The organism is Neobacillus sp. PS2-9 (assembly GCF_030915525.1).
In the GTDB taxonomy this organism is placed as follows: Bacteria; Bacillota; Bacilli; order Bacillales; family Cytobacillaceae; genus Neobacillus.
Genome location: NZ_CP133269.1, coordinates 1636508 through 1694178, shown reverse-complemented (window position 1 = coordinate 1694178; position 57671 = coordinate 1636508). Strand labels below are relative to the sequence as shown.

Annotated in this window: 65 protein-coding genes and 1 riboswitch (2 of these 66 running past the window's edge); of the genes, 17 read left to right on the top strand and 48 right to left on the bottom strand. The window is 37.3% G+C overall.

Going from position 1 to position 57671, the window contains the following annotated elements; genetic code table 11:
- Together RCG25_RS08365 and RCG25_RS08360 are read left to right on the top strand one after the other, a co-directional pair.
- Positions 1-427, top strand: partial view of a DUF1385 domain-containing protein gene (locus tag RCG25_RS08365; RefSeq protein ID WP_308083210.1) — the 3' portion only. 518 nt of this gene lie to the left of the window's left edge; only the last 427 of its 945 coding nucleotides appear in the window; its start codon lies off the left edge, out of view; the stop codon is at positions 425-427.
- Positions 428-485: 58 nt separating this feature from the next.
- Positions 486-878: an SA1362 family protein gene (locus RCG25_RS08360; RefSeq protein ID WP_308083209.1), complete on the top strand. Its 393-nt coding sequence runs from the start codon at positions 486-488 to the stop codon at positions 876-878.
- Positions 879-905: 27 nt separating this feature from the next.
- Here the strand turns inward: RCG25_RS08360 and RCG25_RS08355 are convergent, their stop codons facing one another.
- From RCG25_RS08355 to RCG25_RS08335, 5 genes are all read right to left on the bottom strand, one after another.
- Complete coding sequence (locus RCG25_RS08355) at positions 906-1790, bottom strand: patatin-like phospholipase family protein (protein ID WP_308084129.1); 885 nt, start codon at positions 1788-1790, stop codon at positions 906-908.
- 86 nt (positions 1791-1876) lie between these two features.
- Complete coding sequence (splB, locus tag RCG25_RS08350) at positions 1877-2902, bottom strand: spore photoproduct lyase (RefSeq protein WP_308083208.1); 1026 nt, start codon at positions 2900-2902, stop codon at positions 1877-1879.
- A gap of 148 nt (positions 2903-3050) precedes the next feature.
- Positions 3051-3500: a C40 family peptidase gene (locus tag RCG25_RS08345; RefSeq protein ID WP_308083207.1), complete on the bottom strand. Its 450-nt coding sequence runs from the start codon at positions 3498-3500 to the stop codon at positions 3051-3053.
- 166 nt (positions 3501-3666) lie between these two features.
- Positions 3667-6225, bottom strand: a complete 2559-nt coding sequence (locus RCG25_RS08340) for a vitamin B12-dependent ribonucleotide reductase (RefSeq protein ID WP_308083206.1) — start codon at positions 6223-6225, stop codon at positions 3667-3669.
- Between the two features lie 344 nt (positions 6226-6569).
- The gene (locus RCG25_RS08335) at positions 6570-7406 is read right to left on the bottom strand and encodes a lipoate--protein ligase family protein (protein ID WP_308083205.1); all 837 of its coding nucleotides are present in this window, start codon (positions 7404-7406) and stop codon (positions 6570-6572) included.
- A gap of 191 nt (positions 7407-7597) precedes the next feature.
- On the opposite strand from RCG25_RS08335, the gene RCG25_RS08330 reads away from it, so the two are divergent.
- Positions 7598-7981, top strand: a complete 384-nt coding sequence (locus RCG25_RS08330) for a rhodanese-like domain-containing protein (RefSeq protein WP_308083204.1) — start codon at positions 7598-7600, stop codon at positions 7979-7981.
- Positions 7982-8080: 99 nt separating this feature from the next.
- Here the strand turns inward: RCG25_RS08330 and gcvPB are convergent, their stop codons facing one another.
- Genes gcvPB through gcvT form a run of 3 tightly spaced genes read right to left on the bottom strand, consistent with a single transcriptional unit; the run spans position 8081 to position 12002 of the window.
- A complete protein-coding gene (gene gcvPB / locus RCG25_RS08325) occupies positions 8081-9541 on the bottom strand; it encodes an aminomethyl-transferring glycine dehydrogenase subunit GcvPB (protein WP_308083203.1) in 1461 nt (486 codons plus the stop codon).
- Positions 9534-10880: an aminomethyl-transferring glycine dehydrogenase subunit GcvPA gene (gene gcvPA, locus RCG25_RS08320; RefSeq protein ID WP_308083202.1), complete on the bottom strand. Its 1347-nt coding sequence runs from the start codon at positions 10878-10880 to the stop codon at positions 9534-9536. Before gcvPA ends, gcvPB begins: the two co-directional genes overlap by 8 nt.
- Before the next feature lie 18 nt (positions 10881-10898).
- Entirely contained in the window at positions 10899-12002 is a 1104-nt protein-coding gene (gene gcvT, locus RCG25_RS08315) for a glycine cleavage system aminomethyltransferase GcvT (protein WP_308083201.1), read from the bottom strand.
- 151 nt (positions 12003-12153) lie between these two features.
- A riboswitch (glycine riboswitch) is annotated at positions 12154-12242 on the bottom strand.
- A gap of 156 nt (positions 12243-12398) precedes the next feature.
- Between gcvT and RCG25_RS08310 the strand changes: the two genes are divergently transcribed.
- Together RCG25_RS08310 and RCG25_RS08305 are read left to right on the top strand one after the other, a co-directional pair.
- Positions 12399-14087 (top strand): DEAD/DEAH box helicase, encoded by a 1689-nt coding sequence (locus RCG25_RS08310; RefSeq protein ID WP_308083200.1) that lies wholly within the window; start codon positions 12399-12401, stop codon positions 14085-14087.
- Positions 14065-14856, top strand: a complete 792-nt coding sequence (locus RCG25_RS08305) for a YqhG family protein (protein WP_308083199.1) — start codon at positions 14065-14067, stop codon at positions 14854-14856. The genes RCG25_RS08310 and RCG25_RS08305 overlap by 23 nt, the downstream gene beginning before the upstream one ends.
- Before the next feature lie 238 nt (positions 14857-15094).
- On the opposite strand, the gene RCG25_RS08300 is transcribed toward RCG25_RS08305, so the two are convergent.
- The 8 genes from RCG25_RS08300 to comGA form a co-directional block, all read right to left on the bottom strand.
- A complete protein-coding gene (locus RCG25_RS08300) occupies positions 15095-15280 on the bottom strand; it encodes a YqzE family protein (RefSeq protein WP_308083198.1) in 186 nt (61 codons plus the stop codon).
- A 78-nt stretch (positions 15281-15358) separates the two neighbouring features.
- Entirely contained in the window at positions 15359-15742 is a 384-nt protein-coding gene (comGG, locus tag RCG25_RS08295; protein ID WP_308083197.1) for a competence type IV pilus minor pilin ComGG, read from the bottom strand.
- On the bottom strand, positions 15739-16215 hold the full coding sequence (gene comGF / locus RCG25_RS08290) for a competence type IV pilus minor pilin ComGF (protein ID WP_308083196.1): 477 nt from the start codon (positions 16213-16215) through the stop codon (positions 15739-15741). Before comGF ends, comGG begins: the two co-directional genes overlap by 4 nt.
- Positions 16163-16501: a competence type IV pilus minor pilin ComGE gene (gene comGE, locus RCG25_RS08285; protein WP_308083195.1), complete on the bottom strand. Its 339-nt coding sequence runs from the start codon at positions 16499-16501 to the stop codon at positions 16163-16165. The genes comGF and comGE overlap by 53 nt, the downstream gene beginning before the upstream one ends.
- The gene (gene comGD / locus RCG25_RS08280) at positions 16485-16925 is read right to left on the bottom strand and encodes a competence type IV pilus minor pilin ComGD (protein WP_308083194.1); all 441 of its coding nucleotides are present in this window, start codon (positions 16923-16925) and stop codon (positions 16485-16487) included. Before comGD ends, comGE begins: the two co-directional genes overlap by 17 nt.
- Positions 16925-17233, bottom strand: a complete 309-nt coding sequence (comGC, locus tag RCG25_RS08275; RefSeq protein WP_308084128.1) for a competence type IV pilus major pilin ComGC — start codon at positions 17231-17233, stop codon at positions 16925-16927. The genes comGD and comGC overlap by 1 nt, the downstream gene beginning before the upstream one ends.
- A gap of 17 nt (positions 17234-17250) precedes the next feature.
- Positions 17251-18282 carry a competence type IV pilus assembly protein ComGB gene (gene comGB / locus RCG25_RS08270; protein ID WP_308083193.1) on the bottom strand — a complete coding sequence of 344 codons (1032 nt, stop codon included), beginning with the start codon at positions 18280-18282 and terminating at the stop codon, positions 17251-17253.
- Positions 18269-19351 carry a competence type IV pilus ATPase ComGA gene (gene comGA, locus RCG25_RS08265; protein WP_308083191.1) on the bottom strand — a complete coding sequence of 361 codons (1083 nt, stop codon included), beginning with the start codon at positions 19349-19351 and terminating at the stop codon, positions 18269-18271. The genes comGB and comGA overlap by 14 nt, the downstream gene beginning before the upstream one ends.
- Before the next feature lie 229 nt (positions 19352-19580).
- Here comGA and RCG25_RS08260 point away from each other — a divergent pair, with 229 nt between their 5' ends.
- Positions 19581-20279, top strand: coding sequence for a helix-turn-helix transcriptional regulator (locus tag RCG25_RS08260; protein WP_308083190.1), 699 nt, complete (start codon positions 19581-19583; stop codon positions 20277-20279).
- 83 nt (positions 20280-20362) lie between these two features.
- Complete coding sequence (locus tag RCG25_RS08255) at positions 20363-20605, top strand: DUF2626 domain-containing protein (RefSeq protein WP_308083188.1); 243 nt, start codon at positions 20363-20365, stop codon at positions 20603-20605.
- Between the two features lie 224 nt (positions 20606-20829).
- Here the strand turns inward: RCG25_RS08255 and RCG25_RS08250 are convergent, their stop codons facing one another.
- Both RCG25_RS08250 and RCG25_RS08245 read right to left on the bottom strand, forming a co-directional pair.
- The gene (locus RCG25_RS08250; RefSeq protein ID WP_308083187.1) at positions 20830-21921 is read right to left on the bottom strand and encodes a class I SAM-dependent methyltransferase; all 1092 of its coding nucleotides are present in this window, start codon (positions 21919-21921) and stop codon (positions 20830-20832) included.
- 161 nt (positions 21922-22082) lie between these two features.
- Positions 22083-22718, bottom strand: coding sequence for an MBL fold metallo-hydrolase (locus RCG25_RS08245; protein ID WP_308083186.1), 636 nt, complete (start codon positions 22716-22718; stop codon positions 22083-22085).
- A gap of 207 nt (positions 22719-22925) precedes the next feature.
- On the opposite strand from RCG25_RS08245, the gene RCG25_RS08240 reads away from it, so the two are divergent.
- Complete coding sequence (locus RCG25_RS08240) at positions 22926-23102, top strand: DUF2759 domain-containing protein (RefSeq protein WP_308083184.1); 177 nt, start codon at positions 22926-22928, stop codon at positions 23100-23102.
- Between the two features lie 57 nt (positions 23103-23159).
- On the opposite strand, the gene RCG25_RS08235 is transcribed toward RCG25_RS08240, so the two are convergent.
- From RCG25_RS08235 to RCG25_RS08215, 5 genes are all read right to left on the bottom strand, one after another.
- Positions 23160-23477, bottom strand: a complete 318-nt coding sequence (locus RCG25_RS08235) for an MTH1187 family thiamine-binding protein (RefSeq protein WP_308083183.1) — start codon at positions 23475-23477, stop codon at positions 23160-23162.
- A gap of 85 nt (positions 23478-23562) precedes the next feature.
- Positions 23563-24696, bottom strand: a complete 1134-nt coding sequence (locus RCG25_RS08230; RefSeq protein ID WP_308083182.1) for a YqgU-like beta propeller domain-containing protein — start codon at positions 24694-24696, stop codon at positions 23563-23565.
- A 190-nt stretch (positions 24697-24886) separates the two neighbouring features.
- Positions 24887-26083: a M14 family metallopeptidase gene (locus RCG25_RS08225; RefSeq protein ID WP_308083181.1), complete on the bottom strand. Its 1197-nt coding sequence runs from the start codon at positions 26081-26083 to the stop codon at positions 24887-24889.
- A gap of 106 nt (positions 26084-26189) precedes the next feature.
- Positions 26190-27164, bottom strand: a complete 975-nt coding sequence (locus RCG25_RS08220; RefSeq protein ID WP_308083180.1) for an ROK family glucokinase — start codon at positions 27162-27164, stop codon at positions 26190-26192.
- 20 nt (positions 27165-27184) lie between these two features.
- On the bottom strand, positions 27185-27388 hold the full coding sequence (locus RCG25_RS08215; RefSeq protein ID WP_308084127.1) for a YqgQ family protein: 204 nt from the start codon (positions 27386-27388) through the stop codon (positions 27185-27187).
- Positions 27389-27606: 218 nt separating this feature from the next.
- Between RCG25_RS08215 and RCG25_RS08210 the strand changes: the two genes are divergently transcribed.
- Complete coding sequence (locus RCG25_RS08210) at positions 27607-28458, top strand: hypothetical protein (RefSeq protein ID WP_308083179.1); 852 nt, start codon at positions 27607-27609, stop codon at positions 28456-28458.
- On the opposite strand, the gene RCG25_RS08205 is transcribed toward RCG25_RS08210, so the two are convergent.
- The 18 genes from RCG25_RS08205 to RCG25_RS08120 form a co-directional block, all read right to left on the bottom strand.
- Positions 28430-29992 (bottom strand): rhomboid family intramembrane serine protease, encoded by a 1563-nt coding sequence (locus RCG25_RS08205; protein WP_308083178.1) that lies wholly within the window; start codon positions 29990-29992, stop codon positions 28430-28432. The genes RCG25_RS08210 and RCG25_RS08205 overlap by 29 nt on opposite strands.
- Before the next feature lie 136 nt (positions 29993-30128).
- On the bottom strand, positions 30129-30323 hold the full coding sequence (locus RCG25_RS08200) for a hypothetical protein (protein WP_308083177.1): 195 nt from the start codon (positions 30321-30323) through the stop codon (positions 30129-30131).
- 100 nt (positions 30324-30423) lie between these two features.
- Entirely contained in the window at positions 30424-31377 is a 954-nt protein-coding gene (locus RCG25_RS08195) for an L-lactate dehydrogenase (protein ID WP_308083176.1), read from the bottom strand.
- Positions 31378-31538: 161 nt separating this feature from the next.
- Positions 31539-32327: a DUF92 domain-containing protein gene (locus tag RCG25_RS08190; RefSeq protein ID WP_308083175.1), complete on the bottom strand. Its 789-nt coding sequence runs from the start codon at positions 32325-32327 to the stop codon at positions 31539-31541.
- Positions 32324-32890, bottom strand: coding sequence for a 5-formyltetrahydrofolate cyclo-ligase (locus RCG25_RS08185; protein WP_308083174.1), 567 nt, complete (start codon positions 32888-32890; stop codon positions 32324-32326). Before RCG25_RS08185 ends, RCG25_RS08190 begins: the two co-directional genes overlap by 4 nt.
- Positions 32891-32952: 62 nt before the next feature.
- Positions 32953-33102, bottom strand: coding sequence for a 50S ribosomal protein L33 (gene rpmG, locus RCG25_RS08180; RefSeq protein ID WP_015594975.1), 150 nt, complete (start codon positions 33100-33102; stop codon positions 32953-32955).
- A 75-nt stretch (positions 33103-33177) separates the two neighbouring features.
- Complete coding sequence (locus tag RCG25_RS08175) at positions 33178-33795, bottom strand: hypothetical protein (RefSeq protein WP_308083172.1); 618 nt, start codon at positions 33793-33795, stop codon at positions 33178-33180.
- Positions 33796-33805: 10 nt separating this feature from the next.
- The gene (locus tag RCG25_RS08170; RefSeq protein ID WP_308083171.1) at positions 33806-35071 is read right to left on the bottom strand and encodes a glycosyltransferase family 4 protein; all 1266 of its coding nucleotides are present in this window, start codon (positions 35069-35071) and stop codon (positions 33806-33808) included.
- Positions 35064-35744, bottom strand: a complete 681-nt coding sequence (locus RCG25_RS08165; RefSeq protein ID WP_308083170.1) for a DUF4912 domain-containing protein — start codon at positions 35742-35744, stop codon at positions 35064-35066. The genes RCG25_RS08170 and RCG25_RS08165 overlap by 8 nt, the downstream gene beginning before the upstream one ends.
- A gap of 413 nt (positions 35745-36157) precedes the next feature.
- Positions 36158-36826: a phosphate signaling complex protein PhoU gene (phoU, locus tag RCG25_RS08160; RefSeq protein ID WP_308083168.1), complete on the bottom strand. Its 669-nt coding sequence runs from the start codon at positions 36824-36826 to the stop codon at positions 36158-36160.
- Between the two features lie 4 nt (positions 36827-36830).
- Entirely contained in the window at positions 36831-37610 is a 780-nt protein-coding gene (gene pstB, locus RCG25_RS08155; RefSeq protein ID WP_374121065.1) for a phosphate ABC transporter ATP-binding protein PstB, read from the bottom strand.
- Between the two features lie 6 nt (positions 37611-37616).
- The gene (gene pstB / locus RCG25_RS08150) at positions 37617-38378 is read right to left on the bottom strand and encodes a phosphate ABC transporter ATP-binding protein PstB (RefSeq protein ID WP_308084126.1); all 762 of its coding nucleotides are present in this window, start codon (positions 38376-38378) and stop codon (positions 37617-37619) included.
- A gap of 75 nt (positions 38379-38453) precedes the next feature.
- Positions 38454-39341 (bottom strand): phosphate ABC transporter permease PstA, encoded by an 888-nt coding sequence (gene pstA, locus RCG25_RS08145; RefSeq protein ID WP_308083166.1) that lies wholly within the window; start codon positions 39339-39341, stop codon positions 38454-38456.
- The gene (gene pstC / locus RCG25_RS08140) at positions 39341-40261 is read right to left on the bottom strand and encodes a phosphate ABC transporter permease subunit PstC (protein ID WP_308083165.1); all 921 of its coding nucleotides are present in this window, start codon (positions 40259-40261) and stop codon (positions 39341-39343) included. Before pstC ends, pstA begins: the two co-directional genes overlap by 1 nt.
- An 83-nt stretch (positions 40262-40344) precedes the next feature.
- Complete coding sequence (locus RCG25_RS08135; protein WP_308083164.1) at positions 40345-41256, bottom strand: phosphate ABC transporter substrate-binding protein; 912 nt, start codon at positions 41254-41256, stop codon at positions 40345-40347.
- Between the two features lie 251 nt (positions 41257-41507).
- A complete protein-coding gene (locus RCG25_RS08130; RefSeq protein ID WP_308084125.1) occupies positions 41508-43616 on the bottom strand; it encodes a peptidoglycan D,D-transpeptidase FtsI family protein in 2109 nt (702 codons plus the stop codon).
- Positions 43617-43827: 211 nt separating this feature from the next.
- Positions 43828-45045 carry an MFS transporter gene (locus tag RCG25_RS08125; protein ID WP_308083163.1) on the bottom strand — a complete coding sequence of 406 codons (1218 nt, stop codon included), beginning with the start codon at positions 45043-45045 and terminating at the stop codon, positions 43828-43830.
- Positions 45046-45174: 129 nt separating this feature from the next.
- A complete protein-coding gene (locus RCG25_RS08120; RefSeq protein WP_308083162.1) occupies positions 45175-45783 on the bottom strand; it encodes a superoxide dismutase in 609 nt (202 codons plus the stop codon).
- A 253-nt stretch (positions 45784-46036) separates the two neighbouring features.
- On the opposite strand from RCG25_RS08120, the gene RCG25_RS08115 reads away from it, so the two are divergent.
- The gene (locus tag RCG25_RS08115; protein ID WP_308083161.1) at positions 46037-46735 is read left to right on the top strand and encodes a Crp/Fnr family transcriptional regulator; all 699 of its coding nucleotides are present in this window, start codon (positions 46037-46039) and stop codon (positions 46733-46735) included.
- A 20-nt stretch (positions 46736-46755) separates the two neighbouring features.
- Here the strand turns inward: RCG25_RS08115 and RCG25_RS08110 are convergent, their stop codons facing one another.
- Entirely contained in the window at positions 46756-47241 is a 486-nt protein-coding gene (locus RCG25_RS08110; RefSeq protein WP_308083160.1) for a DUF456 domain-containing protein, read from the bottom strand.
- 121 nt (positions 47242-47362) lie between these two features.
- Here RCG25_RS08110 and RCG25_RS08105 point away from each other — a divergent pair, with 121 nt between their 5' ends.
- The 3 genes from RCG25_RS08105 to ispG all read left to right on the top strand — a co-directional run bounded on the left by RCG25_RS08105 (position 47363) and on the right by ispG (position 49785).
- Positions 47363-48142, top strand: coding sequence for a DUF1189 domain-containing protein (locus tag RCG25_RS08105; RefSeq protein ID WP_308083159.1), 780 nt, complete (start codon positions 47363-47365; stop codon positions 48140-48142).
- Between the two features lie 83 nt (positions 48143-48225).
- On the top strand, positions 48226-48573 hold the full coding sequence (locus RCG25_RS08100; RefSeq protein ID WP_308083158.1) for a LysM peptidoglycan-binding domain-containing protein: 348 nt from the start codon (positions 48226-48228) through the stop codon (positions 48571-48573).
- A gap of 114 nt (positions 48574-48687) precedes the next feature.
- The gene (gene ispG / locus RCG25_RS08095; RefSeq protein ID WP_308084124.1) at positions 48688-49785 is read left to right on the top strand and encodes a flavodoxin-dependent (E)-4-hydroxy-3-methylbut-2-enyl-diphosphate synthase; all 1098 of its coding nucleotides are present in this window, start codon (positions 48688-48690) and stop codon (positions 49783-49785) included.
- Positions 49786-49847: 62 nt separating this feature from the next.
- On the opposite strand, the gene RCG25_RS08090 is transcribed toward ispG, so the two are convergent.
- Complete coding sequence (locus RCG25_RS08090; RefSeq protein ID WP_308083157.1) at positions 49848-50330, bottom strand: hypothetical protein; 483 nt, start codon at positions 50328-50330, stop codon at positions 49848-49850.
- 192 nt (positions 50331-50522) lie between these two features.
- Between RCG25_RS08090 and RCG25_RS08085 the strand changes: the two genes are divergently transcribed.
- Positions 50523-51125 carry a 5' nucleotidase, NT5C type gene (locus RCG25_RS08085; RefSeq protein ID WP_308083156.1) on the top strand — a complete coding sequence of 201 codons (603 nt, stop codon included), beginning with the start codon at positions 50523-50525 and terminating at the stop codon, positions 51123-51125.
- A gap of 43 nt (positions 51126-51168) precedes the next feature.
- On the opposite strand, the gene RCG25_RS08080 is transcribed toward RCG25_RS08085, so the two are convergent.
- Genes RCG25_RS08080 through RCG25_RS08070 form a run of 3 tightly spaced genes read right to left on the bottom strand, consistent with a single transcriptional unit; the run spans position 51169 to position 53200 of the window.
- Positions 51169-51582, bottom strand: a complete 414-nt coding sequence (locus tag RCG25_RS08080) for a zinc uptake transcriptional repressor Zur (RefSeq protein WP_308083155.1) — start codon at positions 51580-51582, stop codon at positions 51169-51171.
- Complete coding sequence (locus RCG25_RS08075) at positions 51579-52430, bottom strand: metal ABC transporter permease (RefSeq protein ID WP_308083154.1); 852 nt, start codon at positions 52428-52430, stop codon at positions 51579-51581. Before RCG25_RS08075 ends, RCG25_RS08080 begins: the two co-directional genes overlap by 4 nt.
- Positions 52427-53200 carry a metal ABC transporter ATP-binding protein gene (locus RCG25_RS08070; RefSeq protein WP_308083153.1) on the bottom strand — a complete coding sequence of 258 codons (774 nt, stop codon included), beginning with the start codon at positions 53198-53200 and terminating at the stop codon, positions 52427-52429. The genes RCG25_RS08075 and RCG25_RS08070 overlap by 4 nt, the downstream gene beginning before the upstream one ends.
- Positions 53201-53564: 364 nt before the next feature.
- On the opposite strand from RCG25_RS08070, the gene RCG25_RS08065 reads away from it, so the two are divergent.
- Positions 53565-53822, top strand: a complete 258-nt coding sequence (locus RCG25_RS08065) for a DUF2624 domain-containing protein (protein WP_308083152.1) — start codon at positions 53565-53567, stop codon at positions 53820-53822.
- A 45-nt stretch (positions 53823-53867) separates the two neighbouring features.
- On the opposite strand, the gene RCG25_RS08060 is transcribed toward RCG25_RS08065, so the two are convergent.
- Together RCG25_RS08060 and RCG25_RS08055 are read right to left on the bottom strand one after the other, a co-directional pair.
- Positions 53868-54761, bottom strand: coding sequence for a deoxyribonuclease IV (locus tag RCG25_RS08060; protein ID WP_308083151.1), 894 nt, complete (start codon positions 54759-54761; stop codon positions 53868-53870).
- Positions 54762-54784: 23 nt separating this feature from the next.
- Positions 54785-56101: a DEAD/DEAH box helicase gene (locus RCG25_RS08055; RefSeq protein ID WP_308083150.1), complete on the bottom strand. Its 1317-nt coding sequence runs from the start codon at positions 56099-56101 to the stop codon at positions 54785-54787.
- A gap of 260 nt (positions 56102-56361) precedes the next feature.
- Between RCG25_RS08055 and vrrA the strand changes: the two genes are divergently transcribed.
- Both vrrA and RCG25_RS08045 read left to right on the top strand, forming a co-directional pair.
- On the top strand, positions 56362-57063 hold the full coding sequence (gene vrrA, locus RCG25_RS08050; RefSeq protein WP_308083149.1) for a VrrA/YqfQ family protein: 702 nt from the start codon (positions 56362-56364) through the stop codon (positions 57061-57063).
- A gap of 137 nt (positions 57064-57200) precedes the next feature.
- Positions 57201-57671: the 5' end (the start) of a 4-hydroxy-3-methylbut-2-enyl diphosphate reductase gene (locus tag RCG25_RS08045; RefSeq protein WP_308083148.1), read on the top strand. The gene runs 480 nt beyond the window's last position; only the first 471 of its 951 coding nucleotides appear in the window; it begins with the start codon at positions 57201-57203; its stop codon lies off the right edge, out of view.

Genomic DNA, 57671 nt, shown 5'->3' with positions numbered 1-57671 from the left:
ATATCATGGTGCAGAGCATAAAGTAATTAATACCTTCGAAGCAGGTGTTGAGTTAACGGTTGAAAATGTTCAGGCACATTCCCGCCTTCACTACCGATGTGGCAGTAGTTTCATCTTATTTACAGTCATTGTTGGTGTATTTGTCTACATGCTGGTACCTACAACACCACTTTGGTTAAGGGTCGTGGATCGTCTTCTTTTGATACCTGTTGTATTAGGTATTGCTTTTGAAGTCCTACAAATTACTAACAAACTAAGAGATATACCTGTTTTAAAGTACTTAGGCCTTCCAGGTCTTTGGTTACAACTTTTAACGACTAAAGAACCAAACGATGACCAAGTGGAAGTTGCGATTCTTTCCTTTAAAGAATTATTAAAAAGAGAAAAAGAATCTGAATATGATATGAAAAGTGAGGAAATTGTCTAAATCTTTTATTCTACAGTGTTTAAAAGAGGAAAAAAATGCTTAAGATGCTCTTAGGGAGGTGGCTTTCTTGAAAAATCGGACATCATTTTTTGTCATTGGTGGACTTGTCATTTTAGCTCTGGTTGGCCTATTCGGTTCATTTACAGCTAACCCTGCCGGTTTCATTCAGAGAATTGCTATCATCGCATTGATCGGTTTAGCTATTTATTTTCTTGTTCGTAAATTTTCAATTTCGAGCCCTCAGAAAAAAGAGCAGCGGGCATTTCTTAAAGCAGCGAAAAAATCAAAAAAACGATTACAGCAAAAGAGCGGAGACGCTACTATGAAAAGCTCTTCTCTTGGGACGTTAACAACATTAAAGAAAAGCAACAAGACAAAAAAGAAATCTCCTGCTCATTTAACCGTCATTGACGGGAAAAAGGGGAAAAAGAAAAATCGAGCGTCCTTTTAGACACTCGATTTTTTCTTTCTACAGCTACTAATAACACCACTTATCCAAAAAATTCTTTGCCTGCTCCCGACCTACATCAATCAATCTCCGTTTTTTTTCCTCAGTAAGATGAAATTCAGTTAAAAGAACACCTTCTGCAGGAATAAAGATAATGTTCTTCACATGTTTTTTGGAGATGTATCTTGAATCATGGGCATCCTTCATCGTCTCAAATAATGCACCAAATAGTTGAATCCCATTTTTTATTTTATGCTTCTCGTGCTCATAATCGCTAACACTTAACTTAATGCCAAGAACAGGCCTCATCTTTTGAACATTTTCCTGATCGAATAGCCACATAGGAAAATTGCTTAATACTCCTCCATCTACCAAAATGTTTACTCCATCCATTGATCGTAATCGAACGGGTTCAAAAAAATAAGGAACACTACAGCTCATTCTAATCGCTTTTGCAATGGAAAAAGAACCAGGAGAAATCCCGAATTTCGGTAAATCATTTGGAAGGACAACCATTTGTCCATTTGAGAGGTCTGATGCTATCACTCTAAGTGCATCCGGTGGTAGGTCTGAAAAGGTTCTTAACCCTTTGGCTTCGAGCTTCTCTTTCAACCATTTCTCAAGTTCATTTCCTTTATATAGTCCTAACTTCCAATAAACTAACAACCATTTTGCAAATGGAAAAGGAATAACCAATTTTCGAGGATCGAGTAATTGTGTTAAATCAAGTTCATCCATTAATTGATATATTTCTTTACTCGTGTAGCCAGCAGCGATTAAGGCAGCAACAATGGAACCTGCACTTGTACCCGCTACTCTTACAAACTGCAGTCCTCTACTTTCAATTTCTTCGTAAGCGCCAATTAGAGCAAACCCCTTTATGCCCCCTCCAGAAAAAACGCCGTCTATTTTCATGGCAGCCACTCCTAAAGATGTACTCATTGTTACATCTTTAAGCGCAAACATGTAAAAATAGTACGGCGGACAAGATTAAAATTTTTTTATGTGAAATATTGGACTTCTGCTTGAGGGAAATATTCAGCTACATACTGACGGATAGTGGATTCCAAGTCTTTAGCCTCTTCATTTGGATAAACATATTTTCCTATCCCATAGCGTCCCCATTTATACTTTCGCTTCCCTTCATCCATTTCGAGCTTTGTTTTTGGGTACCGTTTGGCTATTACGTTTTTGGCCGGTTTTGTAAATCTGTGTTGAATGAGTTCAAATGTAAGATTAGGAATTTCTAGTCCTGCTAACTCATCACTTAATCTTTCGAATAATTCACGATATCCTTCTTTCCAATCCTCATGCATATAGATTGGCGCTACAATAAACCCTAAAGGATAACCAGCGTTAGCTACCTTTCTAGCTGCTTTCAATCGTTCTTCAAACGAGGATGTTCCAGGTTCAAAATTTTTAATGACATAGCGTGAATTTACACTAAACCGAAACCGGGTTCTTCCATTATGTTTCGCGTCTAAAAGGTGATCCACGTGATGAAACTTGGTCACAAAGCGTAGTTCTCCGAACTCTGTTTGTCCGATAAATTCAATGGTTTTCTTAAGAGAATGTGTTAAGTGATCTAAGCCAACAATATCCGATGTACAGGCTGCTTCGAATCGGGTAATTTCAGGTTTTCGTTCATCCATATATTTTTGAGCCTGTTCAAAAATTTCTTCTAAATTAACATATGTTCGAATATATGGCTTACTTCCGAGCGTTGTTTGTAAATAACAATAATGACAATGCCCCATACATCCTGTCGCAAGTGGTATGGCATATTCAGCAGATGGTTTTGATGTATCAAATTTTAATGTTCTTCTGATTCCAACCACCAGTGTAGATTTTGCATTTCGATATTGCTGTAATTCATTGTCTCCAGGTATTCCTCTAACCTGATTATGTGAAGTGGTTTCTCTTATCTCTAGTCCCATTTTTGTAAATTTTTCTTTTAGCTCCCTACCAAGTGGGTATTCTAATGCTTTCGGTTCAATGTAGACTAACTGTGGCATAAACGGTTCCATGGTCTCCCTCTTTTCTAAGGTGTTTTTTTAGTAGTATTAGCTACAGAAGAGAAGTTAAAGAAAAGTGAGTAGGAACAATTATTTCCATTCTTCATAAATAAAAAAAAGAGTACCGACTTATGCCGATACTCTGGGGAAGTTATTTTATTTAAATACGCTTGGCACCAATATATTTTGGGTTCCAATAGGTATTATTTGTATAGGTAACAATAACACCCTTTGATGATGAAGCCATGATCATTTTCCCTGCACCAATATACATGGCTACATGTGTGGGTCTGCTAGCTTTTGTTGGTGCATAGAACAATAAATCTCCAGGCTGTAAATAACTAACACGATATCCCTTTGTGTAAAACATATCCGCTGCCGTTCTTGGCAGTACTTTACCAGCCTTTGAGTAAGAATACTTCACTAAACCAGAACAGTCGAAACCGCCCGGAGTAATTCCACCCCATCTATATGGAACACCAAGGTTTGCCTTGGCAACTGAAATTGCTTTTGTATGATAGTATGCCGCTTCCGCTTTATCACCCGTAGTAGCAAACACTGAGCTAAGTCCAATTGTAATCGCAAGAACAGAGATTAGTTTTTTTAGCATAATGTTGTCCTCCTTGGAGTGATGTATTTGATAATCACACTATACAAGGAAATGATAACAACGACTTAACAGCAATATTACGATTCGGTTACAAAGTTATTCTAATATAATTTATCATTTGAAAAAAGGATGGAAATTTTACTTTCCATCCTCTTGAAATACTGTTTTATAATCCACATTTTAATTGAGCATTACAGTTTGTACATGTATTACAGCCGCCGATTTCTTTTACTTTTCCTTTTCGGCAAACTGGGCACGTGTTGCCAACCTCAGAACCAATTGTTACGTCTGTTGAACGCAAGTCACTAATAGTGTCAACAAGAACAACATGCTGCTTTGGCTTTTCATCAAACATCGATAACTGCTCATTGGTATTTTCTTCTGCTTTAAGGGTTAGTACTTGAGAATCGCGGGAACCATCTACATAAACAGTTCCACCTTTAGCACCGCCGCTATATAATCTCTCATACACTTTTTCTACTTGTTCTACGCTATAGCCTTTAGGTGCATTAACGGTTTTACTGATGGAGCTATCGATCCAGCGTTGGATGACGCATTGGACATCAGCATGTGCCTCTGGTGCTAATTCCATTGCTGTTATGAACCATTTTGGAAGATTGTTCGCATCGGCTTCAGGATGCTGTTCCAAATATTCTTGAACAATATCCGCATTTACTTCGATAAACTTCCCAAGACGTCCACTACGGAAATAAGAGAATGAGAAATAAGGTTCAAGTCCTGTACTCACTCCAACCATGGTCCCAGTGGATCCCGTAGGAGCAACGGTTAGCAAATGTGAATTTCTTATTCCTTTTTCTAAAATTGCTTGGCGAACGTCTTCAGGCATTTTTTTCATGAATCCTGTATTAATAAATGCCTGTCTCAATCGATTGGTTTCTTCTGTTGTTTCACCCTTTAAGAATGGGAAACTTCCCTTCTCTGTTGCTAATTCAACTGATGTTCTATACGCAGTTGTAGCGATAGTTTCAAATACTTTATCAACTAATACATTACCTTCTTCAGAACCATACTCGGTTTCACAATAGATTAATAAATCGTGTAAGCCCATCACACCTAGACCAACACGGCGCTCACCTAGAGCCTGCTTTTTGTTTTCTTCTAGGAAGTATGGTGTTGCATTAATTACGTTATCCTGCATCCGTACTCCTACGGCAACAGTTTTCTTTAACTTTTCAAAATCAACTGTTTTGGTATCCTTATCTGCCATCTCAGCAAGATTTACTGCAGCAAGGTTACACACAGAAAATGGTGCAAGTGGTTGTTCTCCACACGGATTTGTTGCAACAACTTGTTGACCATATGCTTTAGCATTTGTCATGTCGTTGGCATTATCGATGAAGAAAATTCCAGGTTCTGCAGAGTAAGTTGCACAAATATTAATAAGGTTCCAAAGTTCTTTTGCTTTAATTTTTTTATAGACACGAACTTTATGGCCCATTCTTTCCCACTCACGCACGTCACCGACTTTATGCCATTCTTCATTGTAAATTTTCATTTCATCTTGATCATAGTGTTCAACATATGGGAAACGAAGTTCATATTCACTATCATTTTCGACAGCTTCCATAAATTCTTTTGTTAGGCAGACGGAAATATTCGCACCAGTCAAGAACTCTGAGTTATGGACAGTGTAATTACCGCCAGTAACTAATTTTTCTTCTGCGTCAGCAATGATTTTCTCATCAAAACCACCATAGCCTGGGATGTTCTTATAATTCACAATACCTTGATACATAGCTGTTTCCTGCAGGGTAAGCGGTGTGAACTTAAGCTTATCGCTAGCGTGTTTCTTGATTGTTTCGTCATTTGTATTTTCAATTAAGAATCGTAGAATTCTAGGGTTCTGCATCTTAGAAATAATAAATTCAATAATGTCTGGATGCCAGTCCGAAAGCATGATCATCTGGGCACCGCGGCGCGACCCGCCTTGTTCTACCAAGTGCGTCAATTTTGCAATATCATCTAACCATGATACCGAACCAGATGATTTACCGTTTACGCCTCTTGCAAGTGTATTCCGCGGTCTTAAAGTCGATCCATTCGTCCCAACACCGCCGCCTCGGCTCATGATCTCCATTACCTGTTTACGGTGATCAGAGATCCCTTCTCGTGAGTCTGGTACAAAAGGCATCACGTAACAATTAAAGAATGTCACATCTGTATTTGCTCCAGCTCCATACAGCACACGACCTGCAGGAATAAAATTCATTGAAACAAGCTCTTGATAGAACTTTTCATACCATTCTTGTCGCTTTTCTTCCGTTTCTTCAACCGAGGCTAGGCCAGTTGCATTTCGTTTCGCAATTTGCTCGTAAAATAGCTCCAAGGGCTTTTCAATCACGTCTAAGGAACGGACAATTACCCCTGTACTAGCTTCTTGCGGGTCATCTAGCACTCCTCTAAATTCTTCATCGACTAAAACTTTTGCTTTTTTATTTTCCCAATCAATCTCCTGGATGTACCCAAGACCTCGTGCAGGAAATTTTGGATCCTCTTTTATGGTGAGAACTACAAAGTCGCCGTTTGTGAGAGTAATTTTTTCTGTGTCTTTAAAGGTGTAGCGGTCCAACATAACCAAACGCGAAACACCCTTGTGAGTTATTTTCATATCTGGGGTTACTGGGTGTACCTGGGGGAAAAGGTGGATATCCTCATTCAACCTTTCAAAATCAATATTCATTTTTTGTCTAAAAACTACAGACATGAGAACAACTCCTTCAAATAAAATCTACCTATTGTGTCTAATCTAGATTGCTTTTGCTATATCTAGTTTTCTTATATAAATAAGGTATCACAGCTCTGCCGAAATAATCAACTAAAAAATCTATATATAGTACCGAAAATATTTTCGGCGCCACTATATATTGTATTAGAGGCAAAAAACAATTATTTTGTCAAACATAAAAATAACTAGATTTAAGAGATAATGAAAGATTTTCTACGGTTTTCGTCTAAAAACAGGAAATTTCAACAAATTTCGAGGCTTGCTACTTTTTTAAAAAGGTATTATTAAAAAGGAAAAAAGCGGCAATCGCCGCTTTCCTCAAATTATCGTTTATAATTCCACTCATCATTCTCATATCGTTCAGTTGCAATTTTTTGGACGTAGGCAAGCTCTTCCTCTGTTAATTGATAGGATTCTAGCTCAATATTTAACCCTTCAGCAAACCCTTTATAGAATGCTTCCTTCGCTTCTTCCAGCGTAATTCTTCTTGGACTAATTGCATTAATAGCCACCGCTTTATCCTTAAAGGCCTTCTTCATCCGTTCTTTTACCCGATCATTCGGATATTTAAAAAGACTAAACAGCTTCTCTTCGTCTAAATCTAACAGAATCGATCCGTGCTGGAGAATAACACCCTTTTGTCTTGTTTGCGCACTGCCTGCTACCTTTCTTCCCTCCACAACAAGCTCATACCAGCTTGGTGCATCAAAGCAAACAGCAGAACGTGGATTTTTCAATGCTTCTCGTTCTTCTGAAGTTTTTGGCACAGCAAAATATGCCTCTAAACCTAAATGGTGAAATCCCTTCAAGATTCCCTCTGAAATAACCCGGTACGCCTCAGTAACTGAACTAGGCATTTCCGGGTGGTCTTCTGAAACGATCACACTGTATGTAAGTTCATGTTCATGTAGCACACCACGGCCACCTGTTGGCCTTCTGACAAAACCAAGATTATGGAATTTTACTGCCTCCATATCAATTTCCTTTTCAACCTTCTGAAAATAACCTACGGATAACGTCGGAGGATTCCATCCATAAAAACGAATCACCGGGGGAAATTTCCCTTCACTGTGCCAATCAAGAAGAGCCTCATCCAAAGCCATATTAAATGATGGAGAACGATTGCCTGTATCTATAAAACGCCATACTTCTTTTTCCATATAAAAACCTCATTTTGTAAAATTATTTCGTTCTTTAGTCTACCAAAATCTGATATGAATTCAAAATAAGATGTTTCTGGTATAATTGTATGAGAAAAAGTAAAGATTTTTTCCCATGCATCTTTATCTTTCGTGGAATGACTTATATAATAAAAACTAGTGCAGGAAAGCTTGAAAGGAGCAAAAAGAAGTTGAATTCACTTTATACCTTATTAATCATTATTGTAGCAGTTATTATCTACTCCGTTTTTACCTTTTTCTATCAGAAAAGGATTGTTAAAACGGTAACAGAAGAGGATTTCCGTGCGGGCTATAGGAAGGCACAGCTAATAGATGTTCGTGAGCCAAACGAATTTGAAGGTGGACATATCTTAGGTGCTCGTAATATTCCAATGTCGCAAATGAAAATGCGAATGCAAGAGATTCGTCAGGATATGCCTGTTTACTTATATTGCCAAAGCGGAATGCGCAGTGCACGTGCTGCTCAATTCTTACATCGTAAAGGCTATAGAGACCTTACCCAACTGCAAGGTGGATTTAAAAAATGGTCTGGTAAAGTAAAAGCAAAAAAATAATATAAAACTCATGGTTCCGGAACAATTCCGGAACCATTTATTTTTCACAAAAACAAAAAGAAAGTCAGATTCTATTAAGGAATCTGACCGTTCTCCTAATTATGCTCTTTGGTATTTTAAAATTGGTTTACGCGCAGCTGTTGTTTCATCCATACGGCCTACAACAGTTGTGTGTGGGGCCTCTTGAACGATTTCTGGGTTAACCTCAGCCTCTTTCGCAATTTGGATCATGATATCGATAAATGAATCGAGAGTCTCTTTTGATTCTGTTTCAGTTGGCTCAATCATGATACACTCTTCCACATTTAACGGGAAGTAAATAGTTGGTGGATGGTAGCCGAAATCAAGCAGACGTTTCGCAATATCGAGTGTACGGACACCTAATTTTTTCTGACGTCTTCCGCTAAGAACAAACTCGTGCTTACAATGTCTATCAAATGGTAGATCATAGTATTCAGCAAGCCTTCTCATCATATAGTTCGCGTTTAATACTGCGTACTCCGTTACCGCCTTTAAGCCGTCAGGGCCCATTGAGCGGATATATGTGTATGCACGAACATTGATACCAAAGTTACCGTAGTAAGGCTTCACACGTCCAATGGATTGTGGACGATCATAATCTAGCACATACTCTTCACCGCGCTTGGCGATAATTGGTTTTGGAAGATACGGAATTAAATCTGCTTTAACACCAACCGGACCTGATCCAGGACCACCGCCGCCATGCGGGCCAGTAAAAGTTTTATGAAGATTTAAGTGAACCACGTCAAATCCCATATCCCCTGGTCTAGCTTTAGATAAAACGGCATTTAAGTTAGCTCCATCGTAATACAGCTTTCCACCCACTCCATGAACAATCTCAGCCATTTCAAGAATATTTTCCTCAAAAAGTCCAAGTGTGTTTGGATTTGTTAACATTAATGCTGCCGTGTCTTCGCCAACTACTCTTCTTAGATCCTCTAAATCAACAAGACCATTTTCATTTGATTTAACTGTAATTGTCTCCAATCCAGCAATGGTAGCGGATGCTGGGTTTGTACCGTGAGCAGAATCTGGTACGATGACCTTTGTACGCTTCATATCACCGTTTGCCTCATGGTAGGCACGGATGAGCATTAATCCTGTCCATTCTCCGTGAGCACCAGCGGCTGGTTGAAGTGTCACTTCATCCATTCCTGTAATTTCAATTAAATGTTGCTGTAGGTCGTATAATAACTCAAGTGCTCCTTGAACAGAGCTTTCGTCTTGTAATGGGTGCACATGTGCAAAACCATTAAATCGAGCCACATTTTCATTAATTTTTGGATTATATTTCATCGTACAAGAACCTAGAGGATAAAAACCTGAATCCACTCCATGATTTCTTCTAGAAAGCGCGGTATAATGGCGCATAATATCAAGCTCAGAAGCTTCTGGAAGTTCAGGTTCTTCCTCACGAACATAACCGTCAGGAAGAAGACTGCTAAGGTCTAATTCAGGTACATCTATTTCTGGAAGGCTATAACCGATTCGACCTGGTGTACTAAGTTCAAAAATGAGTGCCTGGTCCTGATTATGCATGCAAATCCCCCAATTCTTTCACAAGAGTATCAATTTCTTCCTTAGATCTTTGTTCAGTGACTGCAATCAACATATGATTAGCAAGTTCAGCATAGTCACGACCTAAATCATAACCGCCAATGATTCCTTTTTGTAACAGCTTTTGGTTTATTTCTTTTACTGGCTTATTTAATTTCACAACAAATTCATTAAATGAATGACCGTCATAAGCAATGTCAAATCCAGCCTCTTTAAATGCAGTTTTTGCATAATGAGTCTTTTGTAAATTTGCTGCTGCCATTTCACGTACACCCTTCTTACCGAGTGCAGTCATTGCAACCGAAGCTGCTAATGCATTCAATGCCTGGTTAGAGCAAATATTTGATGTCGCTTTATCACGACGGATATGCTGTTCACGTGCTTGAAGCGTTAAAACAAAACCGCGGCGTCCTTGATCATCTGTTGTTTGTCCAACAAGACGTCCTGGTACCTTGCGCATTAATTTAGTTGTAACTGCAAAGTAACCGCAGTGTGGTCCCCCGAATGCTGTTGCAATACCAAATGGTTGTGCATCACCAATCACAATGTCCGCGCCAAATTTTCCAGGAGGTGTTAACACACCTAATGATAATGGGTTGCTAGACACTACAAACATGGATTTATTTTCATGGATAATCTCTTCAAGTTCTTTTAACGGCTCAATTCTGCCAAAAAAGTTTGGATACTGAACAATCACAGCCGCAACATCAGCATTCACAAGTCCTTTTAAAGCATCGACATCTGTTACACCATCTGTTACAGGTACTTCAACGACATCAAGGTATTGACCTTTTGCATATGTTTTAAGAACTTCACGGGACTCTGGATGAACGGCACTTGACACTAGAATAGTCTTTCGTTTTGTATGACCTGCGCTTAGCATCGCAGCCTCAGCCAGTGCTGTACCACCATCATACATTGAAGAGTTGGCTACATCCATGCCTGTTAATTCACAAATCATCGTTTGGAATTCAAAAATGGCTTGTAATTCACCTTGTGAGATTTCTGGCTGGTATGGAGTGTAGGCAGTATAAAATTCGGAACGAGAAATCACATGATCTACAATGACAGGCATGTAATGATCGTATACCCCAGCACCTAGAAAAGAGACATTTCTTTTTAAGTCAGCATTACGGCTGGCCATTTGGAATAGCTCTTTCATTAATGCAGTTTCAGACTTTGCCGGTTTAATATTGTATTCACCCTTGAATTTTACTTTCTCAGGAATATCGCTAAACAATTCATCAATTGAAGAAACACCAATGGTTTCAAGCATAGCCTTCTTATCTTGTTCAGTCATAGGTAAATAGCGATGTTTCATAAACCTTGCCCCCCTCTGTTATTTCTTTTCTTTTTTATAAAAAGGTGTTGGAACGACTGTAGCCTTTAAGCGTTTACCGCGAATTTCTACTTCAACCTCAGTATCTAGCCCAGTAAATTCAGTAGAAATAAGGGCAAGCCCGATATTTCTCTTTAATGTAGGTGATTGCGTACCAGTTGTTACTTCTCCAATTAGCTCATCCCCTTTATAAACAGGGTAGCCATGACGTGGGATCCCACGGTCAATCATTTCAATCCCCACTATCTTTCTAGAGAGGCCTTTCTCTTTCTGCTGTTTTAAGGCTTCCTTACCAATAAAATCAGCTTCTTTGTTAAGTTTAACAGCGAAAGCAATTCCCGCTTCAAGTGGAGAGATTTCTGGTGAAAGCTCCTGCCCATAAAGAGCTAAAACGGACTCAAAACGAAGAGTATCGCGTGCGCCTAACCCACATGGAAGAACGCCCTCTTCTTTTCCTGCTTGTAAGATGTCTTTCCAAAGCTGTTCGGCATCAGCGGCATCACAGTACACTTCGAAGCCATCTTCACCTGTGTATCCTGTTCTTGATACGAGGGCTTTTTTACCATCTAAGCTAACTTCCCGCTGGAATTTAAAGAAGCCAATACCACTTAAATCTGTATCAGTAAGCTTTTGTAAAACTTGTTCAGCAAGAGGTCCCTGTATAGCAAGCTGAGCTGTTTTTTCAGACAGATTTTCAATGCTTACATCCCCTGATAAATGGTCCTCAAGCCATTTGAAATCCTTATCAATATTTGATGCATTAACAACAAGTAGGTAATGATGGTCCTCGATTTTATAAACAAGCAAGTCATCAACCGTTCCACCATTTTCGTAGCACATGGCTGTATACTGTGCACCGCCATCTTTAATTTTTGAAATATCATTTGTCATCATGTTTTGTAAATAGTTTAGGCTGTCAGAGCCCTTTACTTCGATTTCTCCCATGTGAGACACATCAAACAATCCGGCACGATTGCGGACTGCTTCATGTTCTTCTTTAATGCTAGAGAATTGAACCGGTAGTTCCCAGCCACCAAAATCGATGGTTTTCCCTCCGAATTCCTTATATACATCAAAAAGCGGAGTACGTTTTAATTCAGTCATTTTAAATCCCCCTTCAATTGAAAAACATAAAAAAGGACAGAAACCTCCCCTAAAACATAAGAAGGTCTCTGTCCTTGCACCTGAAAGTTTACCGAAAAAAAGGCTTTCCCCTTTGGTGGCTACACTAGTAAGGTAGCACTCTCCAGAGTTGCGTCAAACAAGAGTTCTTTTGCCTGAGAGATTCACAGTTTCTGCTTGCTCCTTCGGCGCTACAAAGGTAGTCTCTCCCCTTGTTATCATTCGCAATTATAATATTTTCCTATTTGGTCATACTAATTATACTACTAAAATAAATTACCTTATTAAAATATTTAAAACATTCAAAGCTATTTTCATCCTACCATTAAAACGATACATTGGGCAATAGTCTTTTTTACAACAAAAGGAGCTGAAAAAATGTCTGTCAAAATTGAATTTGATTCCTCTTGGCAGGATGATTTTTTACATAGAATTGATAACGATGGGCCTTGGGGAAATTGGGAGCTATTTAAACTAGCAATTGGGGTTGAAAAACATCTGGTCATACCTGAATTTGAAGGCTTGCAAGCTCCAAAGCATCTGCCAAATGTAACACCGCTTCCTCACCAGCTTGAAACAGCTAAGCAAGTGATTGAAAACATGAATGGAAAGGCCATCCTTGCAGATGAAGTGGGACTTGGAAAGACGATTGAAGCAGGCTTGATTTTAAAAGAATACATGATTCGTGGATTAGTGAAAAAGGTACTTATTCTAGTACCCGCATCTTTAGTAACACAATGGGCGATTGAATTGAACAGCAAGTTCTTCATCCCTGCTATTACACAAAGGAAAAGCTATGTATGGGAACAATGTGATGTGGTCGTCTCATCTATAGATACAGCCAAGAGGAACCCGCATCGAGATATTATTTCTAAGCTGGATTATGACCTAATCATTATTGATGAAGCACATAAACTTAAAAATAATAAAACAAAAAACTACGAGTTTGTTCAAAACCTTAAAAAGAAATTTTGTTTATTATTAACCGCAACTCCCATTCAAAACAGAATTGAGGAAATCTTTAACCTCGTTTCACTTTTAAAACCGGGACATTTAGGCAGCGAAACCGCATTCTACGAAAAATATAAACGGGATGCACGTTCCTTAAATGATGATGAGCATTTAAAAGAATTAGTAAACAAGGTGATGATTCGTAATCGACGTGCTGATACAGGAATTGAATGGACAAAGAGGCACGTAGAAACCATCCCCATTGAATTTTCTCCGCAAGAAAAGGACTTATATGATTCAATTACTAATCTAAAAAGTGAAAGTGATTGGCTTCCAACAAGTGCCTTCTCTGTCATGACTCTGCAGCGGGAAGCATGTAGCAGCAGGGAATCTGTTTTTTACACCTTAAAAAACATGCTGCAAAAAAAGGAGGACCCAACTCCTGCCTTCGAAGAACAAATAAACTTTTTGATTAGTAAAGTGGAAGCGGTACAAAAAAATTCAAAAGCTGAAAAAGCCCTTGAGATAATTCAGAAAGTGAATGATAAAGTTATTATTTTTACGGAATATCGTGCGACTCAGATGTATCTGCAATGGTATTTAAAGCAACATGGAATTTCTTCTGTCCCTTTTCGAGGGGGATTTAAACGAGGGAAGAAGGATTGGATGCGCGAACTGTTTCAAAAGCATGCCCAAGTCTTAATTGCAACGGAAGCGGGCGGTGAAGGAATTAATCTGCAATTTTGTAATCATATTATTAACTTTGATTTGCCATGGAACCCTATGAGGCTGGAGCAACGGATTGGACGAATCCATCGTTTAGGACAAGAAAAGGACGTCATGATTTATAACTTCGCCATCAAAAATACAGTTGAGGAGCATATATTAAAGCTTCTTTATGAAAAAATTAATCTGTTTGAAAAGGTCATTGGTGAACTGGACGATATATTAACGAAATTAGAATTTGGCAATATTGAGGATCATTTAATTGATATATTTGGACAATCCGCTTCAGAAGGTGAAATGAGAATTAAAATGGAAAATTTATCATCTATGATTGAATTTGCCCAAACTATTAAGGAAGGTGAGGCACATGCAGCAGCAGGAAATTCATAACTTTCTTATCAGTTACTTTGTAGCAAATGAATGCCCAATTATCGAGAATAAACCGGGATACTTAACCGTACAATTGACAATTGAATTGGATAAAGAATTAATGAACCGCCCTTTTTACTGGCACTACCTGGAAAAAACAGGTGGTATTCCTAATCCGATGCAGCTCACCTTCATTACAAACAAAGAAATAGCTCCAGAGCAAATAAAGGGTGAGATTATCCATTTTGGCTCACCTAGGCTTCACCAAATTTTTCAATCCACCAAAAATTTGGCCAGTTATATCAGACTTTACGAAAAACATACCCAGATTCATAACCAAACACCGCTACTGCCATGGCTGTGTATGAATGTTAAAATTTCTTATCAATGTGATCGTAAGCGTGATATTTATAAATCAATCGGTTTACAGCTTATTAATGGTCAAATGGTTGAGAATTTCCATGACCGCCTAGAACACATACCATTAACACCCAAAATCCCAGATTACTCTTTTACTTTATCACCATTGGTAAAACCAAAAAGTGGAATGCTAAGGATTGAAAACTATTTAACATCGCTGATTAATGAGGATGATCATTCCTGGGCGGAGGAAGCCCGAAAGCGGTGGGACCAAGACTTAAAACTGTTGGAGCATTTTTATGAAGAAATAGAAGAAGAAAATGAAAATTACGAGACAGAAAAAAAAGCACTTCAAGAGCAATACGAACCGAAAATTAATATCTCCTTTATCAATGGCGGTCTCTTTTACCTCACTGACAAGGCGATATAAATACAAAAGGCGAAAGCGCCTCGTTCAGCCCCGACTGGCAAATGTTCTTCGGCGGGAAAAGTCCGCCTTTTGACTTTTCTTGCCGAAGGTTATTTGACCCGAGGGGCTAGGCGCTGGAGCTAGATTCGGACTACTTGTTCATTTATCCATACTAGTACCTTTTCATTATTTCCTAAACAAAGAATAAAAGGCTGACTCTTTTGTAATTGAGTCAGCCTTTTATATTTCAATTGTATTCCTATAATTTCCGTCTCTTTTTCATTTGAAAATAGAGGATATACGGTAGGATTCCAAACCAACGATACCAAAAAGATGCTCGTCCTTGCTTTCGCTCATATCGGAGCCTTTTTCTTTCATCCCTTGGTTGATCGGCATATTTTACAATTGTTTGGGTCATGTATTTGACATAGTCATTTGTTTTCATGGACGCACCTGCCTTTCTCCAGACGGACACTTCCGTTCTCAGTTACAAGTATGTCCAGGATTGCTTTTTTCAAACGATTTATTTTATTTCAATCCATTTAGTTAGTTTTTTAGTAACCACATCAAAAGAACCTCGGCCGCTAACTGCTATTCCAGAATTTAAAACCAAATTAAAGGTAACCTTTTGAATGCCACCTATAGTTGCTTCGGCTTGGTACTCCATCGTTCCATTACTATACGTCCAGCCTCCTTTTACTGGAAGAGTTTCCCCAGCTTGATACATGGCTTCTACCTTTTTTACCGAAGAGAGAAAATAGTATTCCTCCTGCTGAATAGCAGCTGTTTCATGTGCTATTTTCCTTTCCATTAGTAATTGGTCAACATGCATGGTGAGGAATACTAAAAAAAACAGAAGCAAACAAAGTGTCAGCGGGTAAGTAAATCCTTTCTCCTTATTGTTCATGACCCCTTGTTCCAATCTACCAATGAAAAAATGGTTACTGTGTGTACTTTTCCTGAAAGATCAACAACCGTAATTTTAACTGCGTTGTTTAGCGTTGTTAGAGACAACTGTGACACGTTTTGAAGTATAATTTCGTTCCCTGTAGAATTCACTCGTCTTCGTAGGTTCGTACCGTATTTTTCAAATTGGACCGTTTCTGTATCTTTGGTTAGGATTAAGCGGCCAGATAACACTTGAGCACTACTAGAGAAGCGCATCTCTTTCTTTATTTGACTGCAAAAGACCTCCCACTCCATAGTCCGTAATCGCACTTGAGTATCTTTATTATTGAGAGTTATTTGAAAAATAGGCAGCATAAAAAAGATAATGATACTAAAGACCGAAAAAGCGATTAGTACTTCGATAAGCGTAAATGCCTTTTCATTCGAATATTCCACATGTCTCAGTTCCATGTATAAAGGGATTCTTTTCAACTTTAACACACACCACCTTTCCGGTATCTACAAGGGAGTCTTTCCAGATAATTTGATATTCAATTCCATCTTGAACAACTGAGTAATTGTTAAAATTTTTGTGATCCATCATCCTTGCCTGCAATTCTTCATACATATATTTTCGTGAAATATTCTCTATTTCAACTTGATGTGATTGATCTCTTACTTGTATGAAAATGGGAAGTAAAAACATACTTATCATTAACAACGCAGACAGTGATAAGAGTAGTTCCAGTAAAAAAAATCCTTTACTGTTCTGAAACATAAAACCGTCCCTCTCCAATTAAAAAGGTCAACCGATAGATTTTATTTCGATAGTACAAAATTAAGCTCCCAAACTTGTTTATATTACCATCTGGTAGGAACTTAAAAGATAAAGGCATCGTACCTTCGGTGAAATTTACATTGTGTGAGTAATCTCTTTCAATAATTGGTCTTTCCTCTGCACGGTAAATCATATAATACCTGTATTCTTTAGGCACAAATTGAACTAATACCTCATGTTGGTGCGATATGGCATACTGCTGGGCATAATACAGGTCAGCTTTTAATTGGATGAAAAAGGAATCCTTTTCCATAAAAGTGTGTTGAGGTTTCAGGGTGAAGACTGTGACTGAGGAAATAATCATAAAAATGGAAAGGACTAGAAGTGATTCAATCAAGGTGAATCCTTTTTGATTCCAGTTCATTACGGTGTTACTACTGCTGTAACATTTCCACTTGAATCTATACTCACTGTTTTTCCGTTCGGACATCCTTTTGCATCATTCTTTATATACTCTTCGGTTATAAGGTCTTGCAGTGTTGGCACCTTGTTTTTATCCATTTCATAGGCTTGAACTTGTGCTTGGACCATTTTCACATAAGCCTCGCAACCCTTATTATTTATATTAGTATTATGTTTTGCTACATTTGGAATTGTGATGATCAACAGGATTGAAATTACTAGCATAACTATCATCATTTCAATAAGTGTAAACCCTTTTTCATTATTCATCATATAAACCTCCATTTTTAGATACCATCTAATAGATGAAACATAGGTAAAAGAATAGCCAAATACATTGAAACAACTAGAAATCCAATAAATAAATATAATATTGGTTGAATCGTCTTTAAGCTTTTTTCAATTATCTCTTCCATACTGTTGAGACAATGTTTACTAAAGAAGAGTAATTCCTGCTCTAATTTCCCATTATCTTGTCCATGTTTGACAATCATGGAGAATTCCATTTCAAAAAATGAAAAGGACGTTAAGATGGTCTCCAATTTTTCTCCTGTTACGAGATTTTCTTTAATCGTTCCCGCGATTTGACTATAAAAAGGCTGTCTTAGGTTTTTCTCAAATAGTACCAAGGCTTCCGATACAGATAATCCACCAGATAATAGAAAGCTTAACTGGATGGAAAAGTAATGGGTGTACAGTAATTTGAGGAGCTTGCCAGCGATTGGAATTCGAACAAGCATCGACCTTTGCTTCAAGATGGAGAATTTGCGGAAAATGAGAAAATAATAAAAAAATGTTAGGAGTAATGTCAAAAGCAGACTACCAATAAAAATGGGGAAATAGTGATCAAACATGAAGATAACCTTTGTAAAAAAGTTTTCTTCAAGTCCAAGAGATGAAAAAAGAGTGGTAAATCTAGGGAGTAGCGTGTTTTCCACGAAAATAAAAAGGAAACCTGTAATAAAGAGTAATACCAGAGGATATTGAAGTAATTTCAAAAGCTTATGTAGGTCTTTACCCTTCATTAAAGCAAGACTACTACCTTCTAAGAGCGCATCAGAAAAACTGCCATGCTGCTCAGCATAATAAACGTAACCAATTAAATCCTTGTGAAATCCTAGATTGTCTAACGATTCATGAAATGGTAATCCTTTTTTTAACTCTACTAAACAATCATATAATTCCTCCTTTCGTTTTGCAGGTAATTGTAATGCTATAGATTCAATTGCTTCTGCAATTGGGTATCCCCTTGCTAGTAATTCCCCCGTTCTTTTTAGAAAGCTCGCTTGTTCATTGACCGACCATTTACGTGGTTTCATCTTCATACACCAGTCGTTCATATTCAGATTCTTGAATATACCCTAATGCAATACCTTTATTAATGACATCCTTAATTGTTCGGTACCTAGGATTCATCACCTCTCCCCTTGCCACTTTCATAACGGAATGTAAATTCCTTCCTGACAAGAGTTCAAATACACTTGCTCGTTTCCACCTTCCATACGAATAACAATTCGGAGAACACTCACCCTCGCAAAACGGACAGGTAAGCTCAACAAGTCTTTGTGCAGTAACAGCAATAAGTGTCTGTTCCACTTCTAACCAATTCACACCAAATTCTCGAAGACGGTACACGGCTCCCTTGGTATCTCTGGTATGCATGGTAGAAAGGACTAAATGACCTGTTAAAGCAGCACGTACAGCTATCTTTGCAGTTTCTGCATCCCTTATCTCACCAACCATAATAATGTCTGGGTCGTGGCGTAGAATAGCCTTTAATCCTGCAGCATATGTAACTCCTGCTTTTTCATTGACCTGGACCTGGAGGACAGAATCATAATTTTTTTCAATAGGATCTTCAAGTGTAATCACATTTCGATGGAATAAATGAGCCGTTTCATTTAATAAAGAGTAGAGGGTTGTCGTTTTGCCAGAACCCGTGGGACCTGTGAAAATAATTAATCCATGAGCGTGTTTGAGAAGGGCTAACAGCTTTCTAGTCATAGAAGGAAATAAAGAGAGTTGATGAAAGGGAATTTGTTCTTGTTGGGGTAAAAGCCTGATGACTAGGCTCTCTCTATTATAAGATGGTAAAGTGGAAAGCCTGAGGCCCATCAATTGTCCGTCTACCTCACAAAAAATAGCTCCGCTCTGCGGACGCCTTCTTTCTCCGATATCCATATTGGCTGTAAATTTAAAATGGGAAATTAATCTGTCGCATTCTTCTTTTGGAAGGGAGAGTCGAGGAATGAGTTTGTTGGTCAAACGAATTTGGACGAGTGTGTCTTTCTTTCTTGGAATAATGTGAATATCCGTTGCCTGATTCCTAGCAGCATCTGAGATGATTCGATTAGCTAATAGTTCAATTGAACTTGCAATGAGTACCACCGCCTTTTAATTTTCTCTTTAACTAAGATTCGACAAGATTCTAGCTCTTCCTTCTTTATTTTTAAAATATTTTTTTAAAACTACAAAAATATTCTAATATTGTTACAATATAAAGTCGGTAATTGTGAACATTTTCTAAACATATAGTGTTAACATTGTTAACCTCATTCCCATGTAATAATGGCTGTATTATAATGGAATAAATTATGGGGGTCCGAGGTGAATAGAGATGGAACAAACATTGAAGATAACAAACGTTTTGTCAGATCCAACACGATATTACATTTATCAATACATTACCAAACGGCATCAAGAAGTAACAGTCCAAGAAGTAGCAGAAAATTTTAATATTCATCCAAATGTTGCAAGACTGCACCTATCTAAATTAGAAGATGTAAACATGTTAGCATCTGAAACAAAGAAAACAGGTAAGGGTGGTAGGCCAAGCCGGTTATATCGTCTATCAGATGATGTGATTCAACTGCACTTCCCTTATCGCGATTATATGCTTTTATCTAAAGTGGCTATTCAAACAATGATTTCATTAGGTGAAGCTGGTAAACAAGCACTCTTCTTAACAGGAAAGCGATTTGGTACGGAAATTATTGAACAAGAAATGGCAAAAAAATCGCTTAGTGAGGAATTAGAATTCGATCAAAAGCTAAATATATTAAAAAGTGCCGCTACACTTGCAGGTTTTTATCCTGAATTTGAAGCAAATGGTGAAAAGACTAAAATTTATTTTCAAATTTTCAACTGTCCTTTCAAGGAAGTAGCTGAAGAACATACTGAAACTGTATGCAGTATGCACCATGAATTCCTAAAAGGAATGTTCGGCGCATTGTTTAATTCAGTTGAATTAGTTGAAAAAGAAAATATGATTTCTGGCTGTGAAACTTGTTCTTATCAGGCACTTGTTACAAACTAATTCGAAACCATTATTTACATTATACCGCCTTTTACTTTATAATATTGTAATGATGGTATCGTAGGGTAAAAGGAGGGGTACATATGGATCGCATGTTCAGAGTTTGTGGTTTCTGGACTGGTATTTTTACCGTTATGTTTTATCTAGGTGATATGGATAAGACGGCAATGCTATTCTTAGCTCAAACAGGATTCTTCGTTCTGCTTAGCTATCTAAAACTATCCGAGCGGATGTATATGTATGTGTTCGGAGCATATTTAACAGTTTTCTTCGTCGGCTTTACATATTGGACAACGTTCATGATGCCGCTTGGCGGAGGACACTAAGAAGAGAAAACGCCGGAAACCCCGGCGTTTTTTCTTTATCTTTGGCTATATTAAAGAAGAGTGTTGATTTATATCCCTGTTGATTGGAGCGGAAGGCACGAAGACTCCTGTGGGAGTATGGTTCAGGGGAGACCCCGCAGGCGCAAGCGCCGAGGAGGCTCGCCGAAACACCCACGGAAAGCGCAGTGCCTGGAGCGGAAATCAACAGGCAAATTTTGCAGAGCCTATTCTTTAAATAAATCATTTTCACTTAGCTGCAGAGATTTTTGCTGAATAACAATTTGAAAATAAGCACTCATTCCAGAAGGCAAAATTAAACTTCGGATGGCTCGATTTCGCTTACTTACCACTGAGAACGGATTAGGGTCGTAATGATTTTCTAAATCCTTAAGAATGCCAGCTTTTAATAAGAATTCATCCTGTCTTAACTTGGATAACAGCTTCAGATTCACATGCTCACCTTTTCGAATAAGTGAATCAAAATGGATGTGGGTAGTTATGTCCATTTCCCCTGGATTCAGTAACACATCATCAATCATCTGATGTTGATAATAGCCTCGTAAACTGCCCCTCGCCCTTTGTGGCTCCATCCATTCGACATTTAAATAGCCATAATCAGCGGTAACGACCAGTCCCTTAAGTAAAGTCTTTGAAATTTCCTTTAGCATATTCTCCATTATTAATGGAACTTCTAGCCGTTGGTTTTCATTTAGCTTCAGTTGATTGTCCTCTAAAAAAGCATAAATGGCTGCATTGGATAATGGGACCCTTTTCTCGAACAACCTTTCATTTTGACAGCCAATCATCACCTCAAATAGTTCCCCATTAACTTTTTCAATTACATGGACAGGAAGTGCATCAAAAAGTTCATTCGAAAAGACCATTCCTTCAAAGGCCTCTAGTTCATTAAGATTTTCTACTTGGATAATGGAAAAATCTTTGCTTAGGAGTTCCCTCTGTAATTTGCGATGGTAGGTGCTACTTTCCACAATAATATACTCGATTGGTGTTTGGATGGATTTGTTCCATTCCTCTAAAAAAGCCCTAGCAAAACGCCCATTACCAGCACCAATTTCACAGAACACAGGGTTGAATTCATTCCTCTCACATACCTGAGAAAACCATTTAGCAATCAACCTTCCATATATATCAGAAATGTTACTTGTCGTTATGAAGTCTCCGTTCCGTCCAATTTTCTGTTTGTCTTTCATATAATAGCCGAATTCAGGATGGTAAAGGGCAGTTGAAATATAATCGGCATAGGAAATTAAATTCATTGGTGCTGTTGAAATTAATTGTTGTAAATAGCTAATCATAAAGACTCCTTTTAGGTTAACACTATTGACATAGTGTTAAAGTTATTATATTGTAAGATTAGTAGCTTAACAATATCCCCTCCCGTTATATGAATAGAACATCCCCCAGAAAAACCCTTCTCCTTCGAGAAGGGTTTTTCTTTGTTCTCTCCACTTTCTAACTAAAAACCATTCAAAAAAGGGTTACTATCCATTTCTTCTATAATAGTTGTTACAGGTCCATGACCAGACAGAACATACGTGTCTTCAGGTAAACTTAGCAGCTTGTCATGTATGCTTTTTAACAGCTGTGCTTGATTGCCTCCTGGAAGGTCTGTACGGCCGATACTTCCTTGGAATAAAGCATCACCCGAAATAACAAATCCTTCTTTTTCAAAAAAATAAGAAACACTTCCCGGTGAATGGCCAGGAGTATGAAAAATGACGAACTCAAAATTACCAATCTTCAGTGGCCCCTCATCCTTAATGAGGTGATCAGCAGGAGCTACTTTAATTGATTCAACCTGAATAAAAAACTGTGAACCATTTAATGTGGGATCACCGAGCCATTTTTCTTCCTGTTTATGTAGATAAACAGGAATATTGAATGCTTGTCTCACTTCATCTACAGCCCCTATATGATCAAAATGTGCATGCGTTAAAAGGATCGCACTAGGTTTCAGTTTTCTTTGGTTCAGTAAATGGATTAGTTTCTTTCCTTCACCACCTGGGTCAAAGATTAAGCATGACTTATCTGAATTTTCAACAATAGTACAGTTTGTTTGTATACTTCCTAAAGAAAGTTGTTGCCATTTCATTTCCAGTTCCTCCAATCAATACAATATAATTATTTTACACTATTTAATAAAGAGAGAAAAATTGCAGCAAACACATTGCTGTTTTTGCTCTCGACAAATGAAAGAAAAAAATATAAAATAGGAAACGAATGTATATAATATTGTTACATAATTTTCTTTAAAGTGTTAGGCACATTGCCTCATTATACCAAAAAGGGGGGACTTTTCATGGGTTTAGTTATTATTTTCGCTATCGTAACCCTGCTTGCTGCATATGGTGGATATAGCGCGCTAAAGAATAAAAATTTCTTAGGTGCATTTTGGGGGATCGCTTCTTTTCTTGTTTTCGGATGGTTCACAGTAATGACAGTATTACAACACGGTTTTCCTACTGGAACTCATTAAAAAACACTTAATGCCTTTTAAGGCCTGAAAAAAGACTGTCCATTGACAGTCTTTTTTTTATTCCTCATTTAGGAGGCTTGTAACCCGGTCTACTTTATATTCCATTGTTCGCTTCACATCTCTCCGATCATCAATGCGAATCGTTGTAGCCACCCTCTGGATCCCTTCTGCAAATGGAACCTCGTGCATGGCTTGGATTACTTCAAATAGAACAGGAAGTTCCCCCTCAATAATAGTATTCATCGGTGTAAGTTGAAAGCGGATTTTTCCAGCACTCTCATACTTCTTTAAAACCTTTTGTACACTTGCTACATATTTACTGACACTTGGAGTTTCCGTACCCAATGGAATCACTGTCACATCTACAATGGCCATGGACAAGCACCTTCTTTACCTAGAATTTATAACAACGTGATTTTATCATATTGCTTGAAAAAACAAAAAGAATGACTCTCGTGTGTCATTCTTTTATCAATTCATAGATTTCTTTTGTTTTTAAATCAATTATTTTCTCAAATCGATTCCCGTATAACAGGGCATTACCTGAAGGAGAAAAAAGAATGGGTTCATTATCAAGGTGCTCCATAATTAGTTCGCTCTTTTTCCTCTTAATATTATAAGAAACGAGCTTAAATCCCTCTGTATAGGAGTCAACCTCACCCGAGCTGAGAGGCTCAAAGGTTATAAATTGACCTCTATTCTTTGAGTAATCATAGAAAGGCACTAACCAATCTGAAAATTTAGTTAGCTGTGGGATTGAAAATGTAAAGCTCTCTTTCAATTCTTTATCAAAAAATGTATAAACTGCCACGGTTGAATCGTCTTTCTTAACAGAAACAGTCATTAGCAGATCTGGAAAAGTCGAAAATTGTATTACTTCTGGTAAAACTGTTTTTTCTTTTCCTGTTTCTATACTTCTTATAATAAGTGGAGCAAATAAGGAGGGAGTATTTTCATCCCAATTTAAATAAGCAACGTTCTTTTCGTCAATCCACTTAATAAAAGGCTGTGGTAAGGACAGCTCTACTGTTTTTAATTTACTCGTATCTAATAACGATAACTGAAACTTCCAATCCTCATCAAATTTTGTGACAAGAATTTGTGATTCATTAAATAAATTCCACTCAAAGTCTAATTCATAGGACGCAAATGACTGTTTCATTTGTTCACTACCATTTTTATCTATTATGGTCACCACCCCCTCGTATGAAGAAGGGGAGGAATGAATTAATATATTCTTCTTAGAAGGGCTTATTTTTACAGTAACGATAGGGTACTCACTTTTATAAATTAACTTGCTTTTCCCAGATAAAAGGTTATATCTATATACGCTTGATGTTTGCTCCAGATTCGTAATATAAAGAACCTCCGTGTCAGAAAGCCATCCACCAAGCATGAAAAACTCGCCTTCTGGTATCGAGATTGGTAATTTCCAATCAGCTTCCTCATAAGGAGTCGTTTCTTTTTGCGTCTCTTTTTTTACATTCGTTTTTTGTTTTGGTTGCTGTTTATCAGCACAGGCAGTTAATAGAAGGGTCAAGAAAATTAATAGTAACACGAAGAATGGATACTTGTTATTAATCAGATGGTTCAATTTAATTCTACTGCCCCCTCCCTTTATGCTTCTCTTATGTTAGTACGTTTTTTTCAGAAAAATGTTTCAGGTTTTCTACCTTATAAGACAAAATAGGAAAAAAGCCGTATACCCGGCTTTTTAAACGTATTGTCTTATTGATGATAATTTATTTTAATCAGTATGGAGAGATAAAACAAGTATATCGTGTCTATAAAAATGAAAAAGACAGAGCAGCTTTAAAAATTGCCTCTGATGGCTTTAGTATTTTTTGAAATTGCGATAGGGGAAGAGGATTGATCCCCTTTCCTAACTCCATAGTAAAACCTGGGCGTTTAAACTCTTGGATAAACCAATCCTTATACCCTGCATGACTATTAACATAACGTATGGCTTGGTATCCGCTTACTCTCTCAAACTCTTTGGCCAATTCTTCTGATACTGAAGGCTCAAGACCTTCATACCCCCAGTAAAATTCCTCTCCTTGTGTGTGGAAGGCAATTATATAATCAAAGGAGCTATTTTTTGCTAAATTCGCCATCGCAATCGCTTCAGGTTCAGTTAATGGTGAATGGCCTGGGAAATCCCTTGGAGCTGGGGATTTTGGTGTCTTATTTCTTTTACAAACGTCCCAATTAGCAGGAAACTGATTATTGAGGTCAATCCCTCTAATATTGGCCTTCCAATGAACGAATTCATCGCTTCCCTCATTCATTTGAATTACTTCCTCCCTCAACTCCCTAGGAGGCCCATTTAATACGAGGTCTACTCCATCAGGGTTGACCATAGGTACAATAGATAACTCTATTTCTTCATATGAATGAAAAGTCTTTTCTCCTCTTATCATAGATCCATTAGTTAAAGAGAGAAGATAATTATTGACTAAGCTCATTAAAACCATAGTTGTAATCCATTCATTAGCATGGAACGAGGCATTCATATGTATTTTCTTTTTACCCCGTCCTATTCTAATTTCATGAATTGAATTTCCAAGAACACTCTTACCTATTATATTAACTGAAATAAAAGGATAAGCCTTCTTAAGGGAATGAATTGTTTTTACAAGGCTGAGATAAGTACAAGCAGATTTCACTGTAGTAAATGGAGTAGTAATCCTCTCTGGTACATATATGGTCTCACCCATTTTTACACGTTCTGACTCCATACTTGGATTTAGGATGAGCAGTGCATCTACATGTAGATCGACAGCCGCTGCAATGTCCAATAAGGTATCCCCATCCTGTATTACATAGGGGATTAATATATATCCTGGTATTTTAACTTTTTCTCGCAATTTCAGGTTATTTGGACTTATATTAGGGTTGGAATCTTCAATGAGGCTGATCGGCACCTTAAACAAGCGACTAAAAAAGGATAATGTCTCTCCGGAGCGTATAGTTATTTCCATTCTTCCCCCTCCTCCCATCATAAATAAATATGTTGGATGACTGTAAGAAATGAATGTATAATAAGAAAAAGCCTGCATGATTGCAGGCTTTTCAAATGATTGTTTACTATTGGTTTAATTTATTCTTTATAAGCCATGCTGCCCCAAGGACTCCAGCATCATTTCCTAATGTTGCTAAAGACAAGGTTGTGGATTCTCTGACAGCCGAGAAAGCATATTTAACAAAGTATTCTTTTACCTTATTTAATAGAATGCTCCCAGCTTTTGAAACTCCACCGCCAAGGACAATCATACCTGGATTTAACGTATTGGCAATATTAGCGGCAACAAAGCCTAAGTGAAAGGACACCACATCCAAAACTTCAAGAGCTAATACATCCCCATTTTTGGCTGTATCGAACACATCTTTAGCTGTTATTTTTCCATTATTAATTAAAATATTCCTTAGTTCAGCCTTTGATTCGCTCTTATTTAACTCTTCCATCGCCAAGCGAACAATACCTGTAGCTGATGCGACTGTTTCAAGACACCCAGTCTTGCCACAATTACATGGTGCACCATCAAAAGGGATAGCAGTAATATGGCCAATTTCTCCAGCTGCACCGTTCACACCCTGAACGATGTTACCATTAGCAATAACGCCACCGCCAACACCTGTACCTAACGTAATGCAAACAAGGTCCTTAGCTCCATTTCCAGCACCCTTCCACATCTCACCCAAGGCTGCACAATTGGCATCATTTTCAATTGTAGCTGGAAGCATGGTAGCTGTTTCGAGACTTGCTTTTAATGGATAATTATCTCTCCAGCCTAAATTCACCACGTTTAAAATGATTCCATTCTCGTAGTCTACAGGCCCAGGCGCACCCATTCCAATTCCTATTAATTTGTCCTTCATCTCACCTAATTCCATTAATTTTTCATCAATGGCTTTTGAAATATTGAATGTAATATTTTGACCTTCATTCGTGTTATCTGTAGGTACTTCCCATTTTTCAACGATTTCTCCATCCATCGTGATAAAGGCAATTTTAGTAGTGGTTCCCCCTAAATCAACGCCTGCAATCCATTTCTCTGACAATGTATATTCACCTATCTTTGTTATTTTGATTTTTCTTTCTCTACTTGAATTTCGTGTCTTAAAATTAACAATGCCGTTTGGAACTCTCTTGTTTCTACTAACTGCGACTGATACAATTCCTTTAATTCCGACTCCATTAATTCAAGGTCTGCGACTCTATCTCCGACATAAATAATCGTTCCAAATTGCTTTAAGAATTGCTGAATTTCATAAATCGTTTTCATCATGATCCCCTTAATTTTAATATGGAGAGAATAATTAGTTTCACAACAAAAAGTATAACCTAAGCAAAATTCCACCTCAAGGCAATAATTTATTTATTCTATAAAAATCCTTCTTTATTAATACATGTCCAATTTATTGGCATTTCCATGATTATGTTGCCATATAACTGTAACAGGACAAACAAAGTGTTATTTTAACCACGGAAGGAAAAAAAAATGTGAAAAAAATTTATGTAATGGTTGGAATTTTAATCCTCGGTATCACTGCTTACGTTTACTTCCAAGTAAAAACACCTGTGGCAGAAGAAAGTATTACTTATTTCCCAATTGCTCCTAATGTTAACTTTACATCTGCCAAGACCTCTTTATCTCTAATTGAACCAAGTTCCCTGCTTTGGACGATAGATTCCACTCTTGATCGAAAAGCGTATTTAAGGCAGGATGCAGGGTTTTTATACTCCAATGGAAGGCTAATCGGTGAACTTGGCGATTGGAAACAAACTACCTCAAAGCTCTTACAAGAGAAGCGCATCCCTATTAAGGATTCTTCTCTTTTTCAAGCAATTACTTTTCACCAAGGAGAACTCCATGAAAATGACGGCTCAATATATAGTTCACAAGCATTATCAGATGATTATTTATACGTCATTCCCCAGGAAAACACTAATCGATCCTTCCACAGTCCTAAAACAAAAGAACAAACGAAGTGGAAACAAAATCTAGATGAACAAACAGAAAGAATGCTGCAATACAGCTGGAATAAAGGGATTAGGCACTATACTATTCATTTAAATGACTATCAAGCATTCCCATTCACTCTATTTAATGAAAGTGCAAAGTCTGGTTTATCAGGATTTTCAAAAGCAGTTTCTGATCGAATTGTTGGTCAATTATGGGAAGGCCTTTATAAAAATTACTTCCTTGGCATAAAAAAAGCCGATGGCACCATTATATCTCCGATCGGCAGTGCCCTCCCGCTTATTTTACTAGCAAAAAATAAATCACATATATTAGTTTTAACTGAGACAGTAAATGGTGAGCCTATTCTCCTTCGCCAGATGATTGAATAAGTTGATCAATTTCCCGAACTAAGGCCATATATTCCTTTTTATCCGGACTTAGTTTGGCTGCTCTTTCGGCATATTTTTTTCCTTGTATTAGGTCGTTTTCTTCTAAGTAAATAAGTGCCAGATTATAGTTGGCTTCTGGAAAGCCAGGTTCCAATTTTAAAGCCTTATGCAAATGTGTTCTTGCCTCTGTTAGCATGTTTTGCTTAATCTCCGTAAAGGATAACAGAAAGTAAATTTGAGCCGAAGGGTTCTCTGACCTCTCCTCGACACCCTTAAGAACCTCATATGCCTGCTTATAATTCTCATGGTTTATATATTCTTGAGCTAATATGAGATTTGAATTATCATCTTTTGATTTTAATGTATCACTAAAACCGAAATATAAAGAAATCGCAACCGCCAAAATGGATAGTATTAAAAAAAATACTTGTAATAGTGGTCTTTTTTTCTTTGGAAAATGCATTATTCCTGATGCCAAAAATCCTCCAATTAGTCCACCTAAATGTCCAGCATTATCTATTCCACTTTGTGAAAAACCAAATGCAATATTTACTAAAAAGATAGCGATCACGTAAGTGCCAAGTGTCCTTGCAAATAATTTCGGGTAGATGACACCGAAGTAAAGTAAGGCTCCAAAGCACCCCGCAATTGCTCCACTTGCTCCTACTGAAACGTTATCAACAAAAATAAAGCTAGCAATGAACCCTGTTATTCCCGAAAACAAGTAGATAAATACAAAACGGACACTACCGTACATTCTTTCAACTGCCGTACCTATGAAATATAAGGACAGAGTATTCATAGCTAAATGGGTAAATCCACTATGAAGAAACACTGGTGTAAGAAAACGCCACCATTCACCATCTTGAATGTATGGATTAAACTTAGCTCCATACTTAATCAAATTCTGGTTATTCGTACTTCCACCATGTGTCTCTAACCAGAAAAAAACGGCAATTTGAATGATCATAAATACATAGGTAAAAAACGGTTTACCACTCGTAAATACAGCTCTTTCAGAGTTCGCTTTTTTTATTGCATATTCTAAAGCGGAATTCTGTAAATGGGTAACATCCTGTTCCGAGTATTCATCGTTAATTGAAAAAGTAATATCCTTTCCATACCGCTCTGAAAGAAATCGCAAACCTTCATCATAATTCTTGCTGGTTAACAAAACCGAGTTCACAATCGTTTTCTTTCCTTCTGGATAAACAAATGGCTTAGCCAGTCGATACTCATATTCATCAACAGGTGGAAATTGACTGACATATATATTTAATAAATTTAGTTCCCCACGACGGACCTGTCTACGGACTCTCTCCCCATTAGATGTGCAAAACTCAATATCTTTTTGTATGGAGTTGCTCCAGTCAATGTCTCGACGAAGCAAACGAACAATTGGAGCCCCCTTACTTTCAAGTTTTTCTAACCAAAGCTCTTTTTGATTATCAAATAATTGAATAATTCTATAGCCCTGCTCAGATATGAAAAAATATGCCAACCTCCAAAAAACATAGTCCTCTCTATAATTCAACTTCCCCCCTACTTTCTATATAAGAATAAGTCGCAGTTAGAGACATTTTAATTCATTTTTTCCTCATTACTTTCATTATAAACGAATAAACCAAGTCACCATAATTAAACAAACAAAAAAAACCATCTGTGGCTTTTCACCGTTCAGATGGTCCTCCAAATACCGATTGCATCATTTTATTTTTTACACCAGGAAAGCTCATGATGGAACCAACAGCTAACCTACGCATCCAACCGGAACCAAGTAGAATATTGATTAATCGATATCTATATCGATAGGCAAAATATCCAATTGAGCCAATCATCAAAATGGATGTTAACATACGTGACATTCTCATCCCTCCTGTTGTTATTTTGTGATAATGGTTTGCATATTATCCAAAAATCATAAAATAAAGACTGACCTTTTGCAGTCAGCCTCTCATTGTCTTACTATATATTCTTAAATACAGGTTCCATTGTATTCTTTAGAACATTAACTGAGTTTGTAAACTTTTCTTTTTCATCCTCACTTAAATCGAGCTCAACGACTTCTCTTATCCCGTTTCGATTCACAACGGCAGGAACCCCAATATAAATATCATTTTGTCCATATTCTCCATCGAGGTATGCGGATACTGTAAGAACAGAGTTTTCGTTTCGTAAGATTGCCTTGGTCAATCGAACTAAGCCCATGGCAATTCCATAATACGTGGCACCCTTTCTTTCGATGATATGATAGGCCGCATCACGAACATTTAGGAAGAGTTGATTTAAATCATCTTGAATGAATCCGGCTTTATTTTTTGTCCATTCAGAAATAGAAGTACCAGCTATATCAGCATGGCTCCAAACAGGAAGTTCAGTATCACCATGTTCACCAATAATATAGGCGTGAACATTTCGGGTATCTACATCGAAGTAGTCGCCCAGTAAGAATCGGAATCTTGCTGTATCAAGGATTGTCCCTGAGCCAATGACGCGTTCTTTTGGAAGTCCTGAGAATTTCCAGACCGCATAGGTTAGAATATCAACTGGGTTTGTAGCAACTACAAATATTCCATCAAAACCACTCGCCATAATTTGTTCAACAATGCCTTTAAATATTTTAGTGTTCTTTTCAACTAAGTCAAGTCGTGTTTCTCCTGGTTTTTGGTTGGCCCCTGCTGTAATGACAACAAGATCTGCGTCCCCACAATCCTTGTAATCTCCATACCAAATTTTTGTACGAGATGGAGCGAATGGAAGTCCATGATTTAAGTCCATTGCATCTCCTTCTGCTTTTTCTTTATTTAAGTCAATTAAGACAAGTTCCTCAGTTATACCTTGATTTAATAATGCAAATGCATAGCTAGAACCAACAAATCCTGTACCAATTAATGCTACTCTATTCACTCGATTTAACATGGCTCATTCCTCCAATAGGTAGTTTAAGGTGGGTTCATCAAATCTCATTTATATCTTACCTACAATTAGATTGTACACTATTTCACAATCTTTCATTACTATAAAATCTTCATGAAACCGTTATCTATTAGTCAATTTTGTTACAAGTGGTTTTTTGTTTATTAACTTGTTAATTGAATGACTAAAATTGCTAAAATTGCAGAAAGGACGCCTGAAAGAAAATTTACCATATCATTATCTACTAATGGAAAACCCTTTATTCTAGTTGTTACTATTTGACAATGTTCTTTTTTCTCAGTTTCTATCCCACATTTTTTACAAACATATACCTGCTGGTAAAAAGCCCCTATAATCGTATCAATAACATTACCTATATATCCAAATAAAAAAATGAGAACAGCTAATCTAAAACTTATCGTAAAAAGCCAATAACTAAAGATAGAAATAAGAAGCGAGCCAGCTAGTGCTGCTGTGCTGCCTAACATACTTATTGCACCTGAGGTCCCCTTCTCAATCCGCTTAAATGTACGTATGTATATAGGGTGCTTACGGCTAAGGCTACCAATTTCAGAAGCCCATGTATCTGAATTTGCACTTGCGAGACAAACAACAAATCCTATTAACCAAATAAAATCAGGATGATAGTAATGAACAATACTAAAAAATCCAGCTGCTCCTCCATTAGCAAACACTTGCCGCCAATCCCTTGTTGCACCTTTTGCCAATTTTTCTTCAATACTATTCTTTGCGGAGCTCTTATATTTAGACCATAGGCTTGAAGAAGCAAAGAAGACACCAAGAAGGACCAATCCGTTTATTCCAAAACCCAAATATACAGCAAGCCCAGTTATTATAGCTGCAAGGGCACCTGATACGGTCAACGATTTAAGTGAATAGCCTGCTAGTCCTGTCAATAGAATACCCATAAAAACCATTAAAACTTCGATCATTTTGTATAAATAACCTCAACATTTGTAATAATTTTTGATACAGGTAAATCATACGTTTCAACTTGGAATTGCTCAACTATTTGATCTTTAAAGGCAAGTGAGAGTGTTTTCCCTGAATAAGCGGTTAAATACCGATCATAATATCCACCGCCGAATCCTACACGAAATCCTGTCTTCGTATATGCAAGGCCTGGTACAATTAAAAGATCGATATCATCTGCTTCGACCTTAGCAGTTTGGTCTTCAATTGGTTCATATAGACCATAAAACACGGACTCAAGCTGGGAAAATTCCTTTAACGTTCGAAATACTAATTTCTTTTCCTTTGGGTTACACTTTGGTACTACCACTTGTTTACCTTGTTCCCATGCTTTACGAATAATTTGATATGTATCAACTTCAGGACGCTTTGATATGGTGATTCCAATGACATTTGCTTGTTTCCAGTCATGATCATCAAACAACCGAGTTGCTATTTTATAGGAGTAATCTTCATAGAGAGGTCTTGTCAGTTCTGAGAGAGAATCTTTTATTATTTTGCGTAGTGAATGTTTATCATTCATTGGATTGAAACCTCCATACATAACTTTTGGACAACAAAAAAAGCAGCAGGAAGCCCTACTGCTTATTTTGTTTCACGGTGTGCTGTTGTACGCTTTTCTCTTGGGCAATATTTCTTAAGCTCAAGGCGGTCTGGGTTGTTACGTTTATTTTTTGTTGAAATATAGTTACGGTCTCCACACTCAGTGCAAGCTAACGTAATATTTACACGCATGTCAATTTCCCTCCAAACGATTAAGCTAGTTCGTTCATACGACTTTTCTATAATATCATTTTTCAAAAGGAAATGCTAGTGTATATTTTTTATTAGAGCATCTTCCATTGCAATTAATTCATTTTTGTTCGATCCATTAATACTCCAAGTCATCATTTTGCCTGTTTCATGTGGTTTAATTGCCATTTTTAAAGCAAACACACTTGCTGCAGGACCATTAGCCAATGGCTGGTATTTCAAAGTCCCGGTTGAAAGTGAGCTCCAAATTTGGTCTGTATAGACATTCCAAAGAGGCATAGCCGTATATTCTGTTAATCCTATCCTTTGGTAATGAGCATTAACTAAATAAACCTGTTTATTAGTATGATGAAAAATGCGATTATCTAAGGGAGAAACAAAGGTTAAATTATCTTTTCCAACATTTGAAAAATGGTGCATTGCTAGCACTTTAATCGCTTTCTCCTGATTGCCGTGATTACTTACGTAAATACTGGACATTCGAATTTTAGAATGTACTTGTTCCTGTTTTACTCTGATAGTCATCTCTTCATCATAAATGACCTTTTCCGTACAGTCCTGTAGCCAATAGTACTTCCCATTTACCCATAGACCCGGAATAAATAGTAATGATTCAGATGACTGTTGATGGTCGGAAGTCTGTTCAATATTGTGTTTTTCAATTAAATTCATCATCGCTTACACCTTATTTACGAATTATTTGTTTTCCCTGTCCTTCTTCCTCACTCTTGTTAATGCGCTCACTTAACAATAAATCTTCCATTACTCTACTTGTTTCTGAGGCAATTCGTTTCCAACCATACAAGCTCTTTACAATTTGCCGTCCCATTTCTCCAATTTCTTGAGCTTTCTTAGGGTTATTATGTAAAAAGTTAATTTGCTCCAGTAAGCTTCGTGCATCTCCTGGTACCATCAATAACCCTGTTTGGAGGTGCTTAACTATTCCTTTCATGCCTCCGGTATTGGAAACAATCGTTGGTTTACCGAATGTCATTGTTTCCAATGCAACAATACCAAAAGGTTCGTATAAACTTGGTATCACCGCCAACTCACTTTCTTGAATCAAGACATTCCTTTGTTCATCTGTAATGAAGCCAATAAAATGGACATGACTCTCTAACTGCCGGGTTGAAATATGCTGACGATATGTCTCAAGCATTGGCCCCTTTCCAGCAATAATAAATCGATAATCTAATCCTTCATCTTTGGCAATTGCGGCTGCCTCAATAATGGTTTCAAAACCCTTTTCCTTTACAATTCTCCCTAAGGAAAATATATATTTTTCGTTCTTTAGTTCCGGAAAAATCTCATTAAAGGCTTGTTTTGGTTCCACTAACTCAATCCCATTTGGAATAACCGCTAGATTCACAGATGTTTCTTTAAAAATAGAAAGGAGTTCATCCTTCATGTATTCACTGCAAACAATAATTTGATCAGATTCAGAAATTAGCTGTTGTTCCTTCTCATGTATAAATTGCTGCATTTCATTGTAAATCCCATTATTTCTACCATGCTCAGTCGCGTGAATGGTAGTTAATAATGGGACACCAAGTGTATCCTTTAAAACAATAGCAGCTGCCCCAACAAGCCAATCATGTGCATGAAGTAAATCAAATGTAATCTCTTCTGATAATCTTTCAGCCTTGAAGGCCATAGCCAAATTTAAGCCGCCTATCCAGGAAAAAAAATGCTCATCACGATTATTAATGGGTTGAACTCGGTGTACATGCACACCACTCATGTTTTCAAACTCAGGAAGTTGGTCCGTTCCAGCAGTTAATACATGGACTTCATGACCAAGTCCGGCCAATTCAGCGGATAAACCAGCTACATGCCTCGAAAGTCCGCCAACAATATTCGGTGGATACTCCCAGCACAACATTAAGATTTTTAATTGCCAATTATTTGCGGGCTTATTAGCCTCATCTTGTTGAGAAAATGTCTTATTCATTTTTCTCCTCCAAGTTGTTTGTTGTTTCAACATAATAGCTATACGTACTTACATGTTCCGTCCACTTTGGCGGTTTCTCTTCATATTCTTGAACCTTCAAGAAAAGGTCAGAATTCCCTTCATACCCAATCGCTATCTGGGAATGAGGGGTTTGAATGCAATTAGACCGAAGAAGAGGGAAAAAGTTTTGATTTGAAAAATAAATTCCTAATTCTGCAACAAAATTCCTATTGGGTATTAGGCCTTTTATTATCCAATGTCCACTTTGATAAGAAACGGGTATTTCATAAAAATGGTGTGCATTTTTTCCATTAAACGTAATATCTGTTACGTCATACACACGGATAACCGTTACGAGCTCCTCAAACCTCTTCTTGAAAAATAGTTCAATTATTTTCTTCGGTAATTCGGAAACTTCCCAGAAAAGAATAATTTTTCGAGGGGAAACAAGTTTTGCCTTCAATTCACCCTTAAGAGGAATTTGATCAGGTGCAATTTGGCTATTAGCGGACTTCTTACCAGTGGTTTTTTGGACATTTGAATTTATTTCATCCGAGTGATCTATCCATTTATTCCATCTATATTGAACTTTACCAACCGTCGTATTAAGTACTGAAGCAATTCTTCGAAACGATAGCCCGTCCCCTCGTAATTTAATTATTTCCTCAATCATGTTTTGTCCTCCATTTCTGCAAACAATCATTATATGCATATAAATCCATATTATTCTTATTATTTATTATTTATTATTTAATGTTATCATCAGATTAATAGGCACACAATAAACGCAATTTGTCGTATCTTGCTTCCTTTTCGACAAAACTCTACTTTATGAATAGGCTATATTAAACTTGCCTGTTGATTTCCGCTCCAGGCGCTTCGCTTTCCGTGGGTGTTTCGGCGAGCCTCCTCGGCGAAAAGCGCCTGCGGGGTCTCCCCTGAACCATACTCCCACAGGAGTCTTCGCGCCTTCCACTCCAATCAACAGGGTGTAAAAAATCAACATTGTTCTTTAATACAGATTGTGAATAAAAAAAAGACGAAGCACTCATTCTCTGCTTCATCTTTAATTCATATTATATTTTGTTAGGCGTTCAAATCAATTCGTTTTCCCGTTACTAAATAGATTACATTCTCCGCAATGTTTGTGGAATGATCAGCTATTCTTTCAATAAATCTACACACGAATGCTAATTGGATGATTTGGTTTGTAGAATTAGGATTTTTTGGAATGTAACCTAAAAGCTCCTGAATCAGGCTTCCAAACATTTTATCTACTTGATCATCTCTTTCAGCACAACTTTTAGCAAGAGTAATATCCTCTGAATAAAATGCTTTGATAGAATCAGATACCATATCTAAAGCCATTTCCATCATATTTGGAATATCAACCATTTCTTTTATATGTTTTTCATTTCCGATATGAACCGCAGATTTAGCAATGTTCACAGCCATGTCCGCCATCCGCTCCACCTCGGATGATACTTTTAAGGCTACATTGATTTGTCTTAGATCTGTTGCTACAGGTGATTCTCTAGCAATTAATAATAAAGCCTTATCATTGATTTCATGCTCTAAATCATCAATTTCATTATCGCCATCAATTACAAGCTTAGCCTTTTCCATATCTTGGTTAATTAGGGCAATCATCGCTTCCTTAATGGCAAACTCAGCTTTATTAGCCATTTGTAATAGCAATTCTTTCAACTGCTTTAAATTATTATCAAAATTCGACCTTGTACTCAATTTAGTCACCTCATCATCCGAATCTTCCTGTAATATAGCCTTCCGTTCGTGAATCTTTTGGATTTGAAAAAATAGCAGAAGTGGAATCTAATTCGATTAATTCCCCCATTAAAAAGAAAGCTGTTTTATCTGATACCCGTGCAGCTTGCTGCATGTTATGGGTAACAATAACAATGGTATATTTTTCTTTCAACTCTAAAATTAATTCCTCAATTTTCAAAGTAGAGATGGGATCGAGGGCAGAAGTCGGCTCATCCATTAACAAAACCTCAGGTTTAGTCGCGAGCGCCCTTGCTATACATAACCTTTGCTGTTGCCCACCTGAAAGTCCTAAAGCAGGTGCATGTAAACGATCCTTAACTTCATCCCATAGTGCCACGTCCATTAACGATTTTGTGACAAGTTCGTCCAAATGAACCTTTTTCTTAATTCCATGAATTCTTGGACCATAGGCAATATTATCATAAATCGATTGTGGGAATGGATTACCCTTTTGAAAGACCATGCCAACATGCCTACGCAGTTCAACAAGGTCCATTTTCGCATCTAATATATTTTGACCATCATAATTAATTTCACCGGTCATTTTTACATTTGGGACCATATTGATCATCAAATTTAGGGTTTTAATAAATGTTGATTTCCCACAACCAGATGGACCGATAATAGCTGTTACTTCTTTTTTATTAATAGGAAAATTGATATTCTTTAAGGCAAGATGCTCTCCATACCATAAGTTAAGATCTTTCACATTAAAAACTTCTCTAGTCAATGTTGGGATTGCCACACCGATTCCTCCTTATCCAAACCTACCAGAAATATATTCTTCGGTCTTTTTAACAGATGGATTAGTAAAGATTGTTTCCGTGTTGTCATATTCAACCAAATCGCCGTTTAAAAAGAAGGCAGTTTTGTCTGAAATACGAGATGCTTGCTGCATATTATGGGTGACAATAATAATTGAATAATCCTTCTTTAAATCAACAATCAAATCTTCAACTTTAGCATTTGATATCGGGTCTAGAGCAGAAGACGGTTCATCCAGAAGCATAATAGTCGGTTTCATCGCAATTGTTCTTGCGATACAAAGACGTTGCTGCTGTCCTCCAGAAAGCGAGAGTGCCGATTTATGGAGCCGATCCTTTACTTCGTCCCATAGCGCTGCTTTGTGAAGACTTTCCTCCACAATTTCATCTAGGACTTTTTTATTTTTTATCCCAGCAAACTTAAGGGCATGGGTAATATTTTCGTATATCGATTTAGGAAAGGGATTTGGCTTTTGAAAAACCATCCCAATTTCCTTACGTAAAGCTACAACATTGATGTCATCAGACAAAATATTGACATCTTCATAAAGGATTTCACCTTCTGCCCTTGCTCCCGGAATTAAGTCATTCATCCGATTAATACTTCTCAGGAAAGTTGATTTACCACATCCTGAAGGACCAATAAGCGCTGTTACGCCATTTTTTTCAATGTCCATTGATATTCCATTAACTGCACGCTTTTCCCCGTAGAATATCTGCAAATGATTGACCTTCAAAATATGTTCCTTTACCATATGGCTGTTTGACTGAACAGCTTGTTTTGTTGAGTTCTTTTCCTTAAAAGCTGTAACCATCATGTATCCCGCCCTTTATTTAGTTGCTGTGATTTTCTTGTGAATCAAACTACCAATCCACCGGGCTAATAAATTAAATATTAGTACGGATATAACTAGAACTGCAGCAGATCCATTTGAAACTTCCTCAACGTCTGGAATTAACCCTTGAGTATTAACTGACCAAATGTGAACAGCCAGTGTTTCCGCAGGACGGAAAATATTTAATGGCGATTGCGCTGAAAATGGATTCCAATTCGCATAATCTAATCTTGGTGTAGAAAGGCCTGCCGTAAATAACAACGCCGCTGCTTCACCAAACACACGACCCGAAGCAAGAATGGCTCCAGTTAAAATAGACGGGAAAGCACTTGGTAATAAAACTGTTTTAATTGTATACCAATGAGTAATTCCTAGGGCAAGGCTCGCTTCTTTTAAATCGCGAGGAACTGATCGAAGAGCATCCTCACTAACCCTAACTATTACAGGTAAATTAAAAACAGTAAGTGCCAACGCACCACCCAGGATGGTATAGCCCCAGCCTGTAACATTTACAAACATTAATAAACCAAACATCCCGATGACGATAGATGGCAGTGATGCCAACACCTCAATACATGAACGAATAATGTCAGTAATTTTCCCTGGTTTTGCATATTCAGCCATATAAATACCACCGCCCACTCCAAGTGGAACAGCAATTAACATGGTAATAAACAAGATATAAAAAGAATTAAAAAGTTGATCACGTATACCTCCGCCCGCACGTACGTTGCTAGATGGAGTTGTTAAGAAATCTATTGAAATATGCTTAAGACCATTAACCAAAATATAATAAAATAGACCGACTAATATAGAAACGATAATAATAGCAATTGCAATAAAGACTCCCGTTGCAATACGATCCGCAGTTTTGCTGTTCATTACATTTTCCTCCTAGAAGAGAGATAGCGAATAAGGAGAATAAACGCAAAAGACATGATTAATAAAATCAATCCCATTGACCAAAGAGTATTATTTTCAACACTTCCATAGGTTGTATGTCCCATATTGAGTGTAATAATCGTTGTTAAAGTTGCTGATGCATCTAATATGCTTGATGGTAAGTCTCTTACGTTACCAATAACCATTTGAACAGCTAGTGCTTCCCCAAAGGCTCTGGCCATACCTAGCACGATTGCCGTTAAAAGAGTGGGTAATGCTGCTGGTAGTAATACTTTACGAATAGTCTGCCAACGTGTGGCACCTAACGCATAGGAACCTTCACGAAGATTTTTTGGTATAGAACTCATTGCGTCTGTCGCAATGGTCGTTACGGTTGGCAAAATCATAATTGAAAGCACAATCGTTCCAGATAATAAACTAAAGCCGAGTCCGCCCACATTTTCCCTTATAAAAGGAACTAACACGGTAAGTCCGATGAATCCATAAACAACGGAGGGAATTCCCACCAATAACTCAATGACTGGCTGTAAAATTTTCCTTCCCCAAGAGGGTGCAATTTCGGTCATAAAAATAGCACCGCCAATGCCTAATGGTGCAGCAACTAGCGCCGAAAGGAAAGTAACGGCAAAGGAGCCGAAGATAAATGGTAAGGCGCCATACCCCGGATTTGCTTTATTTGTAGGGTTCCAATTCGAACTGGTGATAAACTCAATCACACTGACACCATTTTTAATAAAAGATTGTAGCCCTTTTGTGCCTAAGAAAATGGTGATTGAAATGGTTGCTGAGATCATAATTACAGCACATAGTATGACAATAACCTTGCCTCGCAGTTCCCCAGACATTAAACTCTTTTTTGATTTTAACAATCTCTCACTTGCAGGAATTGTTTTTTCCATATAAATCCAAACACCCCTATGAATACGTCATAAGAGGGTAAATGCATCCTGCATTTACCCTTTACTTTTAAAAGTTTTACTGCTTATAGGTTTTTCTGATTTCCTTCTGCATCACGTTCAACCTTCATTTTTGTAACAGGAAGGTATCCTTGTTCTTTTAACAGATTGTTTTGAATATCATCTGACATTAAATAGTCAAGGAACGCTTTTGCAAGGCCATCAGGCTCACCTTTCGTATATGAGTGTTCATATGCCCAGATTGGGAATTTACCAGATTGAACGTTCTCATCAGTAGGTTTTACTCCGTCAATTGAAAGTGGTGTAACTTTATCATCAGTGAAATATGAGAATGCAAGATATCCAACTGCTCCATCTGTTTCATTGATAATTTTCTTAACTGTGTTTGATGAATCTTCAGTGATTCCTTCAGCTGGTGTTGCACCATCTAAACCAAATTTATTGAATACTGCACGAGTACCAGATGAATCAGGACGGTTTACTAAAACGATTTTTTGATCCTTACCGCCAACTTCTTTCCAGTTCGTCACTTTTCCAGTAAAGACTTTAATTAAATCTTCTTTTGAAATATCTTTAATACCTGCATTAGGGTTAACAGCAGCAGTGATTCCAACTACAGCTACTTTATGATCAACAAGCTGGTCAGCAGGAATACCTTCTTTTTCTTCAGCAAAAACGTCAGAGTTACCAATTTGCACAGAACCTTCAGCTACTTGTGATAAACCTGTACCAGATCCACCAGCATTTACTTGAATATCTACATTTGGATTGTCTGCCATAAATTCTTCTGCTGCAGCTGCAACTAATGGCTGCATCGCAGATGAACCAGAAATGACTAATGAGCCAGAAAGTTCTTTATTTCCACCATCAGCTGTTCCATCTTTTTTATCAGTATCAGCTCCGCCTCCACAAGCAGCCATCATTACCATTACTGCTGCTAGAATCGAAAATAAGCTTAATTTTTTCAGGCTTTTCATTTCTTAATTCCCCCTAAGAATTTTCGTATTAATGTTTGTCTTCCTTACATGTTTAAGAATAAACCTTCACTGTAAACCGTGTTTTAATTAATTGTAAAGGTTTTGTAAATCTATGTAGAGCTTTTGTAAATTCACTATCTAATTAAGTCCCCTTCTATACAGATACTTTGTTATGTAATGTTATCATGCTCAAATCATTGTCATGTTATAAAAAAAACTGCCTCCAAATGTGGAGACAGTTCAAGATTTGATTATTGACCAGATTGCTGGTTGTTTTGATTTGTGTTAGTAGTATTTTCAGTCTGTTGTTGTTCTGTAGTTGCTGATTCTCCCGTACTATTACGATTCTTTTTTAAGTCAAAGTATGCATCCATTACTTTTCGGCCAATTAAGTTATTCACACTCGGCCCACTATTTCCTTGGTATGCCCATGGTACCATAACAGCCAAAGCTACTTCAGGATTGTCTGAAGGTGCAAAGCTAACAAGACTTAAGTTCATGACTGGTGTACCATATTTAGATTTATCAGACCCGTAATAAAAGGCCTGTGCCGTTCCTGTTTTACCAGCTGGGTGGTACGGAGCACTTTTAAAGTAACTAGTAGCTGTACCATCGCCCACCTGCATAACCATGCGGAAACCTTCTTGTACTCGTTTGATCCATTGTTCTTTCATATCCACACGATTTAATACTTTAGGTTGCATTTCTTCAATAATAGGACCTAATTCATTATTCTCCATTATTGGCTCGCGAATTTCCTTAACGATATGTGGCTGCACACGATAACCACCGTTAGCAATTGTAGAAACATACTGTGCAAGCTGAATCGGTGTATAGGTATCATATTGACCAATGGCAAAGTCAAGAAGCAAACCTGGTTTCTTTTCTGAACCCGGAAAACCGCTCGCTTCGTTTGGCAGGTCAATCCCAGTCCGGGTACCAAGTCCAAATTGACTAAAGCTCTGTCTCATTGTATTAAATGTCTTTTCTGTATCTAATATTAATGGTCCGTTAGGGACATAACGTCCATGGGCCATCGCAATAACTGTTTTCCACATATAAACGTTAGAAGAGACTTGAAGTGCTCTTAAGTCATTGATTCTTCCAAATGTTTTCCAGGATTTTTTCACCTGTGTACCTTTAATAACTAAAGGTTCATCCAGTTGAGTGTCTCCAGGACTTATTGCTCCCGTTTTATAACCCGTTAGGATGGTTGCTCCTTTAACAGCAGAACCGACGTTATAGGAGGATGTAATATTTCCTCCAGCAAAGTCTTTCATTACGGTCTTACCCTCTTTGTTCTTACCAATCTGCTTTCCGGCCAATGACAAAATTTCTCCTGTTTTAGGATTCATGACTACTACAAAAGCACGATCCAATAGTGCAGTATTTGGCTTTTTCTTGGCATCCCACATCTCATCTTCAATAATTTTTTCTACCTGCTTCTGTAAATCCATATCAATGGTTAAAACAAGGTCTTTTCCCCTTTTCCCTTCAGAAACAACTTCAGTAGAAAGAACTTTCCCAGACTTATCTGTCACATTTTTCACTTTAGCTTTTTGACCATGAAGGACATCCTCATACTTTAATTCAATATAACTTTGTCCCACACGGTCATTTCTGCTATAGTCTCGGGCAAGATATTTACTTACCTGTTCTTTTGGTATTCCTGCCTCAGATGATGAAACATTCCCTAAAATGGACCCTAATGTATCACCAAACGGATAGGTTCGGTCCCAATCAGTGGTTGTGTCCACACCTGGAAGATTTTCTAAGTTTTCACTAACAATCGCAAATTCTTCAGGTTTTACATCTTTATTTTTTACGATTTGTGGTGTTAGTGCATATCCGCTATTGAATTTCCTATAAATCGCTAGGACTCTCATTGCCTTTTGATCATTTTCTAGCTCCATAAGATCATCATTTTCAATTCTATCAATTTGCATTTGATAGATTTCTTTGTCAGTTAATTTTTTTTGCTTATATTTATCCCATTCTTTTTTAGAGATTAAGGCCTTTGCCTTTTCAGGATACTTCATAATCCAAAAGTCTTTTTTATCTCTTACAGGTATTTTTTTTGTGTCCATCTCAATAAATTTCGCCAATTTCTCTGCTGTTTTCAACATTTCTTCTTGCGTAGTACTTTGATTCTTTGTATAAGTAATGGCATTTAAAGGTTTATTATCAACTATGGCTTTCCCATTTCGATCATACATTTTTCCTCTTGGGACAGGGTTATTTACGGTGATATCCTCTGTTCGTTCAATTTCCCGTTTAAAATCATCACCAAAAACAATTTGTAATTCACCCAAGCGAAGGATGAGAATGGAAAACAGCGCAAAAACCACAAAAAATAACATATTTAAACGGAACGGTACATGCGTCTTCTTTTTTTTCTTTTTATTCAAGGTTCTTACACACTTCCTTTTTTTCAAGGCTTAACACAACATCCTCTATTTTATAAGAAAATGAGCTTTTTTTCTATGAATAACCCTTACCAATTTTGCGTATTTCGACATTTTTTATTAAATTCTCTTTGAAATGGAAAATGAGGCTGATTTGTCAGCCTCATTACGCTACGGGTAATTGAACCCTTTTTATAAATAAATAAATCAAAGAATGACCTGCACCTAATATTAACAATAATATAGGAATACTTTGATCCTCATTAAACCATGTGACTGCGGCAATAAAGGCAAGGATAGAAACGATTCGTCCTAAGTTTAGAAAGATTTCTCTTACAACGATATACTCAATTCTCATTTCTGCAGCTTTCCACCCGTTTCCTATCACATCATAGGTAGTTGACATATACGGGACAAGCAAGAGTGGATAGGCCAGAGCAATCATAGCAGCATAAATTAACAGTTTTACGAAATTTACATCCCAGACAATGATTAAGACGGCCGCATATAGTATTAGACCACCAATAAGAATGGCTTTTTTGCGATTGTTCTTTTTGATTAAGCGGGATGCAAGGTAATAAGCAACAAAGGAAATGCCCGAGTTAATCAAACCAAATGTACCTAGAGCCATTTCACTTCCAGTTGAGATATAAACAAACACGGAGATAACAAATAAAAACGTCCCTTCTCTTAGTCCCTGAAAAAAATGGGCATTGGTAACGAGACGCCAATTTTCATTTAGTTTTCTTTCCTCTAATATACGTCTAAAACAATATCTCCCTGCAGCAGGTCTCGGCTTTAAAGAAAAGCTGATAAACACAGCAAGTGCAAATAATGCTAAGGACAATCCAAATACAAAGGTATATCCGGTGAATTTTTCAAATCTAGTGATGATGAATCCAGCAGCTAATGGACCTATCATTCCCCCTGCTGAGCTAAGAATTCCTAAAAATCCGTTAAAAAAATCTCTAGTTTCTGGTTCTGTAATTTCAAAGGTTAAAACATTGTAGGCTAGCCAATAAAAACCATACCCTATACCCAGGAGACTGCCCAAAAGTAATAAAAAGGAGGAAGCCTTTGTTCCAGTAATTAATACCATTAGATAAAAGATAGCCAAGAAAATCACACCGATTCTAAGTACAATAACCCTATCGATTTTCTTTGCCCACCGTCCTGCTAAGATAAACGTCAACAGTTGTAAAACGACAATTGAAAGATTATAAAGTGCTAGATCAAAATAACTTCCTGTTTGTTTCCATAGGTATATATTCACAAATGTATTGGAAAGAGCAACACTTAATGAATATAACCCTCCAATAACTAACAAAAGTGTTAGATCTTTTGTTAATTCTACATCACCTAAAATTTTTGATTTTTTCACCATTAAAACTCCCCTTTATCTAAAGGGTAGTCTTTAACAAGAGAGTGGTTTCTATTCAAATTTTTCGGGTATCGGAACAAACAAAAAGACAGCTGCTTATAAAAACAGCTGTCTTTTTGTTTTTATTTGGAATTATTTTGCTTCGTTGTAACGTTTAGCAACTTCATCCCAGTTTACAACGTTCCAGAACGCACCAATATAGTCTGGGCGTTTGTTTTGATATTTTAGGTAGTAAGCATGCTCCCAAACATCTAAGCCAAGAATAGGAGTTTTACCTTCCATTAATGGAGAATCTTGATTTGGAGTGCTTGTTAATTCTAATTCACCGTTTGACACTGATAGCCATGCCCAGCCAGAACCGAAACGAGTAGTTGCAGCCTTTGCAAACTCTTCTTTGAAGCTTTCTATGCTTCCAAATTTGCTGTTAATTGCATCTGCTAATTCACCAGTTGGTGCACCGCCACCATTTGGTGAAAGGATTTGCCAGAATAAAGAGTGGTTTGCATGTCCACCGCCATTGTTACGTACAGCTGTACGTACTGCTTCTGGAACAGCATCTAAGTTTGCAATTACTTCTTCAACAGATTTAGAAAGTAATTCTTCGTTGCCTTGTAATGCTGCGTTAAGATTTGTTACGTATGTGTTGTGGTGTCTTGTGTGATGAATATTCATTGTTTCCTTATCAATGTGTGGTTCAAGAGCATCTTCTGCATAAGGTAATTGTGGTAATTCAAAAGCCATGTTAAATTCCTCCTATGTATTCATATTATTTTTGGGCTAAAGTCAATCAAAAAATCCAACGATTTTTCGAATTTTCTTAAGCTTTGTAGCTTAAGAGTACCAAAATTAGTAAAGCGTTTCAAATAAAATGCTTAGGCTAACATATTTACAATCCCCATTTCAACGATTTTTATTCATAACTAATAATATTTCGAAAAAGTGTCATGATTCTACTTCCTTTTTTCTGTTAAGCTGTAATATATAGGGAGTGATAATGATGGAAAGCAATATGGTTTCTATATATAATTTAATGATTCAGTTTTTCCAGACAAAAGAACCGATTCAAAAAATTAAGTCTGGTTCGGTCCTTTTTCAAGAAAAAGATTCAGTAGAGTATGTTTACTTATTACTTAAAGGAAGTATTGCACTTGGTAGAGTCCATTTAAAAGGAAAAGAGTTTATTTTAAAAGTCTTGAATAACCAAGAGTTAATTGTTGAGTATCAGTTGTTTAAAGCAAATCCCCATTATCAATTTTATGCGAAAACTTTAACTGATTGTGAAATGATGCTCGTCAAACGGGAGCATTTTGAAGAATTTATCTTAACAGACCCTGAAGCAATGAATGCGCTCGTTTACTGGTTAAGCACTGGTTATCTTAAAGCACAGATGAAATGCCAGGACTTAATTATGAATGGAAAAAAAGGAGGCCTGTATTCCATTTTGATCCGCTTGTGCAATTCATATGGTGTGAAGACAGATGATGGCATCCTTATTGACCTTCCGCTAACACATCAGGAACTAGCTAACTTAACCTTTGGAACACGAGAGGTAATTCAACGTTCTTTGAAGGAGCTTCGAGAAAAGGATATCATTTCATATGATAATCAAAAGATCACTGTTAAAAAGATAAACTGCTTAAAGGAAGAAGTAGATTGCCAAAATTGTTCCTTCGAAATTTGTGGTTTAAATTAAAAAGCCACCGAGGTGGCTTTTTAATTTAAAACAACTACTAGGAAATATCCGATCATTATTGCTTGAATGATGGTTTTTGTCACTACACTGCTTATAAAGCCTATTACAGAACCAAAGCCAATTTTTATGCTATCCGTAAAGTTTCTTTTATTGAAGATTAACTCTGCTGCTATTGCACCAATAAAAGGGCCAATTAAGATACCCAACACGGGAATAATAAATGGTCCAAAAATAAGACCAATTGTACTTCCCCAAATACCGGCTTTGGAGCCCCCATATTTCTTAATGCCAATCATATTTGCAATATAATCAGCCACAAACAATAAAATGACAAACAATCCTTGAATTACCCAAAATAACCAATGAAAGGGTTCGAAACTAAAAAACACGCCATACAATAGGAAACCGGCTACCAAAAATATGACGCTAGGAATGATAGGGTATATCAATCCTACGAAAGCTACAATAAATAAAATGGCTATTAAAGACCAATACACTATTTCCATCTTTTCATTCCTTTCTATGATTATTTTTACGAATGAGAATCAAAAAGGTTTCATAAGGCATTCTTGTATATAAGGCCTACAAAAGATACAATAGAATGGAATCTGTATAAAGGTGGTCACTATGAATATTTTTAAACAATTTATTAAAAGTATCTACTCTCCAAAAGATATTGCCTTATTTCGTTTCCAAGGTATCGGAAAAACTATTCTTTATGTGTTCTTTCTAACATTGATTTCCGTTCTACCTGCCATTATTTATTTTAGTACAGCCTTAACCACTGGAATAGATACCGCTGAGAAGATTCTCACGAATGAATCGCCTGATTTTTCAATAAAGAATGGACAACTATCAGCAAAAACCGATGTACCTGTCATAATTAATCGTGAGAACTTTACGATTATCATCGATCCAACTGGCACTATGACTGAAACCGATGTGGAGAACGAAGGAAATGCATTTGCCTTGTTAAAGGATGAATTCGTCCTTACTGCAGCAGGACGGACTGATACATCACCCTATTCCATGTTTGAAGGTTTAACTAAGGATGAAATGCTTAAATTTATCGATACAATTGCTGGAGTAAAGGGTGTAATTATACCTGTGGTTTCGCTGCTTATTTACCTCTTCTCTAGTGCCGCCAGCTTTATTGAAGTGTCCATCTTAGCATTAATAGGTCTTGTATTAAAGAACCTATTAGGAAGAAAGCTAAATTATCGCCAATTATGGAGAATGGCTGCATATAGTGAAACGTTGCCTACGCTATTTTTTACAATTATGGCAGCTATTAAAACCACTGTACCTAACAGTGCGCTAATCAATTGGTTTGTTGTGATTATCGTTCTATACTTAGCCATAAAGGAAATTCCAAGACCAAAAACGATTAAAAGAGATGCACCATAATTGGTGCATTTTTTTTATCTAGTTCTTTTTATAGTTGGACAAGCATAGGTATGTACAAACTTTCCATTTTGGAGGCTTGTCCGATGAAAAAACTTTTTGGTTTGTTATTATCTGTTTTAATCATATATGTTATTTATTTTGATTTAACTGTTGGCACACTACCCACTTCAGCTCCTCAACATGTCGATGCACAGGTGGAGAACACCACTAAAGTAAACAATAATAAACCTAATACAGATATCCCTGCATTTGAAGCAAAAGTAAAACCTGGCGATACTGTTATTTCAATCGTTGAAAACGAGTTAGATAAATCTCTTCCTGTTTCTATAACCGAGCTTATTGAAGATTTTAAGAAGCTCAATCCAGGAAAGTCTCCTGAGAAAATTCAGATTGGCTCAACCTACGTTTTTCCTGATTACTCAAAAAAATGAGGATAATCGCTTCTTCTTGTCAAAAATAGTGGTAGACTGATAAAATAAAGTCGAATTGATTTTAGAACCCATATTCGAATTCCAATTTAAAGGAGCGAATTCCACGTGAGTGAAATTATACATCGCACAAAAACCCGGCCGGTTAAAGTTGGTAATTTAACAATTGGCGGGAATAATGAATTAATTATTCAAAGTATGACTACAACTAAGACTCATGATGTTGAAGCAACAGTTGCTGAGATTAAACGTCTTGAGGAAGCAGGTTGTCAAATTGTTCGTGTGGCATGTCCAGACGAACGAGCAGCAAATGCTATTTCAGAAATCAAAAAACGAATTAATATTCCCCTTGTGGTAGATATTCATTTTGATTATAAATTAGCTCTTAAAGCTATTGAAGGCGGAGCAGACAAAATCAGAATTAATCCTGGAAACATCGGTAAGCGTGAAAAAGTGGAAGCTGTGGTTAAAGCAGCAAAAGAACGCGGTATTCCTATTCGCATTGGGGTAAACGCAGGTTCTCTTGAAAAGAAGATCCTTGAAAAATACGGATACCCTACTGCAGATGGAATGGTCGAGAGTGCTCTTCACCATATCAAAATTCTCGAGGATTTAGATTTCCATGACATTATTGTTTCCATGAAAGCATCAGATGTTAATCTGGCGATTGAAGCTTATGAAAAAGCTGCACGGGCATTTGACTATCCATTACATTTAGGAATTACAGAATCCGGAACACTATTTTCTGGAACTGTAAAGAGTGCGGCAGGGTTAGGTGCTATCATTAGTAAAGGAATCGGTAACACCCTTCGTATTTCTTTAAGTGCAGACCCGGTTGAAGAAGTGAAAGTAGCAAGAGAACTATTGAAAGTTTTCGGACTTTCTTCTAATGCAGCCACATTAATTTCTTGTCCAACTTGTGGTCGAATCGAAATTGACCTAATCAGTATTGCAAATGAAGTCGAAGAATATATCCAAAATATCAAAGCGCCAATTAAGGTTTCAGTTTTAGGCTGTGCTGTCAATGGTCCTGGTGAAGCTCGAGAAGCTGATATCGGAATTGCAGGTGCCCGCGGTGAAGGTTTGCTTTTTAGAAAAGGTGAAATCGTTCGTAAAGTTCCAGAGGCTCAAATGGTCGAAGAATTGAAAAAAGAAATTGATCAAGTTGCGGAAGAATATTTTCGCAAAAAAGCTGAAGAAGAGAAAGTGAAGTAATAAAAAGTAAGAAACCCGGTATCTGCTACCGGGTTTCTTTTTGCTCCTAGGCTGCGTTCATGTTAAAAGAACGGAAGAATAAACATACCAAGAATGATTGAGATGGCACCAATACCTATTGCCCAGGCACCAAGCCCCTCAGCACCTCTTCTTCTAGCAACAAACCCTAACACAATACCGGCAGCACCAAAAAGAATTGGCATAACAAACAGGGACAAAATAGAAAGAGCAATTGCAAGGGTACCTATTCCGGTCCCTCCCTCTGCTCTTTCCCTATCCCCTGTACGCACATCTCTTCGAACTACAGGTACTGGGGCTGCTATTTCGGCAGCAGTTTCTTCTCTGTATCCATGAGAATGGATTGGAACTGATGCTCCAATTTCAGGAACAGGATCGTCTTTTTTCAATGAGTAGCGAGTTTTTATAGGCTCGGCAACTTCAGTTGCTACTTCTTCCCTAAACTCTGATGGAGAATTGGGGATATCCTCGCCTATAATTGAACTTCGAAGGGCTTCCTGAACTCTTGTGTCTCTTTCGTCTGCCATCCTAATCCCTCACTTTCAGTAATAGGAGCATTTATTATTGTTAGCTTCCTTCAAATTTTTAATATGTTAATGTTTAACTGCATTAGTTTTTTATTTCATTTACCGAAAAAATTTACTTATAAATAAATACTTTATTGTTAAGCTGTCTTTGGTAAAATAAAGATAGTCTATTGCAATTTGAAGGTGAGCCTAATGAGAAGAAGATTTGGAATTGATATCGATGGAACGGTAACTTGCCCTAAATCGATACTGCCTTTTATCAACAAAGCTTTTGGAATGGAAATTATGTACGAAGACGTGAATCAATATGACTTGACGCCATTTGTTAATGTATCAGAGAAAGAATTTGCACAATGGTTTGCCAAGAATGAACCACTTATATATAAGGAATCTCCGCTTGCAACAGGTGCAAAAAAAGTCCTTAACAAGTGGAAACATAAACATGAACTGTTCTTTATTAGTGCTAGGGGCTCCCATTTACTAGAAGTCACTGAGAATTGGTTTTTTGACCAAGGATTAATCTTTGACCATATTGAATTAATTGGTTCCCACGATAAAGTGGAAACAGTAAAAAAGCATAAAGTGGAAATCTTTTTCGAGGATAAACATGATAATGCGATCATGATTCATGAAGAATGTAAGATTCCGGTTATATTATTTGATACCCCGTACAATCAAGACCCTATTCCAAATGGAGTTATACGGGTTAATAACTGGTTAGAGGCTAATGATTGGGTTGACGAATGGTTAAAACAACAAGGGGTCAAACCTCAAACAGCCAGCTTCCATTTATAGGATAATAAAAAACAGCTTGTGCTCCCACAAGCTGTTTTTTTCTCTAATTCAAACATTCCGGACAGCGGCCATATATCTCAAATTTATGTCCTGAGACATCGTAGCCTTTCAAATTTTCACTTAGACCATTCATAGGACAAGTTTCAATTTTCTTGGTTTTACCACAGTCTAAACAGATAAAATGGTGATGATGGTGGCTACTCGAACAAGTAAAACGGAAATGTTTTTCCCCAGATAACTCTGTCATTTCTAAAATCCCCATATTGACAAATAAGGATAGGTTGCGATATATCGTATCAAAGCTTAGACCTGGATAATCATCCTTTAACTGATCGAGGACATCCTTAGCGGTTAAATATTTATCGCTGTCGGCAAACAATTGAAGCATGTCTTCTCTTTTTCCTGTTTGCTTAAATCCATTTTCCTTTAGGTATTGGATTGCTTCGTTAACGTTCATTTAGCACCACCTCCTAATGCACCAGTTAATTTTTTGTAAAAAATAGAACATACAAGAATAAGAACGGCAAGCATAACAATGGTCCCACCTGGAGCCAAATCTACATAGTAGGCAATAAAAAGACCGCCCAATACTGCTAATTCACCAAAAAGAACGGATAAGAAAATGGTTTGTTTAAATCCCTTTGCGATCCGAATACTGGCAGCAACTGGCAACGTCATTAAAGAGGATACCAGTAGAATTCCAACAATTCTCATAGAAGCTGCAATAACCAAAGCAACCATAACAATAAAGATGAAATGAATACTTTTAGCAGCAATCCCAGATGCTTTCGCATGCTCTTCATCAAAAGACAGCAAAAACAACTCTTTATACAAGGAAATAATAACTAGAATAACCAAAATACTTATGATAAGAATAACCCATAGGTCTGTACGACTTACAGCAGAAACACTACCGAACAAATAACTAAACAAGTCTGTATTAAATCCATTCGCAAGTGAAATAAAGATAACGCCTAGTCCAATCCCGCTTGATAAGATAATGGGAATGGCAAGCTCCTGATAATGTTTATAAACCCCTCTTAGTTTTTCAATAAATAAAGATCCGCCTACTGAAAAAACCATACCTAAATATAGAGGATTTAAACCTGCCATGATGGCAAATTTCTTTTCAATAAGAAGGCTGGCTGCAATACCGGCAAGTGTTACATGACTAAGTGCGTCAGCAATTAAAGATAATCTTCTCACAACGATAAAAACACCGAGCAATGGAGCTAGTATCCCGATCATGATTCCGGTTAAGAAGGCATTTTGTAAAAATTCATAATGAAAAATTCCTTGAATCATTTTCTGGCGCCTCCGTGTTCATGGTGATGAGCGAGTAAATGAACGTCATGGCCATAAAACTCAGACATCCCTTCCCCTCTCAACTCTTCAAATTCTTTTGTTTCACCGTGAAAATGTAAATGTTTATTTAAGCAAGCAACATGGGTGACCTTATCGGAAATAGTGCCAATATCGTGTGTAACCAACAGCAATGTAATCGCACGATTTTGGTTTAAATCACCGAGCATTTGATAGAAGGAATTTACGTTTTCAGCATCCACTCCTACCGTTGGTTCGTCAAGAATCAGCAATTTGGGTTCACTGACTAGCGCTCGAGCAATAAACACTCTTTGCTGCTGACCACCAGAGAGTTCTCCAATATTTCTGTTACTAAATTCTCTCATGCCAACTGCTTCTAAAGCCTCAAATACCTTCATCGAATGTTCCTTTTTAAAGAACGTAAACAAACCGAGCTTTTTTGTTAACCCGCTTGCCACTACTTCAAATACGGTAGCAGGGAAACCTGTGTTAAATGAATTAGCCTTTTGTGACACATACCCGATCTTCTGCCAATCTTTAAATTTAGAGATTTCCTGACCAAATAAAGTGATGTCGCCTTTCTGGGGTTTTAATAGCCCTAATATCAATTTTAACAATGTTGATTTTCCTGACCCATTTGGACCCACAATAGCTAAAAATGAACCGTCAGGAATGGACATGTTTATGTCCTCTAAGACTGTATCCTTTTCATATCGATAAAATAAATGTTGAATATCAATTATTGATTGCATGTTTGCACTCTCACTTTTTAATTATAGGCTCTGTTAAACTTGCCTGTTGATTTCCGCTCCAGGCACGAGCGGTTCGTGGGCGTTTCGGCGAGCCTCCTCGGCGCTTGCGCCTGCGGGGTCTCTCCTGAACCGTACTCCCACAGGAGTCTTCGCGCCTTCCACTCCAATCAACAGGGTATAAAAATCAACAATGTTCATTAACACAGCTTAATTATAAGAATCATTCCGATTTAACTTAATGTAGTATACAATACGATATTCCGATTGTAAAGCATACAGCAACTAGGCAGGTGCACTCCACTTTTTAAATCCTTTGTCACACTCCCGTTTGTTTTTCATACATTAGCATGGAGGAGTGATGAGGGTGAAAATATTTGAAAACATCATTAATCATAAGATCAACACGATTACTGCTGAAGAGTTAGTCAAATATGCCAATCAATTTAATATTAAAGTAAACCAGCAACAGGCTAGGAAGATTGCAGAATACTTACGTGGTAAAAACATAAATATTTTTGATGATACACAAAGAAGTAAATTAGTAAAAGAAATTGCAAAAGCAGCTGGTCCGGAAACAGCGCGCGAAGTCAATAAATTATTAATGCAATTTTCAAAGCAGTAATAAATGTTACATTGAAAAAAGCTGTGCAGATTGCACAGCTTTTCCTTATGATTGCATGATTATATCTAACAGATTTTCATTAAATGTCTGATTGCGTAGCATCTCTATTTCCTGTTTATACGGTGCCTTTTTATTGTTCTTATCTTCTCCAACAAAAGGAGTTTCAAGAATCTTAGGAACATCCATCAATTGTGGATGGTGAACGATATAATTCAGAGCCTTAAAGCCAATATGACCAAAGCCAATATTTTCATGGCGGTCCTTCCTCATACCAACTGCATTTTTACTATCATTGATATGAAGTACCTTTAGCTTCTCCAGGCCAACAATTTTATCAAATTCATTTAAGACACCATCAAAGTCTTCCACAATGTTATAGCCGGCATCATGCGTATGGCATGTATCGAAACAGACGGATAATTTATCACTATAATTAACCCCATCCATAATCATTGCAATTTCTTCAAAAGATTTACCACACTCAGATCCTTTTCCAGCCATGGTCTCTAAAGCAATTTGCAGTTGTTCCTTACCCGTCAAAACCTCATTTAATCCTTCAATAATTTTCTTAATTCCTGCCTCTGTGCCTGCACTCACATGGGCACCAGGATGAAGGACAATTTGCTTTGCACCAAGCGCTTCTGTTCTATCTATTTCACTGCGGAGGAACCTTACACCTAACTCAAATGTGTCAGGATTTGTGGTATTCCCAATATTAATGATATAAGGAGCATGGACTATAATTTCTGAGATTCCATTCTCCTCCATATGCTTTCTTCCTTCTTCGATGTTCAGGTCTTCAATTTTCTTTCTTCTGGTATTTTGTGGAGCACCTGTATAGATCATAAACGTATTTGCACCATAAGATACTGCTTCTTTACTAGCTGCAAGCAACATATCTTTTCCGCTCATCGACACGTGTGACCCAATTTTTAACATCTTATTCCTCTCCATTCAATCTCTTATTTCTTTTTCTGGTTCAATTTCCGCTGACGTTTCTTTATTTTGTCCATTTCCCATTGCATTTTCTTTTTATAACCTGGCTTTACTTTTTGTGGCTTCTTCACTAGGGTTTTAGCTGTTTTAGCTGCTTCATCTTCTTTTCTAACTCTTGTCTTTCTCTTATTTCGTTCATCTATTTCAACAAAACCATCTTTTTTAAGATCCACATGTTTAAATTGAATACCCATTTTTTCTATCTTGTTTAACGCATCTTCATCGGAATTCTCATAAATGGTAAGGGCAATCCCTGTATTGCCTGCTCTCGCGGTTCTTCCTACCCTATGGATATAAAAATCCAAATCTGTTGGAAGTTCATAGTTTATAACATGGCTGACACCTTCAATATCGATACCCCTTGAGGCGAGGTCAGTTGCCACGATATATTGGAACTCCAAATCCTGAATTTGCTTCATCATTTTTTTACGTTCCCGTGGGTTTAAGTTCCCATGAACACGGCCAACCTTTAACCCTTTTTCATTTAAGTAATACGCTACCTCTTCAGCCATTTTTTTAGTATTCGTAAAAACAATCGCTAAATAGGGATTGTAAGCCAGTAGGACATCATGAACAAGCTGCTTCTTACTGCGATGTCTGGTTGGTAAAAGAACATGTTCTAAATTTTCAGCAGCTTTATTTTTTGCATCAATATGAACCGTTTTTGGATTTTCCATATACTTTTTTAAAAAAGGTTTTAGTTTTTCAGGTATGGTCGCAGAAAAGACAAGCATTTGCAAGTTCTCCGGCATCTTTCCAGCTACCTGATCCACATCTTCAATAAATCCCATATCTAGAATCATGTCTGCTTCATCAACAACAAAGATTTCTGATGTATGAATGAAAAGAGCTTGTTCAACCATTAAATCCTTTATTCGTCCTGGAGTACCCACAACGATTTGAGGCTGTACCTTTAATTTTTCAATAGTCCGCTGTTTGTCAGTCCCACCAATATAGCATCTTGTCATGATTTGACTATCTGGACTGCAGTTTTCTGTTACTTTTAAGATTTGATGATAAATTTGTGAGGCTAATTCTCTTGTCGGTGCAGTAATAACTGCTTGTACCTCTTGACGCTTTGGATCAATTTTTTCAAGGATAGGTAATACATAGGCAAATGTTTTACCTGTTCCTGTTTGGGATTGGCCAATCGCACTTTCTCCCTTAAGCACTAATGGAATCATCCGTTCCTGAATTTCCGTTGGACTTAAAAAACCAAACTTATTCAGTGAATCTATAATAAAAGGTTGAAACTTAAAACGATCAAATTTATTTACTTTCATGTAAGGGCTCCTTATTCTAAAAATATCCAATGGTTTAATGTAGTTTTTCTTTACCAGCATGTACCTACACTTTTCACTCCATCATGTTATTATATTAAAGTTTCTCTTAAATCACCAGCTAACTATCTATATATTTCTCATCTTTTACATTTTATCCGATTTTTAAAATGAAATTTAGTTAATAACTTGTGTAGAATACCTAAACAAAATTAGGGTAAATGCATATTTTAAAGCATGAGGGAACGAAAGGAGGTCGTGGTATGCAACCAAGACCAAGAGTACCTATGCAAGGCGGTATGGGCGGCCCAGGTATGTTTGGAGGCAGAAATCCGATGATGGGGGCTGGGAACAATCCTTTTGCCGGAAGAAGCCCAATGATGGGACCTAGTATAAACCCCTTTGGAGGAGGAAACCAAATGATGAGGTCAACTGCCAATCCATTTGGGGGAAGAAATCCGATGATGGGATCGATGGGAAGACAAATGAACGGTGGCGGCGGGCTACTCTCAAAAATTTTGGGTAGAGGAAACCAAGCTGGCGGTGCAGGTGGACTTATGGGTGCACAAGGAGCTGGAAGGGCTGCATCAGGCGGTGCAGGTGGATTACTCCAGTCCTTAAGTAACCCAGGCGGATTAAACTCTATTCTCAATAATACCCAACAAGTATTAAGAACAGCACAATCTATAGGCCCTGTCATTCAACAATATGGTCCAATGGTCAAGAATCTCCCGGCCATGTGGAAGCTCTATAAAGGATTTAAAAATGCATCAAAGAGTACGGAAGAAACAACGGATGGGAAAAGTAATCAATCAGTAGCCGTTATGGATGAAGAGTCTTCAACGAACGAGCAAACTGAAAACCGCCGTACAGGAAAACAATCTAGTCAAAAGAAGCAACAAAAGCCCGCTAAGAGTAGCGGACAACAACCAAGAGGAAATTCCATTCCGAGAATGTACATCTAACATGTGAATGCTGGAAACAGCATTCTTTTTATTTCTCGCTATTCCAAAAGGAAAAATGTATCTTTGTATTCTATCTATTAGTTTTATATAATATATACATAGTCTATTAAACAATGTCTTTTAGGAGGACTTCATATATGCAAATCATAAAGATATCTCCACGCGGATACTGTTATGGTGTGGTCGACGCTATGGTCATCGCCAGAAACGCCGCATTAGATAAATCTTTGCCACGTCCAATCTACATTTTAGGAATGATTGTTCATAATAAACATGTTACAGATGCTTTCGAGGAAGAAGGAATCATCACACTAGATGGAAAAAACAGAAAAGATATTCTTGATAAGGTAGAATCAGGGACAGTTATTTTTACTGCCCACGGGATTTCTCCAGAAGTGCGTGAACTTGCTAAAAAGAAAGGCCTTGTAACCATTGATGCAACATGTCCTGACGTGACAAGAACACATGACCTCATCGAAGAAAAGACCCAACAAGGTTACCACGTCATATACATTGGGAAAAAAGGGCATCCAGAACCTGAAGGAGCTGTAGGTGTTGCTCCTGGCATGGTTCATCTGGTGGAAACCCCGAGTGATGTTGAGGCATTA

Bases quoted from the DNA above. Each gene is read 5' to 3' on its own strand.
- RCG25_RS08355 (WP_308084129.1), bottom strand. From the start codon at position 1,790: ATGAAAATAGACGGCGTTTTTTCTGGAGGGGGCATAAAGGGGTTTGCT.
- splB (WP_308083208.1), bottom strand. From the start codon at position 2,902: ATGGAACCGTTTATGCCACAGTTAGTCTACATTGAACCGAAAGCATTA.
- RCG25_RS08345 (WP_308083207.1), bottom strand. From the start codon at position 3,500: ATGCTAAAAAAACTAATCTCTGTTCTTGCGATTACAATTGGACTTAGC.
- RCG25_RS08340 (WP_308083206.1), bottom strand. From the start codon at position 6,225: ATGTCTGTAGTTTTTAGACAAAAAATGAATATTGATTTTGAAAGGTTG.
- RCG25_RS08335 (WP_308083205.1), bottom strand. From the start codon at position 7,406: ATGGAAAAAGAAGTATGGCGTTTTATAGATACAGGCAATCGTTCTCCA.
- gcvPB (WP_308083203.1), bottom strand. From the start codon at position 9,541: ATGCATAATCAGGACCAGGCACTCATTTTTGAACTTAGTACACCAGGT.
- gcvPA (WP_308083202.1), bottom strand. From the start codon at position 10,880: ATGAAACATCGCTATTTACCTATGACTGAACAAGATAAGAAGGCTATG.
- gcvT (WP_308083201.1), bottom strand. From the start codon at position 12,002: ATGACTGAATTAAAACGTACTCCGCTTTTTGATGTATATAAGGAATTC.
- RCG25_RS08310 (WP_308083200.1), top strand. From the start codon at position 12,399: ATGTCTGTCAAAATTGAATTTGATTCCTCTTGGCAGGATGATTTTTTA.
- RCG25_RS08305 (WP_308083199.1), top strand. From the start codon at position 14,065: ATGCAGCAGCAGGAAATTCATAACTTTCTTATCAGTTACTTTGTAGCA.
- RCG25_RS08300 (WP_308083198.1), bottom strand. From the start codon at position 15,280: ATGAAAACAAATGACTATGTCAAATACATGACCCAAACAATTGTAAAA.
- comGG (WP_308083197.1), bottom strand. From the start codon at position 15,742: ATGAACAATAAGGAGAAAGGATTTACTTACCCGCTGACACTTTGTTTG.
- comGE (WP_308083195.1), bottom strand. From the start codon at position 16,501: ATGTTTCAGAACAGTAAAGGATTTTTTTTACTGGAACTACTCTTATCA.
- comGD (WP_308083194.1), bottom strand. From the start codon at position 16,925: ATGAACTGGAATCAAAAAGGATTCACCTTGATTGAATCACTTCTAGTC.
- comGC (WP_308084128.1), bottom strand. From the start codon at position 17,233: ATGAATAATGAAAAAGGGTTTACACTTATTGAAATGATGATAGTTATG.
- comGB (WP_308083193.1), bottom strand. From the start codon at position 18,282: ATGAAACCACGTAAATGGTCGGTCAATGAACAAGCGAGCTTTCTAAAA.
- RCG25_RS08260 (WP_308083190.1), top strand. From the start codon at position 19,581: ATGGAACAAACATTGAAGATAACAAACGTTTTGTCAGATCCAACACGA.
- RCG25_RS08255 (WP_308083188.1), top strand. From the start codon at position 20,363: ATGGATCGCATGTTCAGAGTTTGTGGTTTCTGGACTGGTATTTTTACC.
- RCG25_RS08250 (WP_308083187.1), bottom strand. From the start codon at position 21,921: ATGATTAGCTATTTACAACAATTAATTTCAACAGCACCAATGAATTTA.
- RCG25_RS08245 (WP_308083186.1), bottom strand. From the start codon at position 22,718: ATGAAATGGCAACAACTTTCTTTAGGAAGTATACAAACAAACTGTACT.
- RCG25_RS08240 (WP_308083184.1), top strand. From the start codon at position 22,926: ATGGGTTTAGTTATTATTTTCGCTATCGTAACCCTGCTTGCTGCATAT.
- RCG25_RS08235 (WP_308083183.1), bottom strand. From the start codon at position 23,477: ATGGCCATTGTAGATGTGACAGTGATTCCATTGGGTACGGAAACTCCA.
- RCG25_RS08225 (WP_308083181.1), bottom strand. From the start codon at position 26,083: ATGGAAATAACTATACGCTCCGGAGAGACATTATCCTTTTTTAGTCGC.
- RCG25_RS08215 (WP_308084127.1), bottom strand. From the start codon at position 27,388: ATGAAAACGATTTATGAAATTCAGCAATTCTTAAAGCAATTTGGAACG.
- RCG25_RS08200 (WP_308083177.1), bottom strand. From the start codon at position 30,323: ATGTCACGTATGTTAACATCCATTTTGATGATTGGCTCAATTGGATAT.
- RCG25_RS08195 (WP_308083176.1), bottom strand. From the start codon at position 31,377: ATGTTAAATCGAGTGAATAGAGTAGCATTAATTGGTACAGGATTTGTT.
- RCG25_RS08190 (WP_308083175.1), bottom strand. From the start codon at position 32,327: ATGATCGAAGTTTTAATGGTTTTTATGGGTATTCTATTGACAGGACTA.
- RCG25_RS08185 (WP_308083174.1), bottom strand. From the start codon at position 32,890: ATGAATGATAAACATTCACTACGCAAAATAATAAAAGATTCTCTCTCA.
- rpmG (WP_015594975.1), bottom strand. From the start codon at position 33,102: ATGCGTGTAAATATTACGTTAGCTTGCACTGAGTGTGGAGACCGTAAC.
- RCG25_RS08175 (WP_308083172.1), bottom strand. From the start codon at position 33,795: ATGATGAATTTAATTGAAAAACACAATATTGAACAGACTTCCGACCAT.
- RCG25_RS08170 (WP_308083171.1), bottom strand. From the start codon at position 35,071: ATGAATAAGACATTTTCTCAACAAGATGAGGCTAATAAGCCCGCAAAT.
- RCG25_RS08165 (WP_308083170.1), bottom strand. From the start codon at position 35,744: ATGATTGAGGAAATAATTAAATTACGAGGGGACGGGCTATCGTTTCGA.
- pstB (WP_308084126.1), bottom strand. From the start codon at position 38,378: ATGGTAAAGGAACATATTTTGAAGGTCAATCATTTGCAGATATTCTAC.
- pstA (WP_308083166.1), bottom strand. From the start codon at position 39,341: ATGAACAGCAAAACTGCGGATCGTATTGCAACGGGAGTCTTTATTGCA.
- pstC (WP_308083165.1), bottom strand. From the start codon at position 40,261: ATGGAAAAAACAATTCCTGCAAGTGAGAGATTGTTAAAATCAAAAAAG.
- RCG25_RS08135 (WP_308083164.1), bottom strand. From the start codon at position 41,256: ATGAAAAGCCTGAAAAAATTAAGCTTATTTTCGATTCTAGCAGCAGTA.
- RCG25_RS08130 (WP_308084125.1), bottom strand. From the start codon at position 43,616: ATGTTATTTTTTGTGGTTTTTGCGCTGTTTTCCATTCTCATCCTTCGC.
- RCG25_RS08125 (WP_308083163.1), bottom strand. From the start codon at position 45,045: ATGGTGAAAAAATCAAAAATTTTAGGTGATGTAGAATTAACAAAAGAT.
- RCG25_RS08120 (WP_308083162.1), bottom strand. From the start codon at position 45,783: ATGGCTTTTGAATTACCACAATTACCTTATGCAGAAGATGCTCTTGAA.
- RCG25_RS08115 (WP_308083161.1), top strand. From the start codon at position 46,037: ATGATGGAAAGCAATATGGTTTCTATATATAATTTAATGATTCAGTTT.
- RCG25_RS08110 (WP_308083160.1), bottom strand. From the start codon at position 47,241: ATGGAAATAGTGTATTGGTCTTTAATAGCCATTTTATTTATTGTAGCT.
- RCG25_RS08105 (WP_308083159.1), top strand. From the start codon at position 47,363: ATGAATATTTTTAAACAATTTATTAAAAGTATCTACTCTCCAAAAGAT.
- RCG25_RS08100 (WP_308083158.1), top strand. From the start codon at position 48,226: ATGAAAAAACTTTTTGGTTTGTTATTATCTGTTTTAATCATATATGTT.
- RCG25_RS08090 (WP_308083157.1), bottom strand. From the start codon at position 50,330: ATGGCAGACGAAAGAGACACAAGAGTTCAGGAAGCCCTTCGAAGTTCA.
- RCG25_RS08085 (WP_308083156.1), top strand. From the start codon at position 50,523: ATGAGAAGAAGATTTGGAATTGATATCGATGGAACGGTAACTTGCCCT.
- RCG25_RS08080 (WP_308083155.1), bottom strand. From the start codon at position 51,582: ATGAACGTTAACGAAGCAATCCAATACCTAAAGGAAAATGGATTTAAG.
- RCG25_RS08075 (WP_308083154.1), bottom strand. From the start codon at position 52,430: ATGATTCAAGGAATTTTTCATTATGAATTTTTACAAAATGCCTTCTTA.
- RCG25_RS08070 (WP_308083153.1), bottom strand. From the start codon at position 53,200: ATGCAATCAATAATTGATATTCAACATTTATTTTATCGATATGAAAAG.
- RCG25_RS08060 (WP_308083151.1), bottom strand. From the start codon at position 54,761: ATGTTAAAAATTGGGTCACACGTGTCGATGAGCGGAAAAGATATGTTG.
- RCG25_RS08055 (WP_308083150.1), bottom strand. From the start codon at position 56,101: ATGAAAGTAAATAAATTTGATCGTTTTAAGTTTCAACCTTTTATTATA.
- vrrA (WP_308083149.1), top strand. From the start codon at position 56,362: ATGCAACCAAGACCAAGAGTACCTATGCAAGGCGGTATGGGCGGCCCA.